The sequence below is a fragment of the Dethiobacter alkaliphilus AHT 1 genome, assembly GCF_000174415.1.
In the GTDB taxonomy this organism is placed as follows: Bacteria; Bacillota; Dethiobacteria; order Dethiobacterales; family Dethiobacteraceae; genus Dethiobacter; species Dethiobacter alkaliphilus.
Map to the genome: position 1 here is coordinate 1 of NZ_ACJM01000003.1, position 56324 is coordinate 56324.

At 53.3% G+C, this 56324-nt stretch carries 63 protein-coding genes and 1 riboswitch (1 of these 64 running past the window's edge); of the genes, 3 read left to right on the plus strand and 60 right to left on the minus strand.

Annotation, left to right across the window (positions count from 1 at the left end; translation table 11 throughout):
* Positions 1 to 80 precede the first annotated feature (80 nt).
* The 29 genes from DEALDRAFT_RS03240 to DEALDRAFT_RS03375 all read right to left on the minus strand — a co-directional run bounded on the left by DEALDRAFT_RS03240 (position 81) and on the right by DEALDRAFT_RS03375 (position 25868).
* On the minus strand, positions 81 to 1331 hold the full coding sequence (locus DEALDRAFT_RS03240) for a Glu/Leu/Phe/Val family dehydrogenase (protein WP_008514843.1): 1251 nt from the start codon (positions 1329 to 1331) through the stop codon (positions 81 to 83).
* Positions 1332 to 1496: 165 nt separating this feature from the next.
* Positions 1497 to 2546, minus strand: coding sequence for a type 2 isopentenyl-diphosphate Delta-isomerase (gene fni, locus DEALDRAFT_RS03245; RefSeq protein WP_008514846.1), 1050 nt, complete (start codon positions 2544 to 2546; stop codon positions 1497 to 1499).
* A 3-nt stretch (positions 2547 to 2549) separates the two neighbouring features.
* Entirely contained in the window at positions 2550 to 4586 is a 2037-nt protein-coding gene (locus tag DEALDRAFT_RS03250) for a bifunctional 4-hydroxy-3-methylbut-2-enyl diphosphate reductase/30S ribosomal protein S1 (RefSeq protein ID WP_008514848.1), read from the minus strand.
* 20 nt (positions 4587 to 4606) lie between these two features.
* Positions 4607 to 5188: a lysophospholipid acyltransferase family protein gene (locus DEALDRAFT_RS03255; RefSeq protein WP_008514850.1), complete on the minus strand. Its 582-nt coding sequence runs from the start codon at positions 5186 to 5188 to the stop codon at positions 4607 to 4609.
* 16 nt (positions 5189 to 5204) lie between these two features.
* Positions 5205 to 5864, minus strand: a complete 660-nt coding sequence (cmk, locus tag DEALDRAFT_RS03260; protein WP_008514851.1) for a (d)CMP kinase — start codon at positions 5862 to 5864, stop codon at positions 5205 to 5207.
* A gap of 43 nt (positions 5865 to 5907) precedes the next feature.
* Positions 5908 to 6288, minus strand: a complete 381-nt coding sequence (gene aroH, locus DEALDRAFT_RS03265) for a chorismate mutase (RefSeq protein ID WP_008514853.1) — start codon at positions 6286 to 6288, stop codon at positions 5908 to 5910.
* Positions 6289 to 6379: 91 nt separating this feature from the next.
* Complete coding sequence (locus DEALDRAFT_RS03270; RefSeq protein ID WP_008514855.1) at positions 6380 to 6886, minus strand: hypothetical protein; 507 nt, start codon at positions 6884 to 6886, stop codon at positions 6380 to 6382.
* Positions 6887 to 6933: 47 nt separating this feature from the next.
* Positions 6934 to 8184: a BaiN/RdsA family NAD(P)/FAD-dependent oxidoreductase gene (locus tag DEALDRAFT_RS03275; RefSeq protein WP_008514856.1), complete on the minus strand. Its 1251-nt coding sequence runs from the start codon at positions 8182 to 8184 to the stop codon at positions 6934 to 6936.
* A gap of 164 nt (positions 8185 to 8348) precedes the next feature.
* Positions 8349 to 9242 carry a radical SAM protein gene (locus DEALDRAFT_RS03280; RefSeq protein WP_008514858.1) on the minus strand — a complete coding sequence of 298 codons (894 nt, stop codon included), beginning with the start codon at positions 9240 to 9242 and terminating at the stop codon, positions 8349 to 8351.
* A gap of 143 nt (positions 9243 to 9385) precedes the next feature.
* A complete protein-coding gene (locus tag DEALDRAFT_RS03285) occupies positions 9386 to 9886 on the minus strand; it encodes a hypothetical protein (RefSeq protein ID WP_008514860.1) in 501 nt (166 codons plus the stop codon).
* 156 nt (positions 9887 to 10042) lie between these two features.
* Complete coding sequence (gene cobS / locus DEALDRAFT_RS03290) at positions 10043 to 10789, minus strand: adenosylcobinamide-GDP ribazoletransferase (RefSeq protein ID WP_083798610.1); 747 nt, start codon at positions 10787 to 10789, stop codon at positions 10043 to 10045.
* Positions 10786 to 11415 (minus strand): histidine phosphatase family protein, encoded by a 630-nt coding sequence (locus DEALDRAFT_RS03295; RefSeq protein ID WP_008514863.1) that lies wholly within the window; start codon positions 11413 to 11415, stop codon positions 10786 to 10788. Before DEALDRAFT_RS03295 ends, cobS begins: the two co-directional genes overlap by 4 nt.
* 13 nt (positions 11416 to 11428) lie before the next feature.
* On the minus strand, positions 11429 to 12523 hold the full coding sequence (cobD, locus tag DEALDRAFT_RS03300; protein ID WP_008514866.1) for a threonine-phosphate decarboxylase CobD: 1095 nt from the start codon (positions 12521 to 12523) through the stop codon (positions 11429 to 11431).
* A gap of 43 nt (positions 12524 to 12566) precedes the next feature.
* Complete coding sequence (gene cbiB / locus DEALDRAFT_RS03305) at positions 12567 to 13517, minus strand: adenosylcobinamide-phosphate synthase CbiB (RefSeq protein WP_008514867.1); 951 nt, start codon at positions 13515 to 13517, stop codon at positions 12567 to 12569.
* Position 13518: 1 nt separating this feature from the next.
* Positions 13519 to 14094: a bifunctional adenosylcobinamide kinase/adenosylcobinamide-phosphate guanylyltransferase gene (gene cobU, locus DEALDRAFT_RS03310; protein ID WP_008514869.1), complete on the minus strand. Its 576-nt coding sequence runs from the start codon at positions 14092 to 14094 to the stop codon at positions 13519 to 13521.
* Positions 14081 to 15463 (minus strand): cobyrinate a,c-diamide synthase, encoded by a 1383-nt coding sequence (locus tag DEALDRAFT_RS03315; protein ID WP_008514871.1) that lies wholly within the window; start codon positions 15461 to 15463, stop codon positions 14081 to 14083. Before DEALDRAFT_RS03315 ends, cobU begins: the two co-directional genes overlap by 14 nt.
* Before the next feature lies 1 nt (position 15464).
* The gene (locus DEALDRAFT_RS03320; protein WP_008514873.1) at positions 15465 to 16103 is read right to left on the minus strand and encodes a precorrin-8X methylmutase; all 639 of its coding nucleotides are present in this window, start codon (positions 16101 to 16103) and stop codon (positions 15465 to 15467) included.
* A gap of 8 nt (positions 16104 to 16111) precedes the next feature.
* Positions 16112 to 16483 (minus strand): sirohydrochlorin chelatase, encoded by a 372-nt coding sequence (locus DEALDRAFT_RS03325; protein ID WP_008514876.1) that lies wholly within the window; start codon positions 16481 to 16483, stop codon positions 16112 to 16114.
* 32 nt (positions 16484 to 16515) lie between these two features.
* Positions 16516 to 17070: a precorrin-6A reductase gene (gene cobK, locus DEALDRAFT_RS03330; protein WP_243441135.1), complete on the minus strand. Its 555-nt coding sequence runs from the start codon at positions 17068 to 17070 to the stop codon at positions 16516 to 16518.
* A complete protein-coding gene (locus DEALDRAFT_RS16675) occupies positions 16982 to 17281 on the minus strand; it encodes a precorrin-6A/cobalt-precorrin-6A reductase (protein WP_143753366.1) in 300 nt (99 codons plus the stop codon). Before DEALDRAFT_RS16675 ends, cobK begins: the two co-directional genes overlap by 89 nt.
* Entirely contained in the window at positions 17278 to 17985 is a 708-nt protein-coding gene (cobJ, locus tag DEALDRAFT_RS03335) for a precorrin-3B C(17)-methyltransferase (protein WP_008514879.1), read from the minus strand. The genes DEALDRAFT_RS16675 and cobJ overlap by 4 nt, the downstream gene beginning before the upstream one ends.
* On the minus strand, positions 17949 to 19028 hold the full coding sequence (locus DEALDRAFT_RS03340; RefSeq protein WP_008514881.1) for a cobalt-precorrin 5A hydrolase: 1080 nt from the start codon (positions 19026 to 19028) through the stop codon (positions 17949 to 17951). Before DEALDRAFT_RS03340 ends, cobJ begins: the two co-directional genes overlap by 37 nt.
* Positions 19028 to 19786, minus strand: a complete 759-nt coding sequence (gene cobM / locus DEALDRAFT_RS03345; RefSeq protein WP_008514883.1) for a precorrin-4 C(11)-methyltransferase — start codon at positions 19784 to 19786, stop codon at positions 19028 to 19030. Before cobM ends, DEALDRAFT_RS03340 begins: the two co-directional genes overlap by 1 nt.
* Complete coding sequence (gene cobI / locus DEALDRAFT_RS03350; RefSeq protein WP_008514885.1) at positions 19786 to 20499, minus strand: precorrin-2 C(20)-methyltransferase; 714 nt, start codon at positions 20497 to 20499, stop codon at positions 19786 to 19788. The genes cobM and cobI overlap by 1 nt, the downstream gene beginning before the upstream one ends.
* Position 20500: 1 nt before the next feature.
* Positions 20501 to 21100, minus strand: a complete 600-nt coding sequence (gene cbiT, locus DEALDRAFT_RS03355; protein WP_008514886.1) for a precorrin-6Y C5,15-methyltransferase (decarboxylating) subunit CbiT — start codon at positions 21098 to 21100, stop codon at positions 20501 to 20503.
* Entirely contained in the window at positions 21093 to 21713 is a 621-nt protein-coding gene (gene cbiE, locus DEALDRAFT_RS03360; RefSeq protein WP_008514887.1) for a precorrin-6y C5,15-methyltransferase (decarboxylating) subunit CbiE, read from the minus strand. Before cbiE ends, cbiT begins: the two co-directional genes overlap by 8 nt.
* A 1-nt stretch (position 21714) precedes the next feature.
* Positions 21715 to 22824 carry a cobalt-precorrin-5B (C(1))-methyltransferase CbiD gene (cbiD, locus tag DEALDRAFT_RS03365; protein WP_008514888.1) on the minus strand — a complete coding sequence of 370 codons (1110 nt, stop codon included), beginning with the start codon at positions 22822 to 22824 and terminating at the stop codon, positions 21715 to 21717.
* 27 nt (positions 22825 to 22851) lie between these two features.
* Entirely contained in the window at positions 22852 to 24336 is a 1485-nt protein-coding gene (locus DEALDRAFT_RS03370) for a cobyric acid synthase (RefSeq protein WP_008514889.1), read from the minus strand.
* On the minus strand, positions 24333 to 25868 hold the full coding sequence (locus tag DEALDRAFT_RS03375) for a cobyric acid synthase (RefSeq protein ID WP_008514890.1): 1536 nt from the start codon (positions 25866 to 25868) through the stop codon (positions 24333 to 24335). The genes DEALDRAFT_RS03370 and DEALDRAFT_RS03375 overlap by 4 nt, the downstream gene beginning before the upstream one ends.
* 95 nt (positions 25869 to 25963) lie before the next feature.
* Between DEALDRAFT_RS03375 and DEALDRAFT_RS16390 the strand changes: the two genes are divergently transcribed.
* Complete coding sequence (locus DEALDRAFT_RS16390) at positions 25964 to 26152, plus strand: 4Fe-4S binding protein (protein ID WP_008514891.1); 189 nt, start codon at positions 25964 to 25966, stop codon at positions 26150 to 26152.
* Positions 26153 to 26203: 51 nt separating this feature from the next.
* Positions 26204 to 26881 (plus strand): TrkA C-terminal domain-containing protein, encoded by a 678-nt coding sequence (locus tag DEALDRAFT_RS03380; RefSeq protein ID WP_008514892.1) that lies wholly within the window; start codon positions 26204 to 26206, stop codon positions 26879 to 26881.
* Here DEALDRAFT_RS03380 and DEALDRAFT_RS03385 read toward each other — a convergent pair.
* The 30 genes from DEALDRAFT_RS03385 to DEALDRAFT_RS03530 all read right to left on the minus strand — a co-directional run bounded on the left by DEALDRAFT_RS03385 (position 26861) and on the right by DEALDRAFT_RS03530 (position 55324).
* Complete coding sequence (locus DEALDRAFT_RS03385; protein ID WP_008514894.1) at positions 26861 to 28135, minus strand: heme ABC transporter ATP-binding protein; 1275 nt, start codon at positions 28133 to 28135, stop codon at positions 26861 to 26863. The two genes, DEALDRAFT_RS03380 and DEALDRAFT_RS03385, sit on opposite strands and share 21 nt — an antisense overlap.
* 7 nt (positions 28136 to 28142) lie before the next feature.
* Positions 28143 to 29174 (minus strand): FecCD family ABC transporter permease, encoded by a 1032-nt coding sequence (locus tag DEALDRAFT_RS03390; RefSeq protein ID WP_008514896.1) that lies wholly within the window; start codon positions 29172 to 29174, stop codon positions 28143 to 28145.
* Positions 29175 to 29177: 3 nt separating this feature from the next.
* Entirely contained in the window at positions 29178 to 30125 is a 948-nt protein-coding gene (locus DEALDRAFT_RS03395; RefSeq protein ID WP_008514897.1) for an ABC transporter substrate-binding protein, read from the minus strand.
* A gap of 102 nt (positions 30126 to 30227) precedes the next feature.
* Positions 30228 to 30400, minus strand: a riboswitch (cobalamin riboswitch).
* Between the two features lie 40 nt (positions 30401 to 30440).
* Positions 30441 to 31169 carry a pseudouridine synthase gene (locus DEALDRAFT_RS03400; RefSeq protein WP_008514899.1) on the minus strand — a complete coding sequence of 243 codons (729 nt, stop codon included), beginning with the start codon at positions 31167 to 31169 and terminating at the stop codon, positions 30441 to 30443.
* A 16-nt stretch (positions 31170 to 31185) separates the two neighbouring features.
* Complete coding sequence (locus DEALDRAFT_RS03405) at positions 31186 to 32454, minus strand: FAD-dependent oxidoreductase (RefSeq protein WP_008514901.1); 1269 nt, start codon at positions 32452 to 32454, stop codon at positions 31186 to 31188.
* Between the two features lie 71 nt (positions 32455 to 32525).
* The gene (locus DEALDRAFT_RS03410; protein ID WP_008514903.1) at positions 32526 to 32981 is read right to left on the minus strand and encodes a RidA family protein; all 456 of its coding nucleotides are present in this window, start codon (positions 32979 to 32981) and stop codon (positions 32526 to 32528) included.
* Positions 32982 to 33039: 58 nt separating this feature from the next.
* Complete coding sequence (locus tag DEALDRAFT_RS03415) at positions 33040 to 33576, minus strand: spore maturation protein (protein ID WP_008514904.1); 537 nt, start codon at positions 33574 to 33576, stop codon at positions 33040 to 33042.
* A complete protein-coding gene (locus tag DEALDRAFT_RS03420; RefSeq protein ID WP_008514906.1) occupies positions 33577 to 34179 on the minus strand; it encodes a nucleoside recognition domain-containing protein in 603 nt (200 codons plus the stop codon). It lies immediately after the preceding gene.
* Positions 34180 to 34216: 37 nt separating this feature from the next.
* Positions 34217 to 35332 (minus strand): D-alanyl-D-alanine carboxypeptidase family protein, encoded by a 1116-nt coding sequence (locus DEALDRAFT_RS03425; protein ID WP_008514908.1) that lies wholly within the window; start codon positions 35330 to 35332, stop codon positions 34217 to 34219.
* 231 nt (positions 35333 to 35563) lie between these two features.
* Positions 35564 to 35992, minus strand: a complete 429-nt coding sequence (gene ytfJ, locus DEALDRAFT_RS03430; RefSeq protein ID WP_008514909.1) for a GerW family sporulation protein — start codon at positions 35990 to 35992, stop codon at positions 35564 to 35566.
* Positions 35985 to 36641, minus strand: a complete 657-nt coding sequence (locus DEALDRAFT_RS03435; RefSeq protein ID WP_008514912.1) for a DUF2953 domain-containing protein — start codon at positions 36639 to 36641, stop codon at positions 35985 to 35987. Before DEALDRAFT_RS03435 ends, ytfJ begins: the two co-directional genes overlap by 8 nt.
* Before the next feature lie 191 nt (positions 36642 to 36832).
* Entirely contained in the window at positions 36833 to 37339 is a 507-nt protein-coding gene (gene scpB / locus DEALDRAFT_RS03440) for an SMC-Scp complex subunit ScpB (RefSeq protein WP_243441133.1), read from the minus strand.
* A gap of 17 nt (positions 37340 to 37356) precedes the next feature.
* Positions 37357 to 38091 (minus strand): segregation and condensation protein A, encoded by a 735-nt coding sequence (locus DEALDRAFT_RS03445; protein ID WP_008514915.1) that lies wholly within the window; start codon positions 38089 to 38091, stop codon positions 37357 to 37359.
* 15 nt (positions 38092 to 38106) lie between these two features.
* Positions 38107 to 39099 (minus strand): tryptophan--tRNA ligase, encoded by a 993-nt coding sequence (gene trpS / locus DEALDRAFT_RS03450; RefSeq protein ID WP_008514916.1) that lies wholly within the window; start codon positions 39097 to 39099, stop codon positions 38107 to 38109.
* 13 nt (positions 39100 to 39112) lie between these two features.
* Positions 39113 to 39754, minus strand: a complete 642-nt coding sequence (locus tag DEALDRAFT_RS03455) for a site-2 protease family protein (protein ID WP_008514917.1) — start codon at positions 39752 to 39754, stop codon at positions 39113 to 39115.
* Positions 39747 to 42368, minus strand: a complete 2622-nt coding sequence (locus DEALDRAFT_RS03460; RefSeq protein ID WP_008514918.1) for a CBS domain-containing protein — start codon at positions 42366 to 42368, stop codon at positions 39747 to 39749. Before DEALDRAFT_RS03460 ends, DEALDRAFT_RS03455 begins: the two co-directional genes overlap by 8 nt.
* A gap of 101 nt (positions 42369 to 42469) precedes the next feature.
* A complete protein-coding gene (locus DEALDRAFT_RS03465; protein WP_040378418.1) occupies positions 42470 to 43561 on the minus strand; it encodes a 2-hydroxyacyl-CoA dehydratase in 1092 nt (363 codons plus the stop codon).
* Between the two features lie 5 nt (positions 43562 to 43566).
* Complete coding sequence (locus DEALDRAFT_RS03470) at positions 43567 to 44529, minus strand: acyl-CoA dehydratase activase-related protein (protein WP_008514920.1); 963 nt, start codon at positions 44527 to 44529, stop codon at positions 43567 to 43569.
* Positions 44530 to 44576: 47 nt separating this feature from the next.
* Positions 44577 to 46109: a spore germination protein gene (locus DEALDRAFT_RS03475; RefSeq protein WP_008514921.1), complete on the minus strand. Its 1533-nt coding sequence runs from the start codon at positions 46107 to 46109 to the stop codon at positions 44577 to 44579.
* A 141-nt stretch (positions 46110 to 46250) separates the two neighbouring features.
* The gene (locus DEALDRAFT_RS03480) at positions 46251 to 46901 is read right to left on the minus strand and encodes a sigma-70 family RNA polymerase sigma factor (protein ID WP_040378420.1); all 651 of its coding nucleotides are present in this window, start codon (positions 46899 to 46901) and stop codon (positions 46251 to 46253) included.
* An 8-nt stretch (positions 46902 to 46909) separates the two neighbouring features.
* The gene (gene spoIIAB, locus DEALDRAFT_RS03485) at positions 46910 to 47350 is read right to left on the minus strand and encodes an anti-sigma F factor (RefSeq protein WP_008514925.1); all 441 of its coding nucleotides are present in this window, start codon (positions 47348 to 47350) and stop codon (positions 46910 to 46912) included.
* 11 nt (positions 47351 to 47361) lie between these two features.
* Positions 47362 to 47697 (minus strand): anti-sigma F factor antagonist, encoded by a 336-nt coding sequence (spoIIAA, locus tag DEALDRAFT_RS03490; protein WP_008514927.1) that lies wholly within the window; start codon positions 47695 to 47697, stop codon positions 47362 to 47364.
* 262 nt (positions 47698 to 47959) lie between these two features.
* The gene (locus DEALDRAFT_RS03495) at positions 47960 to 49129 is read right to left on the minus strand and encodes a D-alanyl-D-alanine carboxypeptidase family protein (protein ID WP_008514929.1); all 1170 of its coding nucleotides are present in this window, start codon (positions 49127 to 49129) and stop codon (positions 47960 to 47962) included.
* A 101-nt stretch (positions 49130 to 49230) separates the two neighbouring features.
* Positions 49231 to 50538, minus strand: a complete 1308-nt coding sequence (locus DEALDRAFT_RS03500; RefSeq protein ID WP_008514930.1) for a thymidine phosphorylase — start codon at positions 50536 to 50538, stop codon at positions 49231 to 49233.
* Entirely contained in the window at positions 50535 to 51716 is a 1182-nt protein-coding gene (locus DEALDRAFT_RS03505; protein WP_008514931.1) for a phosphopentomutase, read from the minus strand. The genes DEALDRAFT_RS03500 and DEALDRAFT_RS03505 overlap by 4 nt, the downstream gene beginning before the upstream one ends.
* Before the next feature lie 15 nt (positions 51717 to 51731).
* Positions 51732 to 52619: a site-specific tyrosine recombinase XerD gene (xerD, locus tag DEALDRAFT_RS03510; protein ID WP_008514933.1), complete on the minus strand. Its 888-nt coding sequence runs from the start codon at positions 52617 to 52619 to the stop codon at positions 51732 to 51734.
* A 39-nt stretch (positions 52620 to 52658) separates the two neighbouring features.
* Entirely contained in the window at positions 52659 to 52901 is a 243-nt protein-coding gene (locus DEALDRAFT_RS03515; RefSeq protein ID WP_008514935.1) for a DUF4227 family protein, read from the minus strand.
* Positions 52902 to 52945: 44 nt separating this feature from the next.
* Positions 52946 to 54070, minus strand: a complete 1125-nt coding sequence (gene ald, locus DEALDRAFT_RS03520; RefSeq protein WP_008514936.1) for an alanine dehydrogenase — start codon at positions 54068 to 54070, stop codon at positions 52946 to 52948.
* Positions 54071 to 54100: 30 nt separating this feature from the next.
* Positions 54101 to 54733, minus strand: a complete 633-nt coding sequence (spoIIM, locus tag DEALDRAFT_RS03525) for a stage II sporulation protein M (RefSeq protein ID WP_008514938.1) — start codon at positions 54731 to 54733, stop codon at positions 54101 to 54103.
* Positions 54734 to 54796: 63 nt separating this feature from the next.
* Positions 54797 to 55324, minus strand: coding sequence for an NUDIX hydrolase (locus DEALDRAFT_RS03530; protein ID WP_008514940.1), 528 nt, complete (start codon positions 55322 to 55324; stop codon positions 54797 to 54799).
* Between the two features lie 92 nt (positions 55325 to 55416).
* On the opposite strand from DEALDRAFT_RS03530, the gene DEALDRAFT_RS17375 reads away from it, so the two are divergent.
* On the plus strand, positions 55417 to 55542 hold the full coding sequence (locus tag DEALDRAFT_RS17375; RefSeq protein ID WP_008514941.1) for a hypothetical protein: 126 nt from the start codon (positions 55417 to 55419) through the stop codon (positions 55540 to 55542).
* Here the strand turns inward: DEALDRAFT_RS17375 and DEALDRAFT_RS03535 are convergent.
* Positions 55520 to 56324: the 3' portion of a DUF3866 family protein gene (locus DEALDRAFT_RS03535; protein WP_008514943.1), read on the minus strand. Its footprint extends 293 nt past the window's final position; only the last 805 of its 1098 coding nucleotides appear in the window; its start codon lies off the right edge, out of view — the gene reads right to left on this strand; it ends in the stop codon at positions 55520 to 55522. The two genes, DEALDRAFT_RS17375 and DEALDRAFT_RS03535, sit on opposite strands and share 23 nt — an antisense overlap.

Genomic DNA, 56324 nt, shown 5'->3' on the forward strand with positions numbered 1-56324 from the left:
GACCTCAGTGCTGCTTACCTTAGCAGCAAAAAAAAACCGGCAGGAGAGAATTCTCTCCTGCCGGTTGGCAGTTTATTGGTTTAAACCAAGCCTCTGGCCTTGATGGCTTCTGACAGCCTGGTGATGGAGTTAATGTAGGCTGCGGTACGCATGTCCACTTTATGCTCCTGGCTGGTGATATAGGTTTTATCGAAAGCGTCAAACATCAAAGCTTTCAGCTTGGTGTTTACTTCTTCTTTGGTCCAGTAGTAGTTCATCAGGTTCTGAACCCACTCAAAGTAGGAAACGGTTACACCGCCGGCGTTGGCCAGAATGTCGGGGATAACCATTACGCCGTTTTCAAAGAGAACTTTGTCTGCATCGGGGGTGGTGGGGCCGTTGGCCGCTTCCGCCACGATTTTCGCTTTGATGTTGGCGGCGTTTTTGGAAGTAATCACGTTTTCCAGCGCTGCCGGAACCAGAATGTCCACATCCATTTCCAAAAGGTCTTCGCCGGTAATCAGGCTGCAGGTACCAAACTCCACACAGGAGCCGGTTTTTTGTTTATGCTCCAGCAGGTGTGAGGGGTCCACCCCATCTTCACTGTACACTGCACCGCGGGAATCGCTGACCGCTACCAGCTTGCAACCCAAATCATGCAGCAGGCGTGCGGCAATATAGCCGGCATTACCGTAGCCCTGGATAGCAACGGTGGCGCCTTGCAGGTTCAGGCCGATTTTTTCTGCGGCTTTGATAATGGTGTAGATACAACCCTGGGCGGTGGCTTCGTTACGGCCAAGTGAACCGCCGACAATAATGGGCTTGCCGGTGATTACACCAAACTGGTTGCTGCCGGCAATGCGGCTGTAGGTATCCATCATCCAGGCCATAACCTGGGCGTTGGTGTACACATCGGGGGCGGGGATGTCTTTATCCGGGCCCACAATGGCAGCGATGGCTTCAATGAAGCCGCGGGCCACACGCTCCAGTTCACCCTGGGACATTTCCTTGGGGTTACAGATTACGCCGCCTTTACCACCGCCGTAGGGCAGTCCCACAACACCGCATTTAAAAGTCATCCACATGGAAAGGGCTTTAACTTCGTCCACTGTCACATCAGGATGGAAACGGATGCCGCCTTTGCAAGGACCGATGGCATCGTTATGCTGGGAGCGGATTCCCTGAAATACCTTTGTGGTACCGTCATCCATTTTTACAGGAAAACTTACAATAAGTACACGCTTAGGTTCTTTAATGATGGCTTCCAGAGCAGGGTCCAGGTTGATATATTTACCTGCCTCATGGATTTGCTGCTGAGCAATTTCAAACGCATTAAGAGATTCAGTCACCATTGACACTCCTTCACAATAATCTGAGGCAACGATGCCTCTAATTGATGATTATATCAACTTTTGTCAAACTGTCAATGAAACCAGCTTTCACCATATGAAATTTTCACAATAATCTGTGCATTGGAAAAAAAAAGGCTGACCTGATAGTCAGCCTTTTTTTTGCACTTAACGGGATGAAAATAATTCTGACAGTGAGATCTCACGTTGATCAAGCCATTGACGGGTCTCACCGGTAACCACCAGGGGCACTTCACGCAATTCAGCAATATTATGTGCTCCGGTCATAACCATTATCATTTTCATTTCATTGATCATTTCATTGAGGCACAGCACCAGTTTTTCACGGCCTTCTGCCAACAGCATTTTGGCCGCCAGTCCGGCAATACCCACAGTGTTGGCGCCTAAGGCCAGAGCCTTTGCTGCCAACAGCCCGGAATTCAAACCGCCGCTGGCCACAATGTCGGTATCCGGCGCTCCGGCTTTGGCCTCCAGGATAGAAATGGCTGTGGGAATTCCCCATTTTAAAAGATCGGGATTAGTCTTGGCGTGAGCCCGGCGGCGTTCAATCAGCATAAAGTTTGTGCCGCCTTTGCCACCCACATCGATGGCGGCCACACCAAGCTCCTTAAAGATTGCAGCCTGCTCACGGGCCACTCCAAAGCCCACTTCCTTGATAATGACGGGTACATCCACGGCACCGACGATTTTTTCAATCTGCCGGCGGTAACCGCGAAAATCGGTGTCCCCTTCTTTCATCATCAGTTCCTGGGGAACATTAAGATGAATCTGCAAAGCATCGGCACGGACCATATCCACTGCACGGCGCGCCATATCAACATCGGAGTAGGCACCGATGTTGGCAAAGATAATTCCATCCGGATAGACTTCGCGCACCACATGAAATGTTTTGGCGTAAAGCGGATTTTCCAGGGCTGCCATCTGGGAGCCCACCGCCAGTGCCATGCCGCATTCTTTAGCGGTAAGGGCCAATTCCCGGTTCACACACTCCGCATCCTCCACACCACCGGTGATGGCGTTGATGAACAGCGGGAGCCGAAGGTTAATTCCGGCCAGGTTTGTGGAAAGATCCAGCGCTTTCAGACTGGTTTCCGGCAGGCAGTTATGGACCAGGTTGATATCACAGAAATCAGCACTGGTTAGATCAGAGCGGACTGCATGCCAGAGATGTTCCAGTTTTCGTGCCTGACGTGACATGATTTACTCCTCTTTATCTTTTTCCAGGTCAAACAAGTCACCAAAGACATCACCCAGGGTCACACCGGTACCGGTATCTTCCGGCTGCTGCTGTACCTGACGGGTCTGCTCTTTTTTGGGGCGGGGGGCAGCATCACGCATGCTCAGGCTAACCCGTTTGCCATCGGTGTTAATATCCAGAATTTTAACTTTAACAACGTCACCCTGCTGTACTACTTCGGAGGGCTGCTTGACGTGGTAGTTGGCCAACTGGGAAATATGCACCAGGCCTTCCACGCCGGGAATCAATTCCACGAAAGCACCAAAGTCCACAATACGGGTAACTTTACCTTCTACCACATCGCCGGCGCTAAACTTCTGACCCACCTCTGTCCAGGGATCGGGCTGAGCCTGACGCAGGGAAAGGCCAATCCGTTCGCGCTCAGGAATAACTTCAATAACTTTTACTTCAATTTCATCGCCTACGCTAAGCACTTCACCGGGGTTATCGATGCGATGCCAGGAGATTTCAGAAATATGAACCAGGCCGTCAATGCCGCCAACATCTACAAAAGCACCGAAGTTGGTGAGGCGCTTAACAGTGCCCTTAATGATTTGGCCGGGCTCCAACTCTGCTAATACCTTGTCTTTTTGCACTGCAGCTTCTTCTTCCAGCACCTGCTTGCGGGACAGAATCAGCTTCTCTTTTTCAGGGCGCATTTCAATGATTTTGAAGGAAATTTCCTGACCCTGGAATTCGTTAAAGTCCGGGATATAGCGGACGTCTACCAGGGAGCCGGGCATAAAGGCATCATAGCCGCCGCCCAGTTCCACCACCAGGCCGGCGGGAACAGCTTCCTTTACTTTGCCGGAAAGAATGGTGCCCTCTTCAAAGGCTTTTTCCAGCTCAGCCCACTTTTGCTTACGCTCAATGGCTTTGCGGGACAGAATGATTCTGCCTTCCTGATCATCTACCTTTTTCACGGCCACTTCCACTTCCTGACCGTTTTCCATAACGTCGGCCAGCATCTGATCACCTTCTAATATAACTTCCTGGCGCGGGAGGACTCCCTCGCTCTTGTACCCGATATCCACAAGTACTTCATCGTCGGACACCTGTACCACAGTGCCTGTTACTACATCCCCTGCGGAGAATTCCTTAATCTCCTGGTCCAGGGATACTTCCTCCGTTGCCGTTTGCTCCTCCTGGAGCTCTGTGTTCTTCTCGTTTTCCATTTTTCCAATGACCTCCTTTATCGTCCAGTCGGGTGTTGAAGCACCGGCGGTAACCCCGACTGTCCTAACCTCTTTCAGTTGTTCGGCATCCAGTTCATGTGCCTCTGATACAGCGATGGTTCTCACACCGGTCGACCGGCAGACATCCGCCAGTTTGCGGGTGTTGGCGCTGTTTTTGCCGCCCACCACCACCATCAGATCCACATCATAAGCCAGGTTGCGGGCAGCTTCCTGCCGCAATGCCGTTGCCTGACAAATTGTATTATATATTTCAACCACCGGAACTATCGCTTTTAGTTTCTCACCGATTTCTGCCAAAATACTCTGACGCTGTGTGGTTTGTGCCACAAGAGCTACCGGCTTTTCCCGATTTAGCCCCTCCAACTCAGATATGGAGCCGTCGGCGGTGAGAACAATGGGCTGATCACGGCCCCATCCCAAAACACCCTTGATTTCCGGATGAGTGGGATCGCCCAGGACAATGACCTGTTTTCCCTCTTCAATCAGGCGGGCTACAAGAGTTTGCAGCTTGCCCACAAAGGTACAGGTCGCATCAACTATTTGCAGGCCCCGTTCTTCGGCCTGCCGGAACACCTCCGGGCGTTCACCGTGGGAACGAATAACAACCGTGGCACCGTGAGGCACCTCAGCCAAATCGTCCACAAAGATTACGCCTTCTTCACGTAATTTATCTAACAAACTGTCATTATGGGCAAGGGGACCCAAAGCATAGACCCGCCCCTGGCGGGATGCATCCAGGGCCTGCTTTACCGCTTTTTTAACACCGCCACAAAAGCCGGCGTGTTCTGCTACAATAACCTTCAAAAACTCACCTCAAAATTATTTTACACCTTCCGCAGGCGGCCGATTTCTTCCATGATTTTTTGGGCCGTATCTTCCAAGTGCTCCGCTTTTACCCTGGTGCCGTAATGTTGGGGAAAGGTCATGGGCTTACCGATGCGGACTTGAATGGGACGAAAGAGTTTATAAGGGCCCACAATGGCCGCCGGCACCACCGGCGCTTCGCTTTTTACCGCAATCAGGCCAACACCGGCCTGGGGCGGCAGTAAATCATCGGTTTTACTGCGGGTTCCCTCAGGGAAAATCCCCACAACTCCGCCGCTTTTTAGTGTGTCCAAAGCAGTTTTTATGGCTCTGCGGTCTGCGCTGTCCCGCTTGACGGGAAAGGCATTTACTTTCGGTAATATTTTGCCGAAAACGGGAATTTTAAATAATTCTTCTTTTGCCATAAAGCGCACTGTCCTACTGGTTACAGCCCCCATAAGCGGAGGGTCCCACCAGGAAATATGATTGGCACATAAAAGAAAAGCTCCCTCGTCGGGCAGGTTTTCCCGGCCCTGTACATCCCAGCGGTAAAATATCTGAAAGATCCAGGCAAACAATTGTCGGATTACTTTATACAGCATGGTTTTACCTCCGGTTTTATTTGCCCGAAACACGGTTGACTATTGATTCTATAACTTCTTCTTTGGTCAAGGCCGTTGAATCAAGATGAATGGCATCCTCTGCAGGACGCAGTGGCGCGCATTCCCGCTCGGAGTCAATTTTATCACGGGCGGCAATCTCTTTAACCATCTGCTCCAAAGCCAGTGTTTCCCCCTTGGCATGCAGCTCCGCCAACCGGCGTGCCCTCTCTTCCAGGGATGCGGTGAGAAAAAACTTATATTCCGCATCAGGCATTACGGTGGTCCCTATATCGCGTCCATCCATCACCACACCGCCACGGTTACCCATTTCACGCTGTTTTCCTACTAATATATCCCGTACTTCCGGGCAGCGGGCCACATAGGAGACGTTGCGGCTCACTTCCGGCAGGCGAATATCTTCAGTCACATTTTCCCCGTTTAAATAAATGATGTTGCCGTTGGGGGCGCTTTGGATATCAAGCTCTGAATTTCGGGTCAGTTCTTCCAGCGCAGCAGTATTATGTAAATCTGCATTTTGGCGCAAACCCGCCAGGGTAATGGCCCGGTACATGGCACCGGTATCAAGGTATGCAAGCCCAAGACGTCTGGCCACTTCACGGGCCACCGTACTTTTCCCCGCGCCGGCAGGACCGTCAATGGCAATTCTGGGTTTCATAGGCGTCTCTCCCTACAGAAAATTGAACAACAAAAACAACACGCTAGGTGTTGTTATGGGCAAGGTCGGCACGCAAAGCACGGGCCTCCCTAAGATAAATATGTTTTATCTCAGCCTGAGACTTTTCAGTGTTCACATGTATAAGCACACGAATACAAAAAGCCAATGCTCCGGGCACGTCAACTTCTACGGCACAGAGTAATGGCACATTATCCCAGCCTAATTCTCTTGCGGCAGTTGCCGGAAAAACAGCATTAAGGTCAGGCGTCAGAGTAAAATAGACACTGGCGATGTCTTCTTTCTTGACATTATTGGCTTTCGTCATTTTTGAGAGCAATTCTCTGGTTGCCTGCGTAATTTCACACGCTCTGTTCTCTGAAACGTTAATTGCTCCTCTGATCCCTCTGACAACACTACGACCCACTACAACGTCCTCCCACAACTACACTTAAACTAAAGGTTTAGCTTTAAATTAAATAATAACTTAAATTCCTCTCTTTGGCAAGCTTTTTTCCTCAGTTTCCCTGCACAACAACCCAGCTGATGGTTTCAGGTCTGCCAAAATATGTAACGACCTGCCCTTCTTCAGGCGAAACCACTCCATCGGAAATGGCGCTCACCACAACCTCGATATCGTATATTGAATGGTCACCGTCTACCTCTACCAGATCTCCATCATGCACCTCCACCTTTGCAGTACCATCATTACCGAAGGTGGCAGCCTTCTCTCCGTTAACATACACACTGAGAAGGGAAGCATCTATTTCGTTAATGACAGAAAGTTCCAGATAAAAGGTTTCGGCCTGCACCGGAGGGCGGGCAGAGGTTTCCTGTTCCTGCTCGACTTCCTGCTCATAGGGTACGCCTTCCAACCGCTCCACAAGACTCAGTCTGCTCCGCACCTGAGGATTGATTAAAAGCGCCTGGCTTACCAAGAGGACAAACAACAACACCGCCGCCGACTTAATCAGCAGGCGCTCAAAACGACTTGTCCGTTCATTAAACCACCGTTCGAAATCCATCTGACATGCCCCCTCTTACCAAAAGAGTATGTCAGAGTAGCGGGAAATTATTCCTGTTTTCCTGCAGATATTCCCGCCACAAATCCGGTGGAAAACGCTGCCTGCAAATTGTAGCCGCCGGTATTGCCGTCCACATCAATCAGTTCGCCGGCAAAGTAAAGGTTTTTTACTAATTTTGATTCCATGGTGGCGGGATCAATTTCTTTAACATTAACACCACCCGCCGTCACGATAGCCTCCCGCAGTGGGCGCATGGCCGTCACATTCAGGGTCAGGGCGGTCAGCGTTTCAGCCAGTTTAATCCGCTGCTGTTTGGTAATCTGATTTACCGGCACATCCCCGGAAATCCCCGAGAGCCTCACCACCGGCTCAATAAGCTTTTGCGGCAAAAGATCATCTAAGCTGTTTTTAAACTGTTTACGCGAGTATTTATCAAAATCCCGCACCAGGCGGGCATCAAGCTGCTGGGGGGTCAGGGCCGGCTTAAGGTTAATTTGAATCTGGGTTTTTTTGCCCCTGTTTAGTGCGCCGGTAGCTTCACGACTCAGGGTGAGTATTATCGGGCCGCTGACACCATAATGGGTAAAGAGCATCTCACCAAACTCTTCGGCGGCCAAACGCCCCTCCACCAGAACCCGGGCACTGACATTCTTTAGCGCCAGGCCGGTCAATTCCGGCACCCACTTTTCCGCCACCTCCAATGGCACCAGCGCGGGCCGGGGTTTAACAACGGCGTGACCCGCCTTCTCCGCCAAGCGATACCCGTCGCCGGTGGACCCGGTGGCGGGATATGATGCACCGCCGGTGGCCAAAATCACCGCATCCGCTGTTATCTCTTTCTCGCCGCACTTCACACCAACCACACTGCCACCGGCCACACTAAGACGCGTTACCCGCTCCCCTTTTTGCACCCGGACGCCGGTTTTCACCAGAAACCGCTCCATGGCCTGGACTAAGTCAGACGCCTTCTGCGACTTGGGAAAAACCCGTCCGCCACGCTCCACCACAGTGGGCACACCAAGCTCAGCAAAAAAGCGGCGCACATCGTCATTGGTAAAACGATATATGGGCCCGTATAAAAAAGTTCCGTTACCGGGAAACTGGGCAATAATCTCCTCCACATCGGCATCGTTGGTCACATTACCCCGGCCTTTGCCGGTGATGGCCAACTTCTTACCCAACCGGTCATTACGTTCCAAAAGAGTAACCGACGCACCGGCAGCCGCCGCCTGGCCCGCCGCCATCATCCCCGCCGGCCCCCCACCAACTACCAACACCTTCAACTGCGACTCACCCATAAAAAATCAAACCTCCCTGGGACAAGGGGACAGGTCAACTGTCCCACTTTTGTGGACAGAGGGACAGGTTTCACTGTCCACACTTTCCTTATTCTACCATGGACAAAGGGACAGGTTTATTTGTTCACGCTGCTCACGCCCTCCCAGAGGGTCCCCTTGTCCCATTATTCAACTCTGGTCAGGCCGTATTTTTTTGCCAGTGCCCGGGCTTCCATCAGTTCATTGCGACTAGGCCTCCGGGAAAGCTCCGGATACTTATCTGCTTCGAAAGCCGGATGGTATTGTCCCATCAGGTTTATGTATGTATCCGGGGAAAGTTCGGCGGCAATAAAGCGCAGCACATCTTCGGTGCCGGCCAAACCGCCGGGCATAATCAGATGGCGCACCATTAAACCGCGTACCGCCACGCCCCGCTTATCTACCTGCAGTGTTCCCACCTGGCGGTGCATTTCCTTTAAAGATGAAAACATGCTGGCAGGATAGTTTTCCACACCGGAATACTTCTTAGCCAAACCCGGGTCGCTGAATTTAGTATCGGGTAAATAAATATCAATTACGCCATCTAATAGCTTTAGGGTCTCCGGACACTCATAGGCTCCGCAGTTATAAACCAGCGGCACAGTTAAACCCTTTTTAGCCGCCAGCGACAGTGCCGAGAGAATTTGCGGCACATAATGGGTGGGGGTGACAAAATTGATGTTTTCGCAACCCCGCTTTTGCAGAGCAAGCATCACTTCAGCCAGATCTTGGTGCTCTAAGTCATCGCCATACCCCATATGGGAGATATCGTAGTTTTGGCAAAAAACGCAGCGTAAATTACAATAAGCAAAAAAAATAGTGCCGGAGCCGCCGCGGCCCACCAATGGAGCCTCTTCCCCGAAGTGGGGGCCATAGCTTGAGACCCGGGCCAACTTTCCGGCCCGGCAGAAGCCGGTTTTCCCGGCAGTGCGGTCCACACCGCAGGCCTGCGGGCAAAGCAGGCACTTGCCAAGACCCTGTACTGCTTTTTCTGCACGACTGGTCAGCTCACCGCTTGTTGCCAATTCAGTGTATCGCATATGCCCTCCAAGAATTTTAACAAAGTGGGACAGTTGAACCTGTCCCCGTGTCCCACTTTTGTGGACAAATAAACCTGTCCCTCTGTCCACGGGGATGAAAGAAGCGGCCGGAGGCCGCTTGGTTTTTAGTCTTTATCTTGGTCTTAGTCGTGGTAACGTTTTGTTTTTTGTTGAATTTGGGTTTTGGCCTGTTCGTGGACTTCAAAGAAGACCTGTTCCATGTCCTGCACCGTTAAGCCAACGCGCAGGGGTTCCATGATTTTTATGCGTCTGAACTCGTCGCGGACGGCAAAGCGCACCAGGTTAAATAGAGAATCGGCCATCATTTCCAGTTCCATGGGCGCAAAAGTCACATCAGAATCAGTTTCTTCATCATACACCGTGTAGAGATCGCCCATTATAATATCTTCTACGTAAATGCCCTTTACCGGCACATTACGCCAGAGGGCGGCCTGCTGCTCCCGCAGCTCCACAGCCATCTCCTCTGAGCTTTTGCCTCCGAAGAAAAACCGTGAAGGACGTGCTTTACCACGGTAATCATACCGTACCTTGGCACGGATTCTTGCCGGGGAAGCCACTTCCTTCTCATCAATACGTCTGCACTCTTCTAAATTTACCTGTTTTTCAAAGCCTGGCTTCAGCACAGTTATTCCTCCCTGGACTCTGGCGCTACTTGTTAGAATTTCCCGTTTATACAAAATAATTCGCCCCACTGGAAGAAAATCCTGCCTGTTTCAACCCACTTCACCATTTTGTTGCAAACGTTAATTAGTTTTACGACATTGTTTTTAAAAACAGCACTAGCGTAAAATAATGGGCAGTAAAAGCAAAAATGCCAGTTCGTGCAGCTCACAGGCTGCTCCCAGCAGATCGCCGGTGACGCCGCCGAAATTTTGCACAAAAAAATACCGCAGTAAAAAAAAGAGCAAAATCTGGGGAATAAGGAGAGGAAACACGGCTATGCTTAGTGCGGCATAGCCCAAAATCAGAAATAGCAGCACTGCCAGCAGTAAGTGCACCATTGAGGTGCGCTCCACAAACTCACGGCCCAGGCCATATCCCTCCCGGGCATAACGGCCGGTGGCCATCAGCGCCACCAATGCGGTACGCCCTGCCACCGGGGCCAAAATCAGGCCCAGCATCCAGGCCGGACGATTTATCAGTTGTGAGACAGCCAGGATTTTTATAAATCCTCCCAGCACGGCAGCCTGCACGCCGAAAGCACCAACACGGCTGTCCCGCATCACTTCCAGACGCCGGGCACGGTCTCCCCTGACACCCAAACCGTCAAAGGTATCCATCAGCCCGTCCAGGTGCAGGCCACCCGTTAACAGCACCCATAGAGTTACTATCAGTGCCGAAGCCAGAATTTCAGGCCAGGCCCTTTGCGCCAGCTGCAATCCCCAATAGAGTATGATGCCCAACATTGCCCCGATAATGGGATAGTAGACGGTGGAGGCGGCCAGGTCGTTGCCGTCAATATTTTCATCGCCCCCAAAAGGGTACACGGTAAGAAAGCGCAGCGCCAGCATAAATCGCTTCATCATAAACCGCCTTTCTCTTCACCGTTTTCCTGCAGATGGCAGGTGTCATTTAATTTTACCAGGCTCCAATAACCGGCCACATATTCCAAAATGGTTGCGGAGCCGGTTTCTATCTGCATCCGGGCTGCGGTAACCGGAGGTAGCTCCAGCAAAAGGGTAACGGCCACCCGAATCAATCCGCCGTGGGTCACAACGGCCGCCGTTTCATCCTCCCCCAGGGTTTGGCTAATCTTATCCACCGCCGCCCGGACCCTTTCCCCCATATCTGCCGCCGCTTCTCCCTCAGGAGGACAGACGTTGACCGGATCCACGCACCACTCTTCAAAGCCTTTTTTCATCTCATCGTCCATATCGGCGTAGCGCAGTCCTTCCCAACGACCAAAGGACATCTCCCGCAGCTCCGGGATAATCTCCGGGGTCAACTTGAACCGGGAAGCCAAAGGTTTTGCAAAGGAAACGGCCCGGTCCAGAGGCGAGGTAAAAATTTTATCTATCTGCCATTTAAAACCTCTGGCCAAAGCAGCACTTTGGCGCACACCCACCTCACTGAGTGCCACATCACTGACGCCCTGCATACGAAATTCACGGTTCCACAGGGTTTCTCCATGTCTGATAAATATTAACTTCATTGTTTTCCTCCGTTTAGGGCATGACTGCCTGCAGCGCAGAAAGCAAACTTTCATTTTCCTCAGCACTGCGGACCGCCACCCGGATAAAGCGCTGCTCCAGTCCCTGATAATTACCGCAGTCACGCACCAGGATGTTATGTTGCAACAATCTGCGCTGTAATTCAGGCGATGCTACAGTTTTGCTGCCCAGAAATATATAGTTGGCCGACGGCAAAAAAACATCCAGGCCGGGAATTTTCTGCAACCGACGAGCCAAAGAGCCGGCAAGTTTGCCAACTTCCTCTGCAGTGCGGCGGACATACCCCGCATCCTGCAGCACATACCGCCCGGCTTCCTGGGCTAAATGGTTCACGCTCCAGGGGTCCCGCAGTTTTTGCGCCGCAGCAACCACAGATTGTTGTGCTGCCATGAATCCCAGACGAAGCCCGGGAATGGCATACATTTTAGTCAGCGAACACAGCACAATTATATTATCCTGTTTAGACTGTAAAAGAGTTAATTCCTGCCACTGCGGCAAAAATTCCAAAAATGCTTCGTCAACCACCAAATATCCGCCGGCCTTGGCGCAGGCTCGTCCCACCGACAGCACTTCTTCCCGGGACAGGAACACACCGGTGGGGTTATTGGGGTTGCACAAAAATGTAACCGCCGGCTTAATTCTTGCTATATCAGCACACAATGCCGGAATTTCGGGCCTGAAGCGCCCTTCTTGTTGCAAGAAGTGGCAAGAAACTTCCCTGCCCGCTGCCTGAGCCGCCCGCTCATAGAGGGTAAAGGTGGGGACCGGCAAAAGCACAGGTCCCGGCGGCAAAGCCCGCATCAACAGATAAATGAGCTCTCCGGCGCCGTTGCCCGCCAGCACTTCCCCCGCCGGTTCATAACGCCGGAGGATGGCCTGACTCAGGCGGCGGCAGGACGGGTCGGGATAAGCCTCAATCTGTGGTAATGAGTCCGTCAGATGAGCAAATAGCCCCGGCGGTGGGCCTAGCGGGTTTATATTGGCACTGAAATCCAGAATGTCCCCTGCCTCCACACCGGCATAGGCGGCTGCAGTTTGGATATCGCCGCCGTGGCCAAACGGGTGTAGTTTGTTTTCCCCTGTCTCCATAACCGCCTCCAATAGTTTTATCGCTACTTTCTTACTACATACACTAAATTATTGCATTTAAAGCACTCCTGATGAGTAGGCCCACCACAATAAAGACCAATGATGTTACCTGCATCAAACGTGCAGCGCTTTTAATATCTCCCAGACCGGCCTTTTGTCCCGCGGCCCACAGCTGTGGCCGGCGCGAGATATGGCCGCCGTAGCTGTTCTCTCCGCCCAGTGTAATATCCAGGGCACCGGCGGTAAGCGCTTCTGCCAGACCGCTGTTGGGGCTGGGATGCTTTTGGCCGTCGGTTTTTACAGCCTGCCAGGCATTTCCGGTATTAAGGCTAAGTAAACGGGAGGCCACCAGCATGGCCACCACGTTAATCCTGGCCGGCAGCCAGTTGGCTACGTCATCCAATTTGGCAGCTGCCCGGCCAAAATAAAGATAGCGGTCATTCTTATAGCCCAGCATAGAGTCCATGGTGTTTACCGCTTTATAGGCCATAGCCAGGGGCAAACCACCCACCAAGGCGTAAAACAGGGGGGCGGTTACCCCATCCACCGTATTTTCCGCCACCGTCTCCACCGTGGCCCGGGCCACTTCAGGCTCGTCCATGAGAGCGGTATCGCGCCCCACAATCATGGACACCGCATACCTGGCCCCAGGCAGGTCACCTGAGGCAAGCGGTTTTATCACATCCTGTGCCGCCTCACTTAAGCTGCGCACCGCCAGCGTTGTGGATAAAAGCACCACACTTACCGCCACCCCCGCCACAGGATGGATAAGCGATGCAGCCCAGACCATAAAGAGTACCGCACCCGCCGTGGCTGCCAGGACAAGAACAACCACCACTGTTCCGTATACCAGTTGAATCTGTGGAGAATGATGGGGTTTTCGCAGCCGTTTCTCAAGAGCAGAGATTAGCCGCCCAATAAAAATAACGGGATGGGGCAGCTGCCGCGGATCTCCCACCAATAAATCAAGTAAATAGGCAAACAGGAGCTGCACGTTATGCGCCCCCTTTGACCTGCAGAGGGTATCCGGCCACCGCCAGGTATACCGCATCGGCCTCTTTGGCCACCTGCTGGTTGGCCCGGCCGGCAATGTCACGAAAGAGTCGGCCTAGCCGGGATTCAGGCACAATTCCGCAGCCCACTTCATTGGCCACCATCAGAATCCGGATGTTCTTCTTCCTTGCTGCCACACAAAAGCGGCTCAACTCCTCACGGATGGTTTCTTCTATGCCGTCAATCTTCTCTGACGGCATATCTTCATCGTAGTCTGCCAACAGCACGTTGGTGAGCCACAGAGTCAGGCAGTCCAGAAGAACCGTTTTTGTTTCAGCCGGCACCGCCGCCAGCGCCGCAGTTAAATCACGGGGTTCCTCCACTGTAAACCAGTGGTCCGGACGCCTCTCTTTGTGCAGCTTCACCCGGTGGGCCATCTCCTGGTCATAGACGGGAGCGGTGGCTATATAGGCCACCGCTTCGCCGGAGGTCAGGGCAATTTCTTCGGCCAGTTTGCTTTTGCCGCTGCGGGCCCCGCCTAAAATCAGGACCAGCTTTTCAGACTCATCTATCTTCATGCTCTCCTCCGTTCTTACCGTATGCCGCACACTTCTCTACAAAGCGGCGGGCCACCCCGGGATTACTTAAGAAATGCAGGTGAATATAGGAGCCAAGACAGTTTTTTGCCTGCTCCCCCACCGGCTCTTTTGCCGGTTCTTTTAAATATAAGGGCTCGCTGGATACATCCTGCATATCAGACCAGTGAAATTCATGGCCGCGGCATGTTTCATTTTCCGGCAGCAGGTAATTGCCCGGGGCGCCGGCCACTTCCACATAGCCCAAAGCACGGCGCTTACCACGCATTACCGCCCGTCCGGGAAAAACACCGCTCATGGCAAAGCGCTCTCCCTTAAAATCCGCCAACTCCCGGGCCAGCATCATATACCCGCCGCATTCGGCATAAACCGGCATCCCATCATTTACAGCACTTTGCAGCGCAGCCATAAGGGACGTATTTTGTGCTAAAAGATCCGCAAACATCTCCGGAAAACCGCCGCCCAACATAACGCCCTGCACATTTTCCGGCAGGCCGGGGTCCTCAAGGGGTGAAAAGGGAACAATCCGGGCCCCATAGGCACGGAGTAAATCCAGGTTTTCCGGATAGTAAAAATGAAAGGCCTTATCCTGGGCCACCGCAATACGGCAGAGAGCAGGAGCCGTATCCTCAGGGAAAACCCGTTTTTCGGGTTTGGGTAGCGGCGGTGCTTTTTCTGCCGCCTTTAAAATTGCGTCCACGTCCAGATTAGACTCCACCAAATCAGCCAGGGAACTGAACAGTTCACCCAAGGCCGCTTTTTCTGCCGAAGGCAAAAGGCCCAGATGCCGCTCCGGAATAGCCACTTTAGTCTCTTTGGGCAGATAACCAAAGACCGGCAAAGCCAGGTGCTCGTCCAGCGCCTCTTTTAGCAGCCGGTAATGACTGTCACCGGAGAGGTGATTTAAAATAACGCCGGCCACATTAAGTTGTTGATCAAAATTCACATAGCCGCCCACCAGCGCCGCCGCACTGCGGGCCATTTTGGCACCGCTTGCCACCAGGATGACCGGGGTAGAGGTGAGCTTGGCCACATGGGCCGAGCTGCCCACTTCCCCCATACCTTTGCGGCCGTCAAAGAGGCCCATTACCCCCTCAATTACCGCCACGGCGTTTTCCGGCACCCGGCGCTCCAGCGTTTCCAGCACCTGATCCGGCGGCACCATCCAACTGTCCAGGTTACCGGCAGCCACACCGGCCGCTGCTCCGTGGAAGCCGGGGTCAATATAGTCGGGGCCCACTTTAAAGGGGATCACCGCATGGCCGCGCCGTCGCAGGGCAGCTATGAGTCCGGCGGTGATGGTGGTTTTGCCCACACCGCTGTGGGTTCCGGCAATGAGAATGCGCTTCATGTTAACTCTCCTTCTGGGCGATGGTTAAAGACAAAAGGGCGTTGACAATGGCGGCGGCAATGGTGCTGCCGCCCTTTTCACCAGCTACGGTAATCCAGGGAATATTAAATTCGGTGAGCCATTCTTTGGACTCCAGTGCCCCCACAAATCCCACCGGTACCCCCACCACCAGGGCAGGCCGGGCAGTGCCGGCTTTAACCGCTTCCAGCAGCACAAAAAGTGCGGTGGGAGCGTTACCGATGACAAATATACCGCCCTGGGGATGTTCCCGTAATTTTTTGGCCATGGCCGCCGCCGCCCGGGTGGTGCCGGCAATTTTAGCTTCCTCGGCCACCGCCGGTTCATGTATCAGGCATGTAATGTCTAATCCCAGCTTGGCGGCATTGGCCCGGTTAATGCCGGAGCGGGCCATTTCCACATCACAGAAAACCGGTTCTGCGGCGCCAAAGGCTTTAACAGCCGCTTCCACCGCACCTTCACTAAACTTTGTAATATCGGCAAAGGAGATATCGCCGGTGGTATGAACCACCCGCTTAATCACCGGCTTTTGCAGCGGATCAAAGGGAAAATCACGCAGCCGCTCCTCAATAATAGCCATACTTTTTTGTTCGATTGCCTTGGGGTCTTTAATATATTCCATAAGCTTCTTTAACCCCGCAAACCCTGGTCCACCCGGTCCAGGACGATATCTGCCATCCGCTCATCAATCCCCAATACCGGCGCCTGCACCAGACGCATGTGGGGCCGTTTTTTCTGCTCTTCGGCCAGCACCTCCGGAATATCTTCGCGGATATGGATTCCTTCATATAAAAAGACGGGAACAACCGCCACTTCCTCAATCCCCTTTTTGTCCAGCGCTTCCAGTGCCGCGGGCAAATCGGGCTGGGCAAACTGCAAATAACCGTAAGACATCTCAGTTTCCGGACGTTTTTTCTTCAACAGGTCCGCAAGATAAACCAGCGCCTCATTGGCCTCCGCCCTGCGGCTGCCGTGTCCAACCAAAAGAACTGCTTTTTTCATTTTTTTCTGCCTCCGTTTCTCAAAATAAAAGCTTAGGATAATAGCTTACGTACCGCGGCAATCACTTCTGCCGGGGAACCTAACCCGCCTGGCCCGGCAGGCCGGCGCACCAGCACTATGGGAATTTTTTTCTCCCGGGCCGCCGCCACTTTCTCCGGTGTGCCCCCGGTCCGGCCGCTGTCTTTGGATACCACCACCTGCGCGCCATACTGAGCAAACAAAGCGGCGTTTAACTCTTTGGTAACCGGGCCCTGCAGCGCCACAATCTGCGCCGGCGAAAGGCCCAGCTTCCGGCAGTGCTCGATACCGCCCTCATCGGGCAGAATCCGGGCCACCACCTCTTTTTCCGGTGGAAGGGCTGTGATAAACTCATGCAAATGCCGGGTGCCGATGGTGAGGAAAATCTTTTTGCCAAGCCTTGCAGAAATGGTGGCCGCCGCGGCAAAGTCCGGCGCATAATAAACACCGTCTCCTGCGGGAATGTCTGCGCCGGGCCGCTCATAGCGCAGGTATGCTATGTCCGCCTCTTTGGCAGCCTGCTGCGCTTCTTTTGAGGCTCCCTCGGCATAAGGGTGGGTGGCATCCACCAATACCCGTACTTCCTTTTCCCGGATAAAGCTGGGTTAAAGCGGCGGCGTCCATGGCGCCCTGCAGTACCACGCAGCCGCCCTGCTTCCTAAGTAAGTCGGCTCCGTAATCACTGACGGCGGTGGCCACAATCATTGTCCGGGGAAAGGCCAGATTAAGTGCCTTCACCACTTCCCGGGCGTCCTGGGTTCCCCCCATCAGCAAAATCATATTACATACCCCCGCGGTGTTATCATCCGGCCGTTTAGCACCTTAGTCTGGCTGTTGCCGATGATTACCGTGGTGGTCATATCCACATCCTCAATATTCATGTCTCCAAGAGTGGTAACCTGTTTGGCTTCCCCTGCCCGGCAGCAGTCCTTCACCAGACCCAGCGGTGTCTCTTTTGCCCGGTGTTTTAGTACCACATTACGGGCCACCTCCAGATGCTGGTCCCGGCCGTGGCTGCGCGGGTTATAGAGCACTATAACAAAGTCCGCCGCCGCTGCTGCGTCCAGGCGCCTTAAAATAGTCTCCCACGGTGTGAGTAAATCAGAGAGGCTAATCACCGCAAAGTCGTGGGTCAGCGGCGCACCCAACACCGCCGCAGTGGCGGTGGCCGCGGTGACCCCGGGAATAACGTCCACTTCCAATTCCGGTGGCGCTATTTCCAGAATGGGGCTAGCCATACCGTACACACCGGGGTCGCCGCTGGAGATAACCGCCACCCGTTTGCCCGCCAGCGCTTCCTCCACCGCCACCCGGGCCCGGTCCGTCTCTTTCTTCATCCCTGAGGAAAGAACGGTCTGATTTGTTAAATAAGGCTTAGCCAGCTTAATGTATGTGGAATAGCCAATAACCACATCGGCCCCGCTTATGGCATCCCGGGCCTGCGGTGTCAGTGTTTCTTCTCCCCCTGGTCCCAGCCCGACCACGGATACTCTTCCTCTGCCACCGCCACCGTAATCCCTTCCATTTTCTGTTTCGTTACCAGCAGCCGGCCGTTGCCCGCCGCCAGCATTGCTGTCGGTTCGCATACCGCTCCCACCCCCATGTTCTGATGTACAAACGATGATACATGATAAGGCACTTTAAGCGCCGTGATTTCTTCTTTACTGTAAAAGTCTACCGGTACTCCCAACTGTTTAGCCGCGCCCAAAAGCCCCAGTTCATCCTTTTTGGCGTCAATGCTGCACAGACGGGCAATACTGCCCCGGGCCAGATTGTGTTTGTCCAGCACATCATAAATGGCCTGCAAAATCCGCTCTGTGGGCACGCCGCGCCGGCAACCGATCCCGATACATAAATTGGGCGGGCGCAGATACAAATCACCGTCATGGCTGCCCAACACTTTGGCTGCATTGGTTAACAGGGCCCGGTATTTGTATTGGGGAGCCATCTGTGCAAACTGGGAAAAGGGATAGAAAAACAGTCCGGCACAGGAGATGCGTCGCAAACCGGGATAGTCGGAGAACACCGCCACCGCCTCACCCTTTAACATGGCGGCATTAAACTGCTTAATCAGCGAAAAGGGCTCCGGCTGCACCCCCATTTCCCGGGCCAGGGTATCCACCGCCTGCAGGCCGTTTACATCGGTGGCGGTGGTAATCACCGGCGTTGCTCCCAGCAGTTCTCCCAAAGAGTGTGCCAGTTCATTGGCACCGCCCCAGTGCCCGGAAAGCAGGGAAATGGCAAAGCTGCCCGCCTCGTCCATCACCACCACCGCCGGGTCGGTCTGCTTGCTCTCAATGAGCGGCGCCAGGATGCGCACCGCAATCCCGCAGGCCATTATCAATACCAGCGCTTCTTTTTGCCGGAAACAATCGGTAACGGCCTGCCTAAGCGTGGTATAGGAGATGGCGCCGTCGCCGGGACTGCGTAAATCTTCGGGAAGATAAATGCTAAATCCAGTGGTTTTGGCCACCCGCCGGGCCAGTTTTTGGCCTCCCGGCGTCACCGCAATTACCGCACCGTTCATTAGTCCTGTGCCTTCCGGTATTCGTGACTAAACTCCGCGGCATACAGGCGGGACGGCACATAATCCTCTTTACCCAGAAACTCGCCCACCAGAATCATGGCGGTCTTGGTGATCCCCGCTTCCTGTACCTTTTGGGCAATGTCTGCCAGTGTGCCCCGGATTGCCCGCTCTCCGGGCCAGGAGGCTTTCTCCACCACCGCCACCGGAGTTTCTGCCGGATATTCTTCCTGGAGTTCTGTAACCACTTTATCCATCATGCCTACACTGAGGAAAATACACATGGACGCGCGGTGTGCTGCCAGCGAAGCCAGATTTTCCTTCTGTGGCACAGGAGTGCGCCCCGCCAGACGGGTGATGATCACCGTCTGGGAAACCTCAGGTAATGTGAGCTCCCGACCCACCGCCGCGGCCGCCGCGGCATAGGAGGATACCCCGGGTACCATGATGCTTTCTATCCCCTGCTTTTGCAGGGCATCCATCTGCTCCTGGATAGCACCGTAGAGTGCCGGATCGCCGGTGTGCAGTCGCACCACCTTTTTCCCTTCCTGCAGTGCCTCGGCCATCATTTTTACCTGCTCATCCAGATTTAAGCCGGCACTGTCTTCAATCCGGGTCTTTTTGCCGGCATGCACCAGAATATCTTTGTTCACCAGCGACCCGGCATAGAGAATTAAATCCGCCTCACCCAGGAGGCGGGCTCCCTTTACGGTGATGAGCTCCGCATCCCCGGGCCCCGCGCCCACAAAATAAACAGTCATTAACCCTTCCTCCTTTTGGCAATCAAAAGCGACAGGTAATCTATTTTTTGGCCGCGCATTGCAAAGGGGTCGTTGGTCCAGAATTCATCCCCCGTCCCACAGCGGCTCACCAGATAAACCTCGTCGGCAAACTCACTTGCTTCCAACAAGTCCAGCAGCTCATCAAAGCCGGCGGACACTTTTAGAAATACCACCGTATCCACATATTGGCTAAGCCCCAGAAACTCTTGCTCTGTCACCGGCAGCGGCACCACCGCCAGCCGTTCATTCTGCTCCACCAACGGAATCCGCAAAAGTGAGGCGGCGGCATTAAAAGAAGAAATGCCCGGCACCACTTCCACCGGTGCCTGCGGTGCCACCTGCTGCAGAAATTTAAGCAGATAGCCAAAAGTACTATAAAGCAGCGGGTCGCCAATGGTTAAAAATGCAACGCTGTCATACTGTTCCAACAGCTTAGCCACCGCTTGGGCCGCCTCCTGCCAATGGGCCTCCAGCACCGCTTCGTCCCGGGACATGGGAAATAGCAGCTCTTCTACCACCGCATCTTCTGCCAGGTAAGGTTTAACCACCGAAAGGGCCACGCTTTCCCGCTCCGTTTTGGACTTGGGCACACAAATCACCTGTGAGCGGCCCAGGATTTCCCGGCCCTTCACCGTCAAAAGGCCGCTGTCCCCGGGGCCCACTCCAATACCATACAATGTTCCCATACCCATCTTATTGGGCCTCCTTTTTTGCGCTTAAAAGCCATACTCCGTTTGTGGCCCGGAAAAAATGCTCCTGGCCCAGCTTCTCCAGCCGGGAAGCCTGAACATGAATTCCCTCCAGTTCCACAAACGGTGCCGCCGCCAGCCTTTGCAGTGCGCAAGCCAGGTTGCGCGGTGAAATCAGGGCCAGGACCACAATCCCGCCGTCAACCAACTTTTGGCCGCACACATCAAGAATCTCTTCTAAGTTTCCACCGCTGCCGCCCACAAATACCCGGTGCGGACGGGGCAAACCGGCCAGGGCCGCAGGTGCGGTGCCTGAAATTACCTCTACATGCTCCACACCGAACTTTGCACAGTTTTTATGTATCAACTCCACGCCGTCTGCATTCTTTTCCACCGCATATACCCGGCCTCCCGGAGTAAAAAGGGCCGCTTCCACCGTAAGCGAGCCGGTACCGGCCCCCACATCCCACACCGTTTGCTCCGGAGCCAGCCGGGCACGACAAAGGGCCAGTGCCCGGATTTCCTCTTTTGTCATGGGAACTTTGGCCCGGGTAAATTCCCTATCGCTTATGCCGGGCACCGTATAAGGCCAAAATTTATTCATCCAGAATCACCATCACGCAATCCCCTTCCTCACTGCCGTCAAGACGGGAGAGGCGCGTTATAACCACCTCTTCAGCGGGGGTGGTAAGCCGCCTGCACAGCGCCACCGGCGCATCCTCTCCGCCGTTTTCCAGCACTAACTTTGCCAGCCGGCCGGGTGTCCATTTGCCGTCGGTTAAGATAGCCTTCTTTCCCGCCACCATAAGAGACGGCAGCAAATCGTTGCCTTCCCGACCATGGGCCGACAAGAGCATGGCGCCCTGCCAGGGCACGCCCAGGCGGGCAAAAGCCACCTGCACTGAAGAAACCCCGGGCAGTACTTCCAGTTCAGTGGCGGAAAAATGGCGCCGCAGGTAAGCCAGTAAACTGTGAAAACCCGGGTCTCCGGAAACCAGAACCGCCACTTTTTTAGTTTTGGCCAGTTCTCCAAGTTTAAGTGCCAGTCCTTGCAGATCGGCGGTCACCGGTATCAATTCTTTGCCCAGGTGGGCAAAGGGATCCACCGCCCGGCGGCCTCCCACCAAAACGTCGGCCTCCGCCGCTTTTTTTCGTATCACCGGCAGAATATAATCCTCTCCTCCCGGTCCGATTCCAAGTACCATAATCCTGTTCATTTTATCCCTCCAGCCACCTGGCGGCCAAGCTGTCCCGGGCCAGTTCATCTCCGGCCAGGTTCAGCATAATACAGCCCACACGCAGTTTTTCTTTCACCATGATTTCCGCCCGGCGGGCCGCAGCCTCCGCCACCGCCTGCAGCACGTTAACATAGCGGTGTTCCAGAAGATAGGCCGCCGACTCCTCGGCGGTATTGTGCTGCATCAAATCCGTTAGCACTCCATGGGGCAGTTTTAAAAGCGCCGCATGAGCCACCAGCGTCTCCCGGCGGGCATCGGCCACCGCACTGTGGGTTTCGGCAATTCCCGCCGCCACCTTCACCAGCTTGCCGATATGGCCGTACAACAGCACTTCCTCCACATTTTTGGCCGCACAGGCTCTCAGCATGTAGCCGATGAAGTTACTGGTCACCACCACCGCATCTTCTGCCACCGGCAGACTCTTTAGCGCATTTTTTTTGCCCATCTTCCCCGGAGTAAGTACCAGGCGCCGGCAGCCTGCCGCCAGTGCCACATCAATCTGTGGTGAAAGCGACCTTCTAAAGGCATCGGAAGACATGGGCTCCACTATGCCGGTGGTGCCCAGAATGGAGATTCCCCCCACAATACCCAGCTGGGGATTTAAGGTCCTTTGAGCCAGCTCTTTTCCACCGGGAACTTCAATGGTAATAGATACACCTTTATCCTGCGGCAAAACACTCTTAACAGCGGCCAGAATCTGGGCCCGCGGTCCGGGATTGATGGCCGCCTCCCCCACCGGCAGGGCCAGGCCGGGCTTGGTTACCCGTCCCACTCCCTCACCGCCGCAGATTTCCACTTCCCCCACCGGCAGCTCTTTTACCTTGGCCACCACCAGCACGTTATGGGTTACATCGGGATCATCGCCCGCATCTTTTTTTACTGCGGCACAGGCCCAGCCCTCTTGCCGCTCAGCCTGTGCCAAAGGCAGCACCAGAGTTATCCCTGCCGGGGTGGACACTTCCACTTCAGTTAAATCATTATCGCTGTATAAAAGCCGCACTGCAGCTGCTGCTGCAGCCGCCGCACACGTTCCCGTGGTATAACCGGCGCGCAGTACTTTTCCGTCAGCCTGTTTGAATGTGGGCAGCATATTTTTCCTCTCCTTGTGCTGCAGTCTTTAAAATTGCCGCTGCACCAATTCTTTTAATAAATCACAGTCCAGATGCTCCCGCACAGCCTGGGCCAGCAGTTGGTACGACTGTTCCCGTTTCTGCCGGGCCGAGAGAGTATCGCCTTCCTGAGGTTTTAAACCATGGGCCTTGCGCAGGCGGTTTAAAAAACCATGGCGAAACGTTGCGGCGTCAAAGAGGCCGTGCAGGTAGGTGCCAAACACTCTTTTGTCGGCGCTTACGGCTCCGTCCTCGTAGCTTTGTCCCTTTTCTGAGGTAAGGCGGGCAAAAGGCTCTGTTTCACCACGGGTGGTTTGTCCCATATGGATTTCATACCCACATAGCTCCTCACCGTGCTCAATGGTTTCTCCTTTTACCCGGACCGTGGTCTTTTGCGGCAAAAATTCTGTTTCCACCGGCAAAAGGCCAAGGCCTTCCTCGCTGCCGCCGGTGCCGTCTGCCGATTGCAAATCCACAACCCGGCGGCCAAGCATCTGGTAGCCGCCGCAAATGCCCACCAGAGACGAGCCGCCGTTCACTGCTGCTGCCACCGCTTTTGCCAGGCCGCAGCTTTTTAGCCACCGCAAATCAGCCAGCGTATTTTTACTTCCCGGCAAAATAACCAGGTGAGGACTTCCCAACTGCTGCGGGGTTTGCACATAACGGAGACGCACTCCGTTTTCTGTTGCCAGGACGTGGTAATCGGTAAAATTAGCAATGCGCGGCAGCTGAATCACCGCCACATCCAGCTCTCCCCCGGGCGGTTGTATTCCTCCCAAAGCCAGGGAGTCTTCCGCCGGCAGCGACAAACGGTCCAGATAGGGAATTACCCCTATTACCGGTTTGTGTATCCGCTCTGTTAACATATCCAGCCCCGGCTGCAACCGCTCCTTAATACCGCGGAAGCGGTTAACAATCACGCCATCCACCCGGGCTCGCTCACTTTCATTTAAAAGCGCCAGCGTTCCCGCCACATAGGCAAACATGCCGCCCCGGTCAATATCGCTGATTAACAGCACCGGGGCATCCGCCGCTTCCGCCAGGCGCATATTGACAATATCATGCTCCCGCAGGTTAACCTCCGCCGGGCTTCCCGCCCCTTCCATCACCACCACGTCAAACTTCCTGCGCAGGGTATTCAGGGCACTGAGAACCTCAGGAAACAAAACTTTTTTATGTTCCTGATAGTGGGCCGCCGACATATTGCCGGTGGAGATGCCGTTTACCACCACCTGAGAGTGGGTGTCACTCACCGGCTTTAACAGTACCGGATTCATGGCCACCTCCGGTTCCGCTCCTGCCGCTTCGGCCTGCATGACCTGGGCCCAGCCGATTTCACCGCCGTCTACCGCCATGGCATTAAGGGCCATATTCTGCGCTTTAAACGGCGCCACACTAAATCCTTCCTGGGCAAAATAGCGGCACAGCGCCGCACAAAGAATGCTTTTCCCGGCATCGGAGGACGTTCCCTGCACCATCAGCACCGCTGTCATGACAGATCCTCCTTTTTTTTGCCGGGTAACTCCAGCAGCTGATAAATTGCGTCCATATCCAAAGCGCGGCGCACCTCTGCCGCCAGCTTATCAAATGAGCTTTCCCGGTGGTCCAAAGCTTCGGTGCCCAGCTCCTGCCAACCGCGGCTCTGCCGCAGCCGGTTTAGCCAGGCCCGGCGGAAACCGGGCCGGTCAAAAACTCCATGCAGGTAAGTACCCCAGATGCGGCCGCAAGCCGATACCGCACCGTCATTGCCGCCCTCTCCACTCAAAGTAAAAGCTGCAGAGCAGCCGGGCTCACGCTCAGATTGCCCCATATGGATTTCGTATCCGGACACCTTTTCTCCTAAAGCAAATGACAGCCGGGATTCTCCCTCTGCCCGCACCACTTTTTTCTCCGGATAAAAGCGGGTAGTTACCGCCAACAGCCCCAGCCCCGTTGCTTCTGCGGCGCCGCTGCCCGATTCGCCGCCGTGGGGGTCCCATAATTTCTCCCCCAGCATTTGGTAGCCGCCGCAAATACCCACCACGGGAATTTTTTGCTCACAGGCGGCCAAAATGGCGCTGTCCAGGCCGTGTTGGCGAAGAAACTGCAGATCCCGCATACTGTTTTTTGTGCCCGGTAAAATGACGGCATCGGCGCCGGAGAGCTTTTCCGGTTCATCCACATAGATAAGTTCCACATCCTCTTCTGCCGCCAGGGCGTCAAAGTCTGTGAAGTTACTGATATGGGGCAGGCGCACCACACAGATTTGCAGCTTACCCTGGCTTTCGCCGCAATAGGCACTCCGCTCCAGGGCCACGCCGTCTTCTTCGGCCAGATTGGTTTGGATATGGGGCACCACTCCCAGCACCGGGCGCCCGGTACGCTCCTCCACCACTTTCAGCCCCGGCTCCAGCACCGCCTTGTCGCCGCGAAATTTATTAAAAATAAAACCGGCAATGCGCTGCTGATCTTCCTGCGGCAAAAGGAGCATGGTACCCACCGCTGCCGCCAGAGCGCCACCCCGGTCGATATCGTTAACCAACAGCACCGGAGCTTCCGCCAGTTTTGCTGCTTTCATATTGGCCACATCCTGGTCGGCCAGATTAATCTCCGCCGGACTGCCGGCGCCTTCCAAGACGATAATGTCATATTCATCCCGCAGTGTGTCCAGTGACCTGGCTATCACCTGCAGGCTAAAACGTATGTAATCTTCCTGGGAGCGCGCCGCATAGCTCACATCGCCATGGGGCCTGCCCCGCACAATGATTTGGGCCTGGCCCTGCCCCTTGGGCTTGACCAGAATAGGGTTCATATCCACGGTGGCTTCAATCCCCGCCGCTTCCGCCTGTTCCCCTTGGGCTCGGCCAATTTCCCCGCCGTCGCAGGTTACATAGGAGTTTAAGGCCATATTCCAGCTTTTAAAAGGGGCCACACGGTAACCGTCCTGGGCAAAAATACGGCACAAGGCGGTGGCCAGAGCGCTTTTGCCCACATGAGATGCGCTGCCCTGAATCATAATGGTTTTTGCTTTGGCTTTCCTTTGCATAGCTGCACCATCCTGTCTTGACAAAACAGATAAATAAAGGTACCATTTATTCATACCCCCAAGGGGTATAGTATATTGTCCGGAGGTTATAACAAATGAAGACTTATGCTATTAATCAACAACTCTGCGATCGTTCTCCAGGCTGCAAGGTTAAAAAAGAGTGCCCCAGCAACGCCATTGTGCAAATGGACGGCGACTATTATATCGATATGCTCGCCTGTCGGCGCTGCGGCTTGTGTGTAAAGACGTGCCCGCATGGCGCGGTGGGAGAAAGCGCTTCTTAAGAGACTTTAGAGCTTTGTTTTTTGGGTAAGATAACAGCGGAGGTGTACACATTGTTAGGTGAACTGCCGCTGTTATTTTTAATTTTTATCCTGCTTTTTCTGATTATTGAAGTTTCCACCGTCATGCTGGTAATAACCGGCCTGGACCGGGAAACCGCCCGCTTTCAGGCCATCTCCCTCATTACCTCCTCCGGCTATACCACCTCGGAGGCGGAATTGGTGGTCCGTCATCCCGTCAGGCGCAAAATCGCCATTTTCCTCATGATTTCCGGCACCCTGGCCCTGGCCTTTATTATTTCTATTCTGGTACGCATTTTAGGCAAAGGCCTCTCCGGCCCGGAAGACGTCTTTGTGCTGGTTACTTTTCTGGCCGCAGTATATTTGCTGTCCCGAAACAGCCGGGTAGTTAACTTCCTGGACCATCACCTGGAAAAACGGTTGGAAAATCAGCCTTATCTGCAAAAACGAACAGTGGAAGAACTGCTGCGAATCGACGAGCATTTCAGCGTGGCCGAAGTTCATCTTTCCAATCCTGACGGGCCCTGGGTTGACAAATCCCTGGGAGAAACCAAACTGCGGGACCGCAATGTTATTGTGCTGTCTATCCGCCGGGTGGACGGCACCATGATCCGCGCGCCGCGGGGTCGGGATTTCCTGCAGTATGGCGACATCCTGCTGGTTTACGGCCGCGCCCGCTATATCAGTGAACTAATCGAAACAGTCACCTGAAGGGAAACATTCTTTTAGTTTGCGGTACAGAGCGGCTTTTTCCGGGACTGTTACCGCCCCCTGTTCTTTGAGGGACTGCAGCAGCCGCAGGCCTTCACCGCCGGTAAAATCACGGTCTGCCTGGGCTTTTTCCTCCAGGATATATACAGGAGTTTTCATCTCCAAAGCGGCTTGTGCCGCCTGCAAATTAAGCAAATTACCGGCCCCGATGGGGGCTTCCGCCAGGACAACAGCCCTGGCTTCTTTTATTTGCGAAAGATTCTCGGCGTGCCTTTCTTGGGAAATGTGGGAAAAGGGAACTTCCGCCACCACCGGTAAATCCAGAGCCCGGGCCGCTTCCCAGTCGGTATCGCCCACATTCAAGACGCCTACAGACACAGTAAAACCGGCTTCGGTGAGATCACGCATCAGCTCCCCACCGCAGCCGCCGCCGGCAATTAAATGGACGCGCCGTTTATCTTTTTGGGCCCGGTGGTGCACATGGGGCAAAAGTGAGATGGTGGGCGTCCCCAAAACGGGATGGGGCGTGACCAACACCCGGGTGCGGTACACATCCTGAATATTCTCCGCGGTAAGCACCTGAGCCGGAGGACCGCAGGCGGCGATTTTTCCCTGGCTCACCAGCACCAGTTCGTTGCAGTAATAGGCCGCCAGATTCAATTCATGCAGTACCGCCACCACCGTCAGCCCCTCCACCGTGGAAAGCCGTTTCACCAAATCCAGAATTTCCTGCTGGTAACCGATATCCAAATGAGACGTGGGCTCATCCAATAAGAGGACTTTGGGCTGCTGGGCCAAAGCCCGGGCAATCATCACCCTCTGGCGCTCTCCGCCGCTTAGTTCGGTAACGGAGCGCTCCCGCAAATGCTGGCACCCGGTCATCTCCAGCACCTGGCGCACAATCTCATAATCTTTTAAAGATTCACTTTGAAAGCGGCCCAGATACGGGGCCCTGCCCATCATCACCACATCTTCCACAGAAAACAAATAGCCCGCGGTGGTATCCTGTGCCACCACGGCCATGGTTTTAGCCAGCTCATTTTGGGCAAATCCGGCCAACTCCCGGCCCGAAAGCAGCACGCTGCCGCCTGAGGGGGCCAATATACGGGACAAGACTTTTAAAAGGGTGGTTTTGCCGCTGCCGTTGGGACCGATAATGCCCACAAAAGAACCCTCCGGCACCTCAAAGCTGGTTCCCTGTAATATTTTGTTTTCTCCGTAGGCAAAATGCAAATCGTCAATGGTTATTCTCATAATTTCCTCACAAACGAATATCTTTCTTCTTTTTACGGAGCAGGTAAATAAAAAACGGCGCCCCTACAAAAGCGGTAATAATCCCCACCGGGATTTCCTGCGGCGCCACCGCTGTGCGGGCAAAAACATCGGCCCAGACCAGAAAGATTGCTCCCACCAGCGCCGAAGCCGGCAATAGCACCCGGTGATCGGGCCCGGAAACAATACGGACCGCATGGGGTACAATCAGTCCCACAAAACCAATCATGCCGCTGACGGAAACGGCGGCTGCCGTTACCAGCGACGCTATGACCAATAACAATTTTTTGGTAAATTCAACCCGCACACCAAGGTGCAGGGCGGCCTCTTCTCCCATCAATAAAATATTCAGCTCCCGGGCGTAGAAAAACAATACTAAAAAGCCCACCAAAAGATAGGGAAGCACAAACCAGACTTCGGTCCAGGAGCGCATCATCAGCCCGCCGGAAAGCCAGAAAAAAATACCCTGCATATTCTGCCCGGAAAAAACCATAATCAGAGAAATAATGGCAGAAAGAAAACTGGAAACCACAACCCCGGCCAACAAAAGGGTTACCACCGGCACCTGGCCTCCAATCTTGGCCAGATTATAAATAAAGAACATGGCCAGAAAAGCCCCCACAAAAGCAAAGGCCGGAAGCATATGTGGGAAAAACAGAACACCTAATTGCCGCAGAAGTATGGCAATGGTTGCTCCCACCGCTGCGCCACTGGAAACACCGATGGTAAAAGGGTCTGCCAGGGGGTTGCGCAGCAATCCCTGGAAAGTAGCTCCCGCCAAAGACAAAGAAGCTCCCACCAGCATACCGAGAATCACCCGCGGCAAGCGTAACCTCCAGATAATGTCCACGGTGGAACCCGACACACCACTGATATCGCCCAAACCAATCCGGGACAGCAGGACCTGCAGAGTAACCCCCGGAGGGATGGCCACCGCACCGATGGCGATGGCCAAAATCAGAGTCAGCCCAAGCATGACAAACAGGACTCCAAAGGTCAAAAAGATATTTCTTCGTTTCATGGCTTACTCATAGAAAGCATTGTAAAGCTCTTCCAGACCTTCTACAATGCGCGGTCCCGGACGGGTTACTACGTCATCATTAATATTGTAAACCCGGCCGTTTTGCACCGCGTTGATTCCCTGCCAGTTGCTATTGGCCAGAATATCATCTCGTGGTGTAAAAGAACTGATAATGACTTCAGGATCAATTTGCAGGAATTCTTCCTCGGAAATCTGCGGCCAGCCCGCACCGATATCTTCTGCAACATTAATACCACCGGCATTGTTAATCATCTCATTCATAAATTCGCCACTGCCAACGGTATAAAGATTTTCATCAATCATTACAAACACTGTGGGGCGCTCACCTTCTTCGGCAGCCACTTTTTGACTGAAGGCTTCCCGGCCGTCACTCATCTCATTTGCCAGTTCCACACCATTTTCAGGAACACCTGCTACGGTAGCTACCTGCCTAAACATCTCTTCAATATCATCTAATGTTCTGGGAGCAAAAACAACTACGGTAAGGTTGTTTTCCCGCAGTTGGTCCACCGCATCCTGTGGTGTCTGCCCTGACGCAACCACCAGGTCCGGCTCCAGAGCAAGTATTGCCTCCAGGTTAAGGCCCCACGCACTCCCGACCTGATCCACTTCCAGCGCTTCCTCAGGATAGTTACATTCATCGCTCACACCTACTACTCTGTCACCCAATTCCAGCGCAAACAAAGTTTCAGTAAGGTTTGGAGTCAGGGAAATAATACGTTGGGGCTCGGCGGTAATTTCCATTTCCTGTCCGGTGTCATCCACAAAAGTCATGGGATAAGTAGCTTCCTCAGTACCGTTATCTGCAGCCTCTTCCTCACCGTTATTGTTCCCATTGTTTTCACCGTTGTTGTCGCCACAGCCCACCAAAAGGGCCAGTGAAACCAGCAAAACAACACCCCAAATCAACCATTTGTTCTTTCTCAGCATTTTTCTTTCTTCCCCCTTTAATTATAAAACAAAAAAATCCCAGCGCCCGCTTCAGGCTCTGAGAATGTACAAATAAACGTACGTTTCCCTTGACCCGAGGGCACGATACGGCTGGCACAGGCAGGTTTCCTGGCTTCCGATCATCGCCTGGCGGCGCCTTCCCCCAAAAGGGTGGCAATTGCCGCAGACTCACGGTTACAGTGGCGGGACCGCTCAGGCCTTTAACCTGATTCCCTTTTACCCCTAAACAGGGCACCTGTTCCATCGTCCGGTATGGATTTATTTAATTCTATCAAATCCGTCAGGTTTAGGCAACTATCTTTTTGCGCCCGCAGCCCGTCTGAGTTGCTCTATCTCCCGCGGCTCCAGCCGGCGCCAGCGGCCTTCCTGTAAACCGCTTAGCGTCAGAGGGCCGAAGCGGACACGTTTCAGCGAAACAACGGGATGTCCCACCGCTTCCAGCATACGGCGCACCTGACGGTTGCGCCCTTCCTTAATAATCAGGGAAACAACGGAGGTGAGCCGTCCGCTTTTTACCAGCTGCACTTTGGCCGGAGCGGTCATGCCGTCATCCAGCCTGACTCCTTTGGCCAGAATTTCCAGCGCTTCTTTTTTGGGGGTATCATGGACCTTGGCCAGATATTCTTTTTCTACGCCAAATGACGGATGGGTCAGTTGATTGGCCAACTCTCCGTCATTGGTGAGCAAAAGGAGGCCGCTGGTATCCAGATCCAACCTACCCACCGGGTAAACCCGGGTTTTAATATCCGCCACCAGTTCTTTTACCGTGGGACGACCAAACTCATCCTTTAAAGTGGTGACATAGCCCACAGGCTTGTACAATAAAATGTATTCATTATTTTGTTGTACTTTAACGCGGCGCCCGTCCACTTCCACCACATCATTTTCCGGGTCCACAGTAACTCCCATGGCCGTCACCCGGCTGCCGTTTACGGTTACCCGGCCGCTTTCTATCAGCTTCTCTCCGGCTCTGCGGGAGCAGACACCGGCCATGGATAAAAATTTCTGCAGCCTGATTTCCACCGCTACCCCTCTTTTCTTATTTACTGAAAATATTTATCAGACCAGCTTCTTTTACCAGACCTTGGACTGTATCCCGGTCCGTCAGATATAAACCACGTTTTTGCATGCGGGCAAAGTATTCGGCGCCGGAAAAGGTGATACGCTGCATGCGCGGCCGCTCTTTTTGCCGATTGGGATTGCTATAGGCAATAATATCTCCGCAGGCCAGGCTGTCGGGCAAAGTAAGCAATTTAGCGCCGTCAGACTTTGCCGCCGCATTAAATCCGGCCAGAGAACCGGTCACCACCGCTTCGGTATGGCCTACTAAAAAACCCGCTTTTTCACCGGCACAAAACAGATTATCCAATCCGTCCACCTTAAGCCGGTTATCCCGCGGAGCCACCGCAGTAAAACGGATGGAATTACCCATACCGCCCGCATAAGGATCCACATAGCGGGCCTGGCTGAGTCCGGGGATTTGCTGTAATAAATCCAGGGGAAAGTAGGAGCTCATCATTTTGGCATGGCCCGTATCCAATAGCACCAGATTTTCTTTGAAGGCGGGCAGGTTATATTGCTGGCAGGCCTTGTTTTCCAGCTCCGCATGGCGCAAAACTGCAGGCAGCGGAATCACCACCACCCCATTGGTTTCCAGCTTTTTAACCAAAGCGGAATCCAGCGAATCCTTGCAAAGCTTACAGGAACCGCTCATGGAGCCCGGGCGTCCCTCACCCCGCATGCCCATAATCTCCAGCACACCGGCCTTGGCCGCCACGCTGACACGGGGGCCAAAAGACGGGCAGCGGATAACACACATGGCACAGCCGTTACCAAAACGGCCGCAGTTATGGATGCCGCCGGCGGAACCGGTGGTATCAACAAAGATATCTGCCGTGATGCTTTCTGCTTCTCCCAGCTCTACCTGGGTAAGACGGTCTTCTTTTATCCGGACATCGGTGACCCGGGCGGATGTCCGCACCTGCACACCCGCAGCCAGCAGGTGTCGACGCACCAAAAATTCTATTTGGCCCACATCATAGAGTGCTGCATGGCTATGACCCGGAAATTCCACATCTTTATGGCGGGCAGCCTGGTCCATCACCTCAAAAAGGTGGCCGCACCCCAGCGCCTCTGCTTCCAACAGAGCCGTCAGCCGGCCGTTGTTGCGATAGATACCACCCACCAGACCGGTTCCCAGCAGCTGATCGGTACGCTCCAGAAGTGTCACCTCTGCGCCGCGCCGTGCTGCGGCCAGCGCCGCTGCACACCCTGCCCAACCGGCGCCAATCACCAGCACACTGCCCAAGCCGTAAACCCCCTTTAACAATCCATAACATAATACATCCTGAAGTATGTATTATGTTATGACCAAAGCGGCTACTCTGTGATTTCCAGAATCATTTCCACTTCAACCGGTGTATCCAGAGGCAGGGCAATGGCACCTACCGCAGCGCGGGCATGCCCGTCGCTAAACAGTTTGCCCAGCAAATCGGAAGCTCCGTTTAGGACCTTGGCCTGAGTCGTAAAATCCGGGTAGCAGTTGACATACCCGGTTACCTTCAATACCCGCAGGATTTTATCCGCGCCGCCGGCCGCACTGGCTGCGGCAGCCAGAGCGTTTAAGGCACAAATCCGGGCCGCTTCATAGGCTTCCTCTTCGCTAACATCGGTGCCCACTTTTCCCTTAAAACGCAAACTGCCTCCCACCAGCGGAAGCTGACCGGAGGTATAAATGTAGGAACCGGACCGAACCGCCGGCAGGTAAGCTCCCACCGGGGAGGCCACCTCCGGCAAAGTCAGATTCAGCTCCTGTAGTTTCTCCTTGAGATTCATATGTATTCCTCCTGTCTTTTCTTTTCATCATACCGCAGGAGGGAGCATGGTGCAAGTTTTAGCCGAAAACCATGGTACAGACAATGATGGCGGCAATAAAGCCGGTAAAATCGGCCAACAGCCCCACCGCCAGGGCATGGCGGGTCCGCCGGATACCCACCGAACCAAAATACACCGTCAGCACAAACAGGGTGGTGTCGGTGCTGCCCTGCATGGTGGATGCGATGCGCCCCACAAAGGAATCGGGGCCGTGGGAGTTAAAGATTTCCGCGGTAATACCCAGGGCACCGCTGCCTGACAGGGGTCGCATAATGGCCAGGGGTACCACCTCGCCGGGAATATTAAACCGCGCCAACAGCGGAGTTAATAAATCGATAAACAAATCCAGCGCACCGGAAGCCCTCAACAACCCGATGGCCACCAGCATGGCCACCAAAAAGGGAATAAGCTTCACCGAAGTGGCAAAACCGTCCTTGGCACCTTCCACAAATGTATCAAACACATCTACCTTTTTAATAACCGCATAAACCAGAGCGACAAATAAAAACATGGGGATAATCCACGCCGCCATGGTTTGGGTGATTACCTGAAGCATTTACCGTTTCCCCCCTTTTGGGCCGTTTTTGAAGAAACGGCGCAGAATCCTATCCATTGTGATGGCCACGATGGTGGAGCAGAGGGTGGCAATGACCGTTGTGCCGATAATTTCCGTGGGGTTTAGGGAACCGGTGGCCGCCCGCAGTGCCACCACCGTGGTGGGTACAATGGTGAGGCTGGAAGTGTTGACGGCCAGAAATGTACACATTTCATCCGATGCGGTTTCCGGATCTTTATTTAATTCCTGCAGTTTTTCCATTGCTTTCAAACCAAAGGGTGTGGCCGCACTGCCCATCCCCAGCATATTGGCGCTCATATTCATCAGGATGGCCTGCATGGCCGGATGGTCCCGGGGTATTCTCGGGTAAAGAAAAACAGCCAGCGGCCTGAGCAGCTTTACAATTCCGTGAATCATGCCGCTTTTTTCAATGAGCTTCATCATCCCCAGCCAGAAGGTCATGATGCTAATCAGCGAAAAGGCCACCGTAACCGCCTGCTCCGCCGAAGAAAAAACAGCTTCTGTTACCGCTTCTATTCGTCCGGTGATGGCCGCCACCACCAGCCCGGCAAACATCATTCCAAACCAAATCAGATTAACCAAAATTGCCACCGCCCATTAAGTAATTGCTGCTGCCGCATTAAAATAAGCGGCCAAAGAAGTTTCTGAGCGCTCCAAACAATCCCCGGCGACCTACATCGCTTGCCGCAACCAGGGGCACTTCTGCAATACGCTGAGTGCCGAAATAAACCTCCATGGTGCCCACTTCATCCCCGGCAGAAACCGGCGCCCGCAGTGGCTCCGCCACGTTAAACTCATAGCGTAAAACGTCGGCTTCGTTTTCTTTTAACGGCAGTCCCAAATCATTTCCCGCCACCAGAGTGACCCGGTCCGCCGTTCCCCGCTCAACCTGAGCGGTCTTTAAGTGACGTCCCTCTTCCACCAGCGGCTCCCAGTGATAATACGAATATCCGAACTCCATCAACTCAATGGTGTCTTCCCACATTTGCGGCGCATTAAGAACAACGGATACCAGTCCCCAGCCATCCTTATTGGAGGAACCTACAAAGCAGCGTCCCGCCGGGGTGGTCCAGCCGGTTTTTATACCGTCGGCATACTCATACATGTCTAGAAGCTTGTTCTGATTATATAAAATGCGGTCATATGGCCTGCCGGTCCAGGAGATTCTCTTCTCCGAAGTGGCCACCACTTCCCGAAACTCGGGGAGGGACATGGCATAAACAGCAATAATCCCCAGATCATAAGCGGTGGTATAATGGTTTTCCGCTTCCAGGCCGTGCGGATTCTCAAAGCGGGTTTGAGCAGCCCCCAGTTCTCCGGCGCGCCGGGTCATCTGACGGGCAAATTTTTCCACCGACCCGGCCAGATGTTCGGCAATGGCGGTGGCGGCATCATTGCCGGAGCGCAGCATTAGTCCATATAGAAGCTCCTCCAGAGTCTTCTGTTCTCCGGCATCCAGGTCAACCCCGGATCCCTCCACCAGCGAAGCGTATTCGCTCACCGTTACCATCTCATCCAGACGGCCCGATTCAATGGCCAAAATTGCCGTCATTATTTTAGTGGTACTGGCCATGGGCAGCCTCTCATGGGCATTTTTACTAAACAGAATACGCCCCGTTTCCTGATCCAGCAGTACCGCCGCCCGCGCCGTAACGTCCGGCGTCTCCATAGCAACTGCCAGCCCGGCAGGCAGTAACAGGCAGAATAAAAGCAAAACTGCCAGTATTTTTCTCATTCTTTCCCCTCCCACTTATTCACTCAGAAAAGCACGCTTATTTAGCTCCTAAAAAGCGCACTTTACAATACTGGCTTCGTCAAATAGCGTGGCGTATAATTATCTGCCAGTACAAAAAGGCATGAAAAAAACCATGCTAATTTTTATTCGCATGGCTTAAAGAATATGAGATTAAATTTGGGGTCAGGTCGGACATAACGACCTTTCATTCAAATTAAGTTGCCGAAGTTGTTAGATCTGATAATTCATATCACCGTTATTGTTGTCGCCACCGCCGTTTTTCATCATCCCCTGCAGCTGGGTTACCAGCTGAGGCGCCAGGTCAAAGAGACGATCCAGCATGGCATGGCGATCCACCGGCAGCATTCGTACCTGTCCGCCTTTGTTTACAATGAGAAACGCCACGGGCTGCACAGAAACCCCGCCGCCACTGCCGCCGCCAAAGGGTAAATCGCTGCCCTCATGTTTTTTATCGTCGTCATCATCACTTTCAAACTCACTGCCGCCGGCGGCAAAACCAAAAGAAACCCGGGATATGGGGATGATGATACTTCCATCCGGCGTTTCCACCGGATCGCCGATAATGGTATTAACATCCACCATTTCTTTAATGTTTTCCATGGCGGTCTTCATCAGGCCCTGAATAGGATGTTCACTCATCTTTTTTTCTACCCCCTCGAATTATGGTCCATAATAACAACGGCCCCATCACGGTAAAATGGCCGATGCGCAGTGCAATTACCGTATCAAGCTTTACTGCAAAAACAGGTTGGGAACTAAAGTCCGGGTCAATGGTAAAAACCGGTTCCCCGGTAAAATTCAGCCGTTTTTGCACAAACTGTTTCAATGTACCGGTCACAGCCCAATAGAGGCCGCATAGCTGGGCGGTTAGGGCCGCATCATCAACACCGGCGCGAACCCGCAGTACCAATTTCTCCACCGTCAGGGCCCGGGTATAAAAGCGGGCCATAAAACTTAGAACCTGCTTGTTTTTTTGCAGATAGTCCAGGAAAATCTGCAACTTTTCCCAGTGAAACTCCAAAGCCGACAGCTTTTCCTTTTCCTCCCGCACCAATTTGTCCTGCCCCGCTTTTAACTCGGCCTCCAAAGTGAGGTCAAGAGGTGTCTCCTGCTGCAGAATAGGCACCTCTATATTGAAGCGAATCAGCGAGAACAGTGTATTTACACGGATGGTCAGGAAATCATCTTTATTTTCCCTAACAAAAAATAGATTTATGCGCACCGGGACCAGTAACAACAAAAGCATAGTCGCGATATAGAACGGATATAAACTTAAAACGAATTCCATGAAACCACCACATGTATTTTTTTATACCTTACCCGCATCAGCAAAAAGAATACGGCCATAAAAAAAAGCTTGCTCAACAGAGCAAGCATTATGTTAACGAAAATGCGACAGTTGGACCTGCCTGTCCTCGCAGAGGGTCCCCCTGTGCCAACGAAAATGGGACAGTTGACCTGTCCCCCTGTCCCAAATTGTTATTCTTTTAGGGCAGGTTGTGGTAGTTCGCTTAAGTCTTTTAATCCGAAGTATTTGAGAAATTCCCGGGTGGTGCCGTAGAGGATGGGACGGCCGGGGGCATCCTTGCGGCCCACGGTACGGATAAAGCGACGTTTCAGCAGAGTATCCACCACTCCGTCCACCTTTACCCCGCGGATATTTTCCATATCAACCCGGGTTACCGGTTGCCGGTAGGCGATGATGGCCAATGTCTCCAGTGCGGCCTGCGACAGGGTGTAGCTCTTTTCCCCTTTAAACAGTTTTTCCACCACCGGGGCCAGCTCCGGCTTGGTGCCCAGCTGAAATCCCTTGGCAATTTCTGTTACCTGCAATCCCCGTTCTGCTTTGGCATACTCCTCCTGCAGCTCTTTTAGAGCGGCCCGGACTTCTTTTGTTTCAGCCTCCACAATTTCGGCGATTTTATCCGGAGGCAGCGGCTCTTCCGCCACAAACAGCAGAGCTTCAATGAGCGGTTTTAAATTCATTTTCTCCACCCCCAGCATTATGTTCTGCGCATTACCATCAGGCTGCCCAGCGGACCGGACTGCCACACGGTGACTTTGCGCATCCTCACCAACTCCAGCAAGGCAAAAAACGTGACGATAATTTCAGCCAGGGCCGCGCTTTGGGGAAAGAGGGCAAAGAAATCCACCCCATCTTTTTTTCCGCGCAGCGCCTGCAGCACCTGTTTTATTTTATCCTGCACCGTAAACTCATCCGGAGTCACTTCCTGTGGCTGGCGCTGGCTTTCTGCCACCAGCTTCTGAAAGGCCTGCATCAATCCCGGCAGGGTCACGCCGGTTAGGGAAGCTTCTTCCTCCGGGTTGACAAGCACTACTTTTTCACCGGAGAGGGAGCGGACAAAGACACGTTTCTGAGACTGTTCAAACTGGCGCAGTTCATCGGCCACGGAGCGGAAGTGGCGGTATTCCAGCAGGCGCTGCACCAGCTCTTCCTGGGAATCAATGGCCAGCATACTTTCTTCCAGCTCATCTTCGGCCACAACGGTTCCCGGCAAAAGCCGCTTTGACTTCAGCTTCAACAGGGTGGCGGCCATCACCAGAAACTCCGAGGCTATCTCCAAATTTAAGTCCTGCATGGTTTGCAGACAGCTTAAATATTCTGCGGTAATATCTTTGATGGATACCTCGTAAACATCAACCTCCGCTTTCTCAATCAAGTGAATGAGCAAAGCAAAGGGTCCCTCAAAGGCAGGTAACTTTACATGATATTCCATCGGCCTCTTCCTCTCCTACAGGTTAAGATTCATAACCTCACGCACCGTCTCCATGGTTTCCGCCGCCACCTCGCCGGCCCGTTTGGCGCCGTCTTCCAGGATGCCGCGGATATCGTCCTTTTTGTTGGCCAACTGCTGGCGTCGTTCATAAATGGGTTCCATAAAACCCTGCATGCGCTCGCCCAGCTGCTTCTTGCACTGCACGCAGCCGATTTCCCCTTTTCTGCACACCGCCTCCACCGTGGCCACCTCAGCACCGCTGAAGAGATTATGGAAGGTAAATACGGTACACACATCCGGGTTACCCGGATCCGTCTTTTTAATGCGGCCCGGGTCGGTTACCATCTGGTTTACTTTTTTGCGCAGCACATCGGGGCTCTCCGACATTTCAATGGTATTGCCGTATGATTTGCTCATTTTCCGGCCGTCAATGCCGGGCAGCAGTTTTACTTCATTTAACAGCGTTTCCGGTTCGGGGAACACAGCTTTGTTGTACATAAAGTTAAAGCGGCGGGCCACTTCCCGGGTCATTTCCACATGGGGGGCCTGGTCTTCACCCACCGGCACCGCATCGGCGCGGTAGACCAGGATATCGGCGGATTGCAACAACGGGTAGCCCAAGAAACCGTAGGTGGCCAGGTTCTTTTCCTTTAGCTGCTCAATCTGATCCTTATAGGTGGGGACCCGTTCCAGCCAGGAAAGGGGCGTAATCATGGAAAATAACAGATGCAGTTCCGCATGCTCCTTAACGTCGGACTGGCGGAAAATAACGTTCTTTTCCGGATCAAGGCCGGCGGAGAGCCAGTCCAACACCATCTCATAGGTGTTTTCCCGCAGCTGTGAGGTATCTTCGTACCCGGTGGTCAGCGCGTGCCAGTCCACCACGGAAAAGAAGCAGCGGTACTGATCCTGCAGTTTTACCCAGTTATCCAGAGCACCCAGCAGGTTGCCCAGCTGCAGCCGGCCGGTGGGGCGCATGCCGCTTAGAATTGTTTTTTGCTGTGTCATCTTCAAACTCCTTTCAGAAGCCGCCTGTTAAAAGCGAAACTATTGTAATTATGACTGCATAAGCACCGTTAATCAATGGACCCAAGATGCGCCACAAAGTTCCGGTGAAAATTAACAGAATTAAAACCAGCGGGCCGTACTGTTCCAGTCGGCTGAACTGGTATGCCGTCTGAGCCGGCAAAAAGTAAGAAAACACTTTTGAGCCGTCAAGTGGTGGTAGTGGGAGCAGATTAAAGACACCCAGAATCACATTATAAAATAAAACCTGCTGCATCAGGGCCAACCCCAGGCCTCCCAGCTGGAAAGGCAGGGTCACAATCAGCAGGGCGGAAAGCAGGGCCAAAATAAAATTGGTGACCGGCCCGGCCAACCCCACCAAAAACATACCCCGCCGACGGTCACCCCGGAAATTCATGGGATTTACCGGAACCGGCTTAGCCCAGCCGAAGCGAAACAGCACCAGGGCCAACAGCCCCAGGGGATCAATGTGTTTGATGGGGTTTAATGTCAGCCGGCCGTGGAGTTTTGCCGTGTCGTCTCCCAAACGGTAGGCCACATAACCATGGGCCAGTTCGTGCAGGACTATGGCAATAAGAATTGCCGGTATGCGCAGCAAAAGATCATTTGTAGCAAACTGGCCAAGCAAATTAGGCATTGTTTCTCTCCCTCGCAGCAAGCATTTTTTTGGCCATAGCCAACTCTTCTTCCCGGTTCTTAACTTCACCGTTTAAGCGAGCGGCGCGGATATGCGAAAGCACTTCCTGAAAACCGGGTCCCGGTTTAAAGCCCAACTCCCGCAAGTCATGGCCGCTGATATGCGGCTGGATATGACGTAGTTTTTCCCAATACAGCGCCGTACTCTCCCAGATGCGGCTTTGTTTGCTGTCGGCCTGCAGCAACAGCAGTGTTTCCACCGGTTGGCCTGAAAATAACCGGTAAAGCTCGCTGGGCTTTAAGGCATTGGCCAAAAGCTTCTCTTTTAATCTGGGCACCGCTTCCACAGCGGCCAGGATAGGTTCCCGCTGTTTTTGGGGCAGACGGAGGCGGCGGCAGATATGCCTTGCTTCCTGAAACGGGGCCTCCAAAAGCAGCGCCGCCAGGTACAGGTTGCCCGGCACCACTTCGGTATCAGGCCAGTTGCGGTTTGCCCAGTAACACATCTCTCTGGCGGCAAACAACCGCTCCTGCAGTGCATCGCTGAGACGAATGCCGGGGAAAATCATGGGAGCAATATTTAAGGTAAAATAGCGAATCAGAATTTCCGGCGCCTTTTCTTCCTGCAGCGCCAGCACCAGCTCATCATGCAGCCGCTCCTTGCTTACCTTCTCCAACACCCGGGTCTGGGCCGCATTTTCCATTAAAGATAGTGTGGTCTCCTCCAGCCGGAAACCAAAGCGCTGTTCAAAGCGAATGGCCCTTAAAACCCGCAGCGGATCTTCCACAAAACTTAAATTATAGAGAACCCGGATCAAACCCTTCTCCAGGTCGCCAATTCCGTTAAATAAATCAATCAGTTTGCCAAAACCCGGTGAGTTTAAACTGCAGGCCAGAGTATTAATTGTAAAATCCCGCCGGAACAAATCATTCTTCAGACTGCTTTGCTCCACTTCAGGCAGCGCCGCCGGCCGGGCATAAAACTCCTGCCGGGAGGTAACCAGGTCTATGTGGATGCCTTCGGGCAGCACAATGGAGGCGGTGCCGAACTTCTCATGGGAAGTTAAGCGACCACCCAGCATTTTGTTCAGTTCTTCGGCAAAGGGAATGGCTGCCGGCTCCACCACCAGGTCCAGATCATGGTTTTTGATATTTAAAAGTAAATCCCGGATAAAGCCGCCCACGGCAAAAACTTTGACATTTTCCTTGTCTGCTTTCTGGGCCACCAGAAGCAGCAGGCTCTGGATTTTTTTTGACAGGCGGCTGTTAATCAAAGGCGTCAGATCATCACCGGCGGCAGGAAAGGTGCAGCTGGTAGCACAGCGTACCTTCTCCGTTCCTTCCAGGTTGCGCAATACATCGGTGCGGGTCACAATGCCCACAATGGTCCCTTCATCTGTAACAGGAAGGCGGCCCAGGTTATACTCAATCATCAGCTGCTGAATTTCCCTCACCGGCGTATCGGCAGGCACCGTACGCGGGCGTTTGCTCATATAGCCTTTAACCGGCGCATGGCCCAGTCCATGATGGGAGGCCTTCTCCAGGTCCCGCCGGGAAATAATCCCCAAAAGACCGCCGTTTTCCACCACGGGAAAGCCGCTGTGCCCGTAGCGCAGCATCCGCTCCCGCGCCTTGTCCACCGTGGTGTCCGGCGTAATGGACCGCACCGGCTCCGACATAATATCGCGGGCGGTTTTAACAGGGGAGATTTCTTTGTAGAGAGCATGAACCAGCGTCTCCAGCACGTCCTCCAAAGTTGTTTCTTTTAAGGTAGCCGAAGCAGCATGCCGGTGGCCCTTGCCGTTTAACTTGGCCAGAATTTTTCCCAGGTCCACCTGTTCAATGCGGCTGCGACCCACCACATAAACCCTCTCCGCCATGGATACCACAGTGAAGATGACATCCACATCTTCAATTTCCATCAGCTTATGGGTTAACAGCGACAGGCCGCCCACATAATCGGGACAAGCCGCCACCGCCACCGCCACCCGAACTCCGCGTAATTCGTGATATTGGGTGGAGGATAAAAGTGCGTCCAGCACAACACGCTGTTCATCGCTTAAGGGACGGTTGAGAAACTGGTTGACAACACGCAGGTTGACGCCAATCTCCCACAGGCGGGCCAGGGCCGCCACGTCCCGCGGTGTGGTGGTATCAAAGGTCAGACACCCGGTGTCCTCATAGATTCCCAAAGCAAAAAGCGTGGCTTCAAAGGAGGACAGGGGAATGTTGGCCGCATAAATTTTTTCCAATAAAATTGTGGTGGTGGCGCCCACCTCTTCACAGACGGTATGCTCGGTAACGATATCTTCATCCGTATCGGGATGGTGGTCGTACAAATGGATTTCCTCCAGGGTATCCAATACCCCGGTAAAGGGCCCGATGCGGTCTTTTTGCCGGGTATCGGTGACCACCAGCATATTTATTGCTGCAACATCTATGTCTTTTTGCGTAGCCAGCTGGAACGTATCCTTATAGAGGGAAACAAATTCACGCACATTAAGGTTTAGAGTTCCCGGGACAACCAACTGCGCCTCCGGATAAAGCTTTCCGGCAGCCACCAGTGACGCCAGCGCGTCAAAGTCTGCATTTTTATGTGTGGTGATTGCCTGCAAAGGCTTAGCCTCCCTTCAAATCCTTCCCCATTATACCACAAATCCCCTGCAGACGTAACTGTCAGGAGGGGAATAAGAAAATGAGCGGACAAGCCGCTCATTTAGCCCAATTTTTCCTGAGTTTTACGCTGTTTCAACAAATCCAGAAACGCTTCCAGCCGGGTCCGAAAACCTGCTTCGCCAGACTGCTCGTCCAAAGAGAAGGAAATAAGGGGAATGCCCTGCTCCCGGCTCACCGTGGGCAGAATGCTTTGCGCCACAATCTCCGGGGTACAGGTAAAGGGCAGGATGTGCACCACCCCGTCAAAACCCCGCCGGGCATAGCGAACGGTATCACCCACCGATTCCCAGCCATGTCCCCCCACAAAATGCTGCAGATAGGGAGCCGCTGCTTTTTTGGTGTCCTTGCTGCCTTTTAACCCAATAGAGCTTAAAACCAGGTGCTCCTTGATCCAATGAGACAGATAGATGGAACGGTCCACCTCTACTCCCATTTCACCCAGCACCTTCTCCATCTGCAAGTTGGCAAAGGGCTCCAGCACCATATAAATTTCGCCTATAATACCGATGCGCAGCACTTCTTTGTCGTGCTGCACCGGGACTTTATTAAGAAGCTCCAGCCCCTGGCGCAAACAAGCACTGGTGGCGGCGGGGGTGCGGGCTTCGTCCAGAAGTTGCAGGGCCTGTTCATAGGCCCGGGTGGTGTCCCCTTTTTGCAACTCCCGCGGCCTCACCTGCAGGGAGCGGGCATGGATGGCATCCATGGCTTTAACTTTACGCCAGGCATTATGGAGCGCCCGCATAATATGGGGCCAACTGCGCTCTCCGCATAACTCCTTTAACTTATCGGTGAGCTCACTAAGCTGCCCCTGGGGCGGCTCCAGCACAATCATTTCAAAATCATAGCCCAAGTCCAAAAGAATCTCGCGCTGCACCTGCGCATAGTAGCCAAAACGGCAGGGACCGGTTCCGCCGGCCATGACAATGGTGTTTGCTCCTTCATCCAGCGCCTCGATAAAGTTTCCCATATTAATCTTTAAGGGAAAACAGGCAAACTCCGGCGAATGCCGCACGCCCAGAGTAATGGTTTTTTTGGTAATGGGCGGCGGCGGCACCACCTCCAGCCCCAAATCAGTCAAAAGCCCTTTGATGGCTATGGACATATTCCCCATATGGGGAAAAGTGACTTTCATCTTACTCATATTGCTTCCCTCCAGCGCAGCATGTCCACAAACGCTTCCAGGCGGGTGACCACGCCGGCTTCACCGGTATGCTCATCAATAGTCAGCAACAGAACCGGGATTTTTTTGGCCCGTTTGTAGACACGTTCAACCATTTCACAAACCAGAGAATCTGGTCCGCAGCCAAAGGAGGCCACCAGCACCATTCCCTGAATTTCACCCTGTTCGTGCAGGTGCAGAGCCGCACCCATCAACTCTTTACCGAATGTCCAGAAAATATCTTTCTGCAGGCTGTGAGTGCCACGCTTAATTTCCTGGGGTCGCAGCATTTCCGAAGTAACAACGTCCACACCCATTTCACGCAGCCGGGCCAGCAAATTCATACTGATATATGAGTCATTTAAGTTATAGGCGTGGCCCATTACTGCTACCCGCACATTGCCGCCGCCGGCAGGTTCCGTTCTCTTTTCCAGAATATCCCGCGGTGTGTAACCCTGACGCAGTTTTGCTTCGTATTGCTCCTGGGCTTTTTTAGCTGCAGCCAGAGCTTCTCTGGCCTTGGCCGCCGGCTGCCCGAAGCGGGAAGCCAGCTTAAGCAGGCCCTTATGCGTCTCCTGATACTTTTGGTGAACGTTAATTTCCACATCCAGCATTTCCGGCAGGTTGTCAACGCAAAACCGGGCCATCTCCGGCAGCCCCAGGAATTTAGGGCAAAGATATTTTTTGCGCTCCACCGATACTATTCTGGGAGCAAAAATGCAGTCTACCTTTTTATCACGCAGATTGGCCAAATGACCGAGATAGAGCTTCACCGGCAAACATGCTTCGTCCACCGCATCGCGAACTCCCTGGTCCAAAATGGCCTTGGTAGTTTCATCCGACACAATCACTTCGGCACCCAACGCGCGAAAAAAAGCTTCCCAACCAGGATAATAATGGTAGTAAAGCAGGGCGCGGGGGATGCCCACTGTAACACTCATCTTTTTCCTCCAATCCGATTCCTTTTACATAATTCTTCATGCATTGCTTATTTCTTCTTTTTTCGACCTTTTTTTTCATTACCAATCTGTTTGCCGCTCTCTTCTGTGGTTATCCTGTCCTGATCCTGGGTCTTTAAAATACTGGGGCGCTTTTCATGGATGGGGACCGGGCGCCGCATAATAATACTCCACAATGCTTTCATGTTAAACGGCAGCAGCGGCCACAGATACGGCACGCCAAAGGATTTATTGGTTGCCAGGCGGATAAAGATTATAACCAGGCCGCCAATAAAGCCGGGTAGTCTAAAGAGGCCCGTCACCACCAGCATAAACAGATGCACCAGGCGGTTTGATAAACTAAGCTCATAGCTGGGAGTGGAAAACATCCCCACCGCCGTCAGGCCGCCGTAAAGCAGCACCTCCGGCGTAAAAATCCCCACCTCAATGGCGATTTCCCCGATTAACAGGGCGGCAATCAGACCCATGGCGGTGGCCAGCGGATCCGGTGTATGCACTCCGGCCATGCGGATTAAGTCAATGCCCAAATGGACAAAAATAAACTGGATAAAAAGCGGCACGTTGCCCACTTCTTCCGGCCCGATAAAATCCAGCATTTCCGGCAAGAGCTCGGGATGCATGGATACCAGTAGATAAAGGGGCGCCAGAAACATGGAAATAAAAATCCCCAGAAAACGAATCCAGCGCACATATACACCGGAAAGTATACTCTGTCGGTACTCTTCGGCGTGCTGGACATGGTGGAAAAAAGTAGCCGGAGCGATAATGGCTGCCGGTGAAGTATCCACCATCATAATTACATGCCCTTCATACAAATGCATGGCCGCCACATCAGGCCGTTCGGTGTAGCGCACCAGCGGAAAAATGCTCCAGCGGCCTTCCACAATGAATTCCTCAATGGATTTTTCCGCCATGGGCAAGCCGTCAATATCAATGTTGTCCAATCTGGTTTTAACTTCTTCCACCAGTTCGGGATCAGCAATATCATTGATGTAGAGGATGGCCACATCAGTTTTGGAACGACGTCCCGCTTTAATGGCCTCCACCCTCAGTCCCGGGTCACGCACCCGGCGCCTGGTCAGGGCGATATTAAACATCAGCGTTTCCACAAAACCGTCACGGGAACCACGGGTCAGCCGCTCCGTGTCCGGCTCCTCCGGGCCACGAACGGGAAACTCCCGGACATCCATAATAATGGCTTCTTTTTCGCCATCCAAAAAAATTATCATCTGCCCAACCAACATCTGGTCCATAAGCTCCGAGAGTTGGTCGCTGGTTTCAATCTCCAGATAGGGGATTTTTACCCGTGTTAACTTTGTAAAGGGATCGGGGAAAATATCTTCCCGATTCAATTGGGTTAAATTCTGTAATATTAAAGTGACAACATCACCATTGGTAAAGCCGTCGATAAAAACAAGGGCGCCTTTTTTGCCGCCGATGGTCAGGCCCTTAACCAAAACATCAATGGATATGCCGATACCCAGCTTTTCAGTAAAAAAATCCAGGTTTTCCTCCAGATGGGGACTAACAGTTTCCGGCGGGCCCACTGTCTTGCGTGCCATTTTTTCACCTGCCTGTCTGATAAAAACCCTCCATGCGGAGGGTATTGCGGTTATTTTTCCCCATCTGTAATAATAATATAACGACCTTGCAGGCAAGGCCGTTAATATTTAATAAAAATATCTGGAATTTGGGTAAAAAAATTATTCCTCTCCGGCCAACTCCACTTTCAGACGGGCCAGGACTTTTTTCTCCAGCCGTGAGACATGCATCTGGGAAATGCCCAGGATTTCCGCCACTTCCTGCTGTGATTTATGACGGAAAAAACGATACAGCACAATGCGACGTTCCCTTTCCGGTAAATCGGTGAGCGCTTCGCGCAATGCCACCCGATCCACCACCTCATCAGTCTCGGCTTGGGTTACCGCCAACTCCGCAGTTTCTCCGGGAACCGCCGCATCCAGAGAAACCGGGCTGCGGACGGCATCCAAAGCCATTAACAACTCTTCACGCCCCAACCCGCTGGCCGCCGCCAGCTCGCCCAAAGTGGGCTGGCGTCCCAAAGCCTGTTCCAGTTCGTTTTGTACTCTTTTTATCCGGCCGGCCTGGGTTACAAGGGAGCGGCTGAACTTCATTGCACCCTGGCCGCGTAAATACATTTTTATCTCCCCGGCAATCACCGGCACCGCATAGGTGGCAAAAGCATTTCCCCGGGCCGGGTCGAATTTTTTCAGAGCTTTTAACAAACCAATACAACCCACCTGAAACAGGTCGTCGCTTTCGGCGTATTCGCCCTGATAGCGTTTGACCAGGCTATGAACCAGGGGCAGGTGTTTCTCAAAGGTTTCCGCCATAACAATCACTAATCATCAAGGCCCGGCTCTGCCTGGCCGAAGATTTTTACCATGGAAACAGTGGTTCCTTTATCCGTTTCCGACGTCACTGTAAACTCATCCATAAAATTTTCCATGATGGTAAAACCCATGCCGGAGCGGTCCAGTTCAGGCTTGGAAGTAAAGAGAGGCTGTCTGGCCTGGTCTAAATCGGTGATACCCACACCATGGTCTACCACCGTTACTTCCAGCCGCCTGCCCGCCAGTGATGCGGTAACATAAATGGTGCCGTCGCCGCCTTCATAACCGTGAATCACCGCATTGGTAACCGCTTCGGAAACTGCAGTTTTAATGTCGGAAATTTCATCAATGGTGGGGTCGGCCTGAGCGGCAAAGGCGGCCACCGTAATCCGGGCAAAGGCTTCGTTTTGTGATTTACTGGGTATTTCCAGTTTCATATAATTATCCATCTGTTTCCCCCCTACACATTCTTCAGGGCTTCCGCTTCCGAAGCGAATACAGGAATTCTGCTCTGCAGGCCTGCTAAATCAAATACACGGCTCACCCGGGGGCTCAGGGAGCAGGCCAGGACTTTGCCGCCCTTCTCCGAGATTAACTTATAGCGGCCCAAAACCATGCCCAAACCGGAGCTGTCCATAAACTGCACCCCGGAAAAATTAAAAACCACATTTTTAATATGCTCAACGGCAAGCTTGCGATCCAGGCGATCGCGAATGCCGTCCACCGCATGATGATCCAGCTCACCGGTCATCCGCACCACCAATGTATTGCCTGCCCGTTTCATTTTTATGTCCACACAGGCGCCTCCCTTGTCGATTAATTCCACATTGCACTATTCTACATGCAAAACCCAACTCCTGCATATCTTTCCATAAATTTGCGACAAGGGTGGGACAAGGGGACAGGTCAACTGTCCCACTTTCCCCGCGTTTACATCAATAAACATGAGACAAGGGGGACCCTCTGCGAGGACAGGCAGGTGATTTAGTCTCACCACGGCAGTTTAAGGTAAAAAACAAGCGTGATGGCTGCTACCATCACGCTTCTTGGAAGTTTAATCAGAGTCCGAAGTTAACCCATTTGTGCATAAAGCGGCCAAAGAAGGTGAAGATGTTGGCCCGGGAAACCTCTTCTGCCGGCACCAGAGGCAGTCGGCCCACCTCGTTACCTTCCGGGGTTTTAACTATCAGAGAACCCACCGCCTTGCCTTCCGGTACCGGGGCGGGCAGCCTGGTTGGCAATGATACTTCCAAATCCACCTCATCCTGCTGTGCTTTTTCCAAAAGCAGTGACAGGTCATCGCCGGCTACAATATCCACCTCCGGAATAACTCCTTTGTCCACCATAACTGTGCCAAACACTTCCCCTTTTTGGGCAATGGGCACAGACTTATAGTTGGCAAAACCATAATCAAGCAGCGTTTTCGCTTCATCAAAAAGGGCAGGCCGGCCCGGCGCCCCCAGAATTACTGCCATAAAACGGGTATCACCGCGTTTGGCAGTGGCTGAAACACAGTTTCCCGCCTCAGAGGTAAAACCGGTTTTCAGGCCGTCACCACCATCGTAATAGCGGACAATACGGTTGGCATTGCTCAGATAAACCCCTTCTTCTTTCTGGATCTTGCCTTTTAGGAACTCTTCATCCATCCAGATGGTAATCCATTCGTGAATTTTCGGGTAGCGCAGAAGCTCCCGGGACATCAGGGCAATATCGTAAGCTGTGGTATAGTGATTTTCGTCATGCAGGCCGTGGGGGTTCATGAAATTGGTATTATTCATGCCCAGCTCCCGCGCCTTCTCATTCATCTGGGTCACAAAGGCGTCGGCGGAACCGGCCAAAAACTCCGCCATGGCCCAGGAACCGTCATTGGCCGAGCCTACCCCAATACCAATCATTAAATCTTCAAAAGTAATCCGGTCACCGGGAGAGAGGAAAATCTGTGAACCGCCGTGGGCAGCCGCCGCTTCACTGACGGGAACCAAGTCGTCGGGCTTAACCTTTCCTTCCTCCAGCGCTTCCATGGCCAGCAGCATGGTCATAATTTTTGTTACGCTGGCAGGATAGAGCTGTTCATGAATATTGTTTTCATATAAAACTTCTCCGCTGCCCACATCCATTAAGAGTTGTGCTTTAGAGCTAAACTCAAACTCCGGCGCAGCCGCAGCAGTTCCGGCACCCACCATTAGCAACAGGACAAGCAGCAAAAGCAAAACCCTGGGTTTTTCCAAGGAAATTCCTCCTTTAATAATAGTTATTACATCTTTTGTATTTTTCGGCATCAGAAAAAAAATATACCGCCCGTAGGCGGTATATTAAAAATTAGTCGATTCTATTTGGCAACCCGCTCGATAATCAGAGATTGTGGTGCCGGCGGCTTTTCTGAGAAACTATAAGCATCAGAGAGCTTCTCCAGGGCGGCTTGCAGTTTGTCCCGGTGACTGCCTGACACTTCGGCCAGCACTTCGCCTGCCTGCACCTTTTCACCGCGTTTTTTATAGAGCCGGATTCCGGCCAGAAGATCGATGTCGTCACCTTTCTTTTCCCGGCCTGCGCCGGATAAAACGGCGGCATTTCCCACCGTGCGGGCATCCAGCCGCCCAATATAGCCGTTCTGCGGAGCAGTTAGAGTCAGCCGGTGGGGCGAGCTGCCCAGCAGGCTTAAATCATCGGCTACACCGGCATCTCCGCCCTGTGCTGTCACAAACCGGCGAAACATTTCCAAAGCGCTGCCGTCGGAAAGAGATTCCTGGAGGCTCTTTTTGGCCTGATGACGGTCCTCCATAATACCGCTGCCGGCCAAAAGCTCCGCACCCAACTCCAGGGAAAGCTCCCTGAGGTCGGCGGGGCCATGACCCTGTAGCGTTTCAATGGCTTCCGCCACTTCCAGATGATTACCCACAGCATGGCCCAGGGGCTGATCCATATCGGTGATTAGAGCCACCGTTTTGCGGCCCAGTACCGAACCGATGTCCACCATGGCCTCTGCCAGCTGCCGTGCCTCTTCGGCATCCTGCATAAAAGCGCCGCTGCCCGCCTTTACATCCAGCACAATGGTGCCGGCGCCGGCGGCTATCTTTTTGCTCATCACAGAAGAGGCAATGAGGGGAATGCTGTCCACCGTGGCGGTAACGTCCCGCAGCGCGTAAAGCTGTCCATCGGCGGGCGTCATTTCCGGGGACTGCCCCATCACCGCCACTCCCAGTTCTTTGACTTGCGCCATAAACTCCCGGCGGCTCAAGTCGGTGCGAAATCCGGGTATACAGGCCAGCTTATCGATGGTGCCGCCGGTATGGCCCAAGCCGCGCCCCGACATTTTTGCCATGGTCATGCCTTTTGCCGCCACCAGCGGCAGTAAAACCAAAGTAGTCTTATCCCCCACACCGCCGGTAGAGTGCTTATCTCCCACCGGGCGAAGAAACCCGCTAAAATCCAGTGTTTCTCCGGAGTTGACCAAAGCCTCTGTCAGCGCCGCCGTTTCTTTTGCATCCATTCCCTGAAAGTAGATGGCCATTAACAGCGCAGAAACCTGGTAATCGGCGATGCTGCCCTGCAGGTAGTGCCGGATAAAAAAGCTGATCTCCTCCGGCGATAATTTAGCCCCGTCCCGTTTGCGCAAAATTATATCTACTGCTCTCACCGCGTCTTCAGCCCAATCTCAGCGCTGAAATCCGTTCCTGCCTCCAGCGGTTCCGCACCCAAAAGTGCCGCCACCGTAGCTCCCAGGTCGGCAAATGTGGCGCGAATACCCAAATTTTTGGGCTCCACCTGTTTACCGTAGGCCAACAGCGGCACATACTCCCGGGTGTGGTCGGTATGCGGGAATGTGGGGTCACAACCGTGATCCGCCACTATAAAGAGCACATCATCTGCCCTCATCCTGTCCAGCACATCACCCAGCTGAGAATCAAAGCGCTCCAGCGCCTGCGCATATCCGGTGGCATCGTTACGATGGCCAAACACCATGTCGAAATCAACCAGATTTATAAAAAGCAGGCCGGTTGCAAAGCGTTCCATGGCCTCCTGCAGCTTAGCCATGCCGTCATCATTATTTTTGGTATGCAAAGACGTGGTAATGCCCTGTCCGGCAAAGATATCAGGGATTTTCCCGATACCCACCACTTCATGGCCCGCCGAAACCAGCTTGTCCAGCAAGGTAGGCTGGGGCGGTTTAACGGAGTAGTCTTTGCGGTTGGGCGTGCGCTGAAAGTCACCCGGTTTTCCAGTAAACGGACGGGCGATAACCCTTCCCACCGCATGCTCATCCCGCAAAAGATTACGGGCCGCAGCACACCATTTGTACAACAACTCCACCGGCACCACATCTTCATGGGCGGCAATCTGAAAAACGCTGTCGGCGGAAGTATAAACAATGGGCCGCCCCGTTTCCATATGCTGCTCACCCAGTGACTGGATTATTTCGGTACCCGAAGCTTTGATATTGCCAAGCACCTTTCGGCCGATGGCCGCTTCAAAGGGCTCAATAATTTCCGGCGGAAAACCGGATTCATAAGTGGGAAAGGGGTTGTCCAGGATAATCCCGGTCATTTCCCAGTGACCGGTGGTGGTGTCTTTTCCTTGGGAGCGCTCTGCCATTTTGCCGTATGCTCCCGCCGGATCCGAAATGCAGGGCACTCCTTCCACGGCGGTTAGGCACCCCAGCCCAAAAGACTGCAGTCTGGGAACATTTAAGCCGCCGGTGGCCTTGGCAATATGGGCCAAGGTGTTGCTGCCGGCGTCACCATAAAATGAGGCGTCGGGAAGTTCCCCCACGCCTAAACTGTCAAGAACAATGCACAAAACCCGTTTGATTGTCACGATAATCCTCCTAGGTTATGCCCGTGGATGGCTTTTTTCGTACACATCCCGTAATTTATGTTTTGTCACCTGTGTATAGATTTGGGTGGTGGAGATGTCGGCATGTCCCAGCATCTCCTGGACAGACCGTAGATCCGCACCGTTTTCCAACAGATGGGTGGCAAAGGAGTGGCGCATGGTATGGGGCGTTATCTCCTTTGTTATTCCGGCCCGGGTGGCATATTTTTTAAGTATTTTCCAAAAACCCTGCCGCGTCAGCCTGTTGCCGTGCTGGTTAACAAACAGGGAGGCTTCACCGGCCTGACGGACCAGTTTGGGGCGTCCTTCGTTTAAGTAACGGCCCACATTGCGGATGGCCACCGACCCCAGAGGGATAATTCTTTCTTTGGAGCCTTTGCCCAGGCAGCGAATAAAGCCGGCATCAAGATTCACATCGCCGATATCCAGGGACATTAGCTCAGAAACACGGATTCCGGTGGCATAAATTACCTCCAGCATCGCTTTATCACGAATACCGGTCACCTGTGTCTGATCCGGCTGCTCCAGCAAAAGATCCATTTCCTGCGGGGTAAGTACCCGCGGCAGCTTTTTCTCCAGCTTGGGAGATTCCAGCTCGGCAGCGGGGTTTTCCACCAAGTGCCTTTCCTGAAACAGATAGTTATAAAAAGAGCGGATTGACGCCATGTTGCGGGAGAGTGTGGACGTCGCCTTGCCCATGTTCTGCAGGCTGAGCAAATATCCCACAATATTGCTGCGGGATGTTTCCTCCAGGGAAGTGATGCCGTTTTGTTTCAGATATGTATAGTATGTACGTAAATCACGGTTATACGACTCCAGCGTGTTTTTTGCCAGACCCTTTTCTACAGATAAATAATGAATAAAATCCCTTAACGTCCTGTCCATTCATGCTCTCCTTTACTCTCTACCTTTCTTACTCAAAAATCATAACCCGTTTTGGTAGAATTCATGTACATATTGTAAAAATCGTGGAATAGTACGGCTTAACTGCCCGTTTTCCTCCGTTTCGGCAGAAACCTTCAGCGCTTCGCCCCGTGGTTTTTGATAATGCACCGCCTGCGGTTCGATGACACGCAGTGCATAATAATGTATCAGGGGCAAAAGCAATAGCAGCAGGAGTATAACCACAGCGAGACGGTAAACTTTTTTCCCCAGCACTATTATCATCGGCAAAACCTCCTCCTACTTAATGGTATGGAGGGAGTTTTTTTTTAGAACTGCTGCAGCACCCGATTCAAAGGAGTGTAATCCATATTAACCGCCTCCGCCACCGCCGGGTGGACGAAGTGTCCGTGAACCACATTGGCTCCGGCGGCCAGCATCTCATTTTCCGCAAAAGCGGCCTTATAACCCTTATTGGCCAACTCCAGCACAAAACCGGTGGTTACATTGGTCAGGGCAAAAGTGGCGGTACGGGGCACAGCGCCGGGCATGTTGGGCACAGCGTAATGAAGCACGCCATGCTTTGAATAGGTGGGGCTGCTGTGGGTAGTAACCCGGTCTATGGTCTCAACGATGCCACCCTGGTCAATGGCCACATCAATAATAACTGCACCGGGCTTCATGGTTTTTACCATCTCCTCCGTCACCAACCGCGGGGCCCGGCCGCCGGGGAGCAACACTGCACCAATTAGCAGGTCTGCATACTGCACCACCCGCTCCAGGCTGTAACTGTTTGACATCAAAGAAACAATGCGGCCGTCAAACAATCTGTATATTTCACGCAGGCGTTGGCTGTTGATATCCAGGATGGTTACCTGCGCCCCCATCCCGATGGCTACCCGGGTGGCCGTAACTCCCACTGTTCCGCCGCCGATAATAACCACATCAGCCGGCGGCACGCCGGGCACCCCGCCCATCAATACGCCGCGGCCGCCGAAGGTACTCTCCAGAAGGCGGGCACCGATTTGGGTTGCCATGCGGCCGGCAATCTCACTCATGGGCTCCAGCAAGGGCAGCGAACGGTTGGGGCCCTCAATGGTCTCATAAGCCACCGCCACCGCTTTTTTCTCCGCCAGCACCCGGGCCAGCTGAGGCACCGCAGCCAGATGCAGGAAAGTTAAAATAATCTGACCGTCCTGGATCAGCTGGTACTCGCCGGGCAGCGGCTCTTTTACCTTGACAATCATCTGTGCCTCTTGCCAGAGGGCTTGTCCGCTTTCAAAAATTTCAGCTCCCGCCTGCCTGTATTCCTCATCGGAAAAGCCGGCGCCAACTCCCGCGTCATTTTCCACCAGGACACGGTGTCCGCTTTGGGTCAGCATTTGTACACCGGACGGGACAAGGGATACTCGCTTTTCGTCTTCTTTGATTTCTTTTGGCACCCCTATAATCATCTGGGTCCCCCCTTTAGTAGTTCATGTGGGTTATAACACTGAAACCACCGCCCGCATAAACACCGGAGTAATGGTGGTCTCCACCAGGCTTCCGGCCAGAAAAGCCAGGGCAATGATTAGCATGGCCATTGTATACTGAAAAAAGTAAGTACCATAAGGAAAGTTTTTTTTGCTCACCCGCCGCTTAAATAACAGCAGCGACAATGAAACGGCAAACACACCGGCAAAGATGGTTGCCGGAACATATATAAGGTTTTGCGGCAAAACAGAGCCCAAAGAGAAGATAATGCCGCGCATGGCATTTTGCTCCGCCAAAAAACCCACGGTAAAACCGATGGTAAAGCCCCGGTAAAAGATAATCCCCAGGGCGAAAATAAACCCGAAAAACAGGTTACCCAAGAGCCAGAGGGCCAGCACAATCTGGCCGTTGTAGAGCAGTGAACGCTGCAGGACCTGCATCTGATCAATGGGATGCTGTTCCGTTAAATAATCAACAAAACCATAGAAATAATCGTTTAACTCCATAACCTGCCCCTCACCCAGCAGGCGAACCGAGAGCGAGCCGGCCACAATACCCAGTGTAAAAACCAACAACACCACCAGATAAATACCGACCTGTTCCCGCACATGGCTTTCAATAGTTTGGCGCAGATTCCGCAGCACGTGTCTCCCTCCTTGTCCATTCGGGACAGTCTATGCGGGAGAAGTGCCGTTTATACGTATGTATTAGAGGTTGAAAATACCTGCCGCCAGCAAAAGGGCTACCAGCGTCTTGCTGTCTTCGATGTCGCCGTTTCTGGCCATGGACACAGCTTCGGCCAGAGGAAGGCGAAAAGCCTCCAGAAACTCCCCTTCGGGCCTGGCCACATCAACCTTCTTTAAACCGGTGGCCAAAAAAACATACATCTTCTCCGAGGCAAAACCGGGAGACGAATAATGAAAGGAAATTTGCCGCAGCTCATCTGCCGCCATACCCACCTCTTCTGCCAGCTCGCGGGCCGCACAGGACTGGGGGCTTTCCCCCTCATCCAGCTTTCCCGCCGGAATTTCCAGCAGTTCTTTTTCAATGGGCTTTCTGTACTGGCGGACAAAAAATGCTTCCCGGTTATCGGTGACCGCCAGGATGGCCACCGCGCCCGGATGTTCCACCACTTCCCGTTTGGACATGGAACCATCCTGCAGTTCTACATCGTCCACTCGGACATTGATTATTTTGCCGGAATAAATGCGTTTTGTTGCGGTAGTCTTCTCCATGAACAGCCTCCCATGCATAAATTTACCAATAAAACATATACTATAGAACAATTAAGGACATGCCATGCCTGTCCGATAATCAGGAGGACACCATGCAAATTATCACTAAAAAGGACCGTTTTATCTTTACCGGAACCATCCGGGAGCTGCGCTTTTTTCTGCGCAACTTACCTGCCGACATCACGCTGCGCCAGTTTATCCAGTCCCGGCTCCACTAAATACCGGCCCGGCCAATTTTGCCAGATGATATCCGGCGGCACATACCGTAAGAAAGAATCCCGGATCCTCATGGAGAGAGCGCCCCATGGTGGAGCATAATTTTTCATCAGCTGCCAGATGATCCAGTGACAAATTTTCATAACGGACTACCCGGTGCTTTTCCTGTAGTCCAGACATCTCAAGCTGATTGTTGATTAATGCTTCGTCCTCCCCCTTAAAGCGAGGCAGGGGCAAATCTGCGGAAACCAGGGCAGCCTTAGTCAGGGCGGTCAGCGTATGATGGGAAAAACCCTGATGGCGCCGGCGGGCATCGGCAAAACTGATGCGCGGCACCGCCACCGCCCGGCCTGCCAGAGAATGGACCCGGTTAATATTCTCCCCCGCTTCCAGGCCGCTGAAACCATAGGGCGTGGCCGTCCCCGCCACACCGGGACCCATGCACACAATGGCGGCATCTGCTTTTAGCACATGCCGGGCAGCCAACAGGCCGCTGTGGACGTTAACAGCTTCCAGGTCGCCGCCAAAAGCATGTCCGGCGGTAACTGTTCCGCAAATAAGCTCTTTTGTTTGTAAAATATGTATGGTTTTACTAAAGAAAGCCGGCAGTGCCCCACCGTCTGTCATCAGATAGGCAAGGCGCAAATCCGGGTTTTCTTTTTTTATGGTTATAACCAAAGGCGCCAGCATACTGTGCAGTTCGGCCACCGCCACCGGCATGCCGGCAAGCGTTGTTGCCCGGGCCATCACCTCATGATGCGGTGACGCCGGTTCCTCCACCGAC

Bases quoted from the DNA above. Each gene is read 5' to 3' on its own strand.
- DEALDRAFT_RS03240 (WP_008514843.1), bottom strand. From the start codon at position 1,331: ATGGTGACTGAATCTCTTAATGCGTTTGAAATTGCTCAGCAGCAAATC.
- fni (WP_008514846.1), bottom strand. From the start codon at position 2,546: ATGTCACGTCAGGCACGAAAACTGGAACATCTCTGGCATGCAGTCCGC.
- DEALDRAFT_RS03255 (WP_008514850.1), bottom strand. From the start codon at position 5,188: ATGCTGTATAAAGTAATCCGACAATTGTTTGCCTGGATCTTTCAGATA.
- cmk (WP_008514851.1), bottom strand. From the start codon at position 5,864: ATGAAACCCAGAATTGCCATTGACGGTCCTGCCGGCGCGGGGAAAAGT.
- DEALDRAFT_RS03270 (WP_008514855.1), bottom strand. From the start codon at position 6,886: ATGGATTTCGAACGGTGGTTTAATGAACGGACAAGTCGTTTTGAGCGC.
- DEALDRAFT_RS03275 (WP_008514856.1), bottom strand. From the start codon at position 8,184: ATGGGTGAGTCGCAGTTGAAGGTGTTGGTAGTTGGTGGGGGGCCGGCG.
- DEALDRAFT_RS03280 (WP_008514858.1), bottom strand. From the start codon at position 9,242: ATGCGATACACTGAATTGGCAACAAGCGGTGAGCTGACCAGTCGTGCA.
- cobS (WP_083798610.1), bottom strand. From the start codon at position 10,789: ATGATGAAGCGATTTATGCTGGCGCTGCGCTTTCTTACCGTGTACCCT.
- DEALDRAFT_RS03295 (WP_008514863.1), bottom strand. From the start codon at position 11,415: ATGAAGTTAATATTTATCAGACATGGAGAAACCCTGTGGAACCGTGAA.
- cobD (WP_008514866.1), bottom strand. From the start codon at position 12,523: ATGGAGACAGGGGAAAACAAACTACACCCGTTTGGCCACGGCGGCGAT.
- cobU (WP_008514869.1), bottom strand. From the start codon at position 14,094: ATGAAGATAGATGAGTCTGAAAAGCTGGTCCTGATTTTAGGCGGGGCC.
- DEALDRAFT_RS03315 (WP_008514871.1), bottom strand. From the start codon at position 15,463: ATGAAGCGCATTCTCATTGCCGGAACCCACAGCGGTGTGGGCAAAACC.
- DEALDRAFT_RS03320 (WP_008514873.1), bottom strand. From the start codon at position 16,103: ATGGAATATATTAAAGACCCCAAGGCAATCGAACAAAAAAGTATGGCT.
- DEALDRAFT_RS03325 (WP_008514876.1), bottom strand. From the start codon at position 16,483: ATGAAAAAAGCAGTTCTTTTGGTTGGACACGGCAGCCGCAGGGCGGAG.
- DEALDRAFT_RS16675 (WP_143753366.1), bottom strand. From the start codon at position 17,281: ATGATTTTGCTGATGGGGGGAACCCAGGACGCCCGGGAAGTGGTGAAG.
- DEALDRAFT_RS03340 (WP_008514881.1), bottom strand. From the start codon at position 19,028: ATGAACGGTGCGGTAATTGCGGTGACGCCGGGAGGCCAAAAACTGGCC.
- cobM (WP_008514883.1), bottom strand. From the start codon at position 19,786: ATGACTGTTTATTTTGTGGGCGCGGGGCCCGGGGATGCGGAGCTCATC.
- cobI (WP_008514885.1), bottom strand. From the start codon at position 20,499: ATGGGTATGGGAACATTGTATGGTATTGGAGTGGGCCCCGGGGACAGC.
- cbiT (WP_008514886.1), bottom strand. From the start codon at position 21,100: ATGAATAAATTTTGGCCTTATACGGTGCCCGGCATAAGCGATAGGGAA.
- cbiE (WP_008514887.1), bottom strand. From the start codon at position 21,713: ATGAACAGGATTATGGTACTTGGAATCGGACCGGGAGGAGAGGATTAT.
- cbiD (WP_008514888.1), bottom strand. From the start codon at position 22,824: ATGCTGCCCACATTCAAACAGGCTGACGGAAAAGTACTGCGCGCCGGT.
- DEALDRAFT_RS03370 (WP_008514889.1), bottom strand. From the start codon at position 24,336: ATGACAGCGGTGCTGATGGTGCAGGGAACGTCCTCCGATGCCGGGAAA.
- DEALDRAFT_RS03375 (WP_008514890.1), bottom strand. From the start codon at position 25,868: ATGCAAAGGAAAGCCAAAGCAAAAACCATTATGATTCAGGGCAGCGCA.
- DEALDRAFT_RS16390 (WP_008514891.1), top strand. From the start codon at position 25,964: ATGAAGACTTATGCTATTAATCAACAACTCTGCGATCGTTCTCCAGGC.
- DEALDRAFT_RS03385 (WP_008514894.1), bottom strand. From the start codon at position 28,135: ATGAGAATAACCATTGACGATTTGCATTTTGCCTACGGAGAAAACAAA.
- DEALDRAFT_RS03390 (WP_008514896.1), bottom strand. From the start codon at position 29,174: ATGAAACGAAGAAATATCTTTTTGACCTTTGGAGTCCTGTTTGTCATG.
- DEALDRAFT_RS03395 (WP_008514897.1), bottom strand. From the start codon at position 30,125: ATGCTGAGAAAGAACAAATGGTTGATTTGGGGTGTTGTTTTGCTGGTT.
- DEALDRAFT_RS03410 (WP_008514903.1), bottom strand. From the start codon at position 32,981: ATGAATCTCAAGGAGAAACTACAGGAGCTGAATCTGACTTTGCCGGAG.
- DEALDRAFT_RS03415 (WP_008514904.1), bottom strand. From the start codon at position 33,576: ATGCTTCAGGTAATCACCCAAACCATGGCGGCGTGGATTATCCCCATG.
- DEALDRAFT_RS03425 (WP_008514908.1), bottom strand. From the start codon at position 35,332: ATGAGAAAAATACTGGCAGTTTTGCTTTTATTCTGCCTGTTACTGCCT.
- ytfJ (WP_008514909.1), bottom strand. From the start codon at position 35,992: ATGAGTGAACATCCTATTCAGGGCCTGATGAAGACCGCCATGGAAAAC.
- DEALDRAFT_RS03435 (WP_008514912.1), bottom strand. From the start codon at position 36,641: ATGGAATTCGTTTTAAGTTTATATCCGTTCTATATCGCGACTATGCTT.
- scpB (WP_243441133.1), bottom strand. From the start codon at position 37,339: ATGAATTTAAAACCGCTCATTGAAGCTCTGCTGTTTGTGGCGGAAGAG.
- DEALDRAFT_RS03445 (WP_008514915.1), bottom strand. From the start codon at position 38,091: ATGGAATATCATGTAAAGTTACCTGCCTTTGAGGGACCCTTTGCTTTG.
- trpS (WP_008514916.1), bottom strand. From the start codon at position 39,099: ATGACACAGCAAAAAACAATTCTAAGCGGCATGCGCCCCACCGGCCGG.
- DEALDRAFT_RS03455 (WP_008514917.1), bottom strand. From the start codon at position 39,754: ATGCCTAATTTGCTTGGCCAGTTTGCTACAAATGATCTTTTGCTGCGC.
- DEALDRAFT_RS03465 (WP_040378418.1), bottom strand. From the start codon at position 43,561: ATGAAAGTCACTTTTCCCCATATGGGGAATATGTCCATAGCCATCAAA.
- DEALDRAFT_RS03470 (WP_008514920.1), bottom strand. From the start codon at position 44,529: ATGAGTGTTACAGTGGGCATCCCCCGCGCCCTGCTTTACTACCATTAT.
- DEALDRAFT_RS03475 (WP_008514921.1), bottom strand. From the start codon at position 46,109: ATGGCACGCAAGACAGTGGGCCCGCCGGAAACTGTTAGTCCCCATCTG.
- DEALDRAFT_RS03480 (WP_040378420.1), bottom strand. From the start codon at position 46,901: ATGGCGGAAACCTTTGAGAAACACCTGCCCCTGGTTCATAGCCTGGTC.
- spoIIAB (WP_008514925.1), bottom strand. From the start codon at position 47,350: ATGGATAATTATATGAAACTGGAAATACCCAGTAAATCACAAAACGAA.
- xerD (WP_008514933.1), bottom strand. From the start codon at position 52,619: ATGGACAGGACGTTAAGGGATTTTATTCATTATTTATCTGTAGAAAAG.
- DEALDRAFT_RS03515 (WP_008514935.1), bottom strand. From the start codon at position 52,901: ATGATAATAGTGCTGGGGAAAAAAGTTTACCGTCTCGCTGTGGTTATA.
- ald (WP_008514936.1), bottom strand. From the start codon at position 54,070: ATGATTATAGGGGTGCCAAAAGAAATCAAAGAAGACGAAAAGCGAGTA.
- DEALDRAFT_RS03530 (WP_008514940.1), bottom strand. From the start codon at position 55,324: ATGGAGAAGACTACCGCAACAAAACGCATTTATTCCGGCAAAATAATC.
- DEALDRAFT_RS17375 (WP_008514941.1), top strand. From the start codon at position 55,417: ATGCAAATTATCACTAAAAAGGACCGTTTTATCTTTACCGGAACCATC.